This window comes from Acinetobacter sp. RUH 2624, from assembly GCF_000162375.2.
GTDB lineage: Bacteria > Pseudomonadota > Gammaproteobacteria > Pseudomonadales > Moraxellaceae > Acinetobacter > Acinetobacter nosocomialis.
In genome coordinates this window covers 3,066,102-3,118,286 of sequence record NZ_KI391939.1, presented here as the reverse complement: position 1 = coordinate 3,118,286, position 52,185 = coordinate 3,066,102, and the positions used below count along the sequence as shown (strand labels likewise).

The window sequence follows — 52,185 nt, the reverse complement described above, 5'->3', positions numbered from 1 at the left end:
GCGGCATTCTGATCCGCGATTACTAGCGATTCCGACTTCATGGAGTCGAGTTGCAGACTCCAATCCGGACTACGATCGGCTTTTTGAGATTAGCATCACATCGCTGTGTAGCAACCCTTTGTACCGACCATTGTAGCACGTGTGTAGCCCTGGCCGTAAGGGCCATGATGACTTGACGTCGTCCCCGCCTTCCTCCAGTTTGTCACTGGCAGTATCCTTAAAGTTCCCGACATTACTCGCTGGCAAATAAGGAAAAGGGTTGCGCTCGTTGCGGGACTTAACCCAACATCTCACGACACGAGCTGACGACAGCCATGCAGCACCTGTATGTAAGTTCCCGAAGGCACCAATCCATCTCTGGAAAGTTCTTACTATGTCAAGGCCAGGTAAGGTTCTTCGCGTTGCATCGAATTAAACCACATGCTCCACCGCTTGTGCGGGCCCCCGTCAATTCATTTGAGTTTTAGTCTTGCGACCGTACTCCCCAGGCGGTCTACTTATCGCGTTAGCTGCGCCACTAAAGCCTCAAAGGCCCCAACGGCTAGTAGACATCGTTTACGGCATGGACTACCAGGGTATCTAATCCTGTTTGCTCCCCATGCTTTCGCACCTCAGCGTCAGTGTTAGGCCAGATGGCTGCCTTCGCCATCGGTATTCCTCCAGATCTCTACGCATTTCACCGCTACACCTGGAATTCTACCATCCTCTCCCACACTCTAGCTAACCAGTATCGAATGCAATTCCCAAGTTAAGCTCGGGGATTTCACATTTGACTTAATTAGCCGCCTACGCGCGCTTTACGCCCAGTAAATCCGATTAACGCTTGCACCCTCTGTATTACCGCGGCTGCTGGCACAGAGTTAGCCGGTGCTTATTCTGCGAGTAACGTCCACTATCTCTAGGTATTATCTAAAGTAGCCTCCTCCTCGCTTAAAGTGCTTTACAACCATAAGGCCTTCTTCACACACGCGGCATGGCTGGATCAGGCTTGCGCCCATTGTCCAATATTCCCCACTGCTGCCTCCCGTAGGAGTCTGGGCCGTGTCTCAGTCCCAGTGTGGCGGATCATCCTCTCAGACCCGCTACAGATCGTCGCCTTGGTAGGCCTTTACCCCACCAACTAGCTAATCCGACTTAGGCTCATCTATTAGCGCAAGGTCCGAAGATCCCCTGCTTTCTCCCGTAGGACGTATGCGGTATTAGCATCCCTTTCGAGATGTTGTCCCCCACTAATAGGCAGATTCCTAAGCATTACTCACCCGTCCGCCGCTAGGTCCGGTAGCAAGCTACCTTTCCCCGCTCGACTTGCATGTGTTAAGCCTGCCGCCAGCGTTCAATCTGAGCCATGATCAAACTCTTCAGTTAAAATCATTTTGCACCTTATTTATAGACAAGGTGCCAATTCTGGCTCATCAATTACTGACTTAAATTTCGCTCAAATAAACTTCGAGTAATTTAAACCAATCAATCAATGAAAATTATTTCGATTAATCAATCAGTAAAAATCCACACAAGTTGTTCTTCAATTCTCTTAATGATTTTTCTGCTCCTCGTCAGAGACAGATCCAACACAATACTAAGCTCTTATCTTAACCCTGTAAGCTAAGATATTCTCGTGTATCGCGTCGGGATGAGTGCATTATAGGGAAAAAAAACCGGTACGCAAGCACTTTTATAAATATCCATGCTCGACCGGTTCTTTTTCAGTCAAATAAATTTAAAAAATAATTTAAATTATTGATTTATATATTTAATTTATTTTCCCATTGTTTTGATCTTTATATCTACAATCTTTATAGGCTGTTTGGGTACGTTTTGATGCATGCCATAGTTTGATGTAGGAACCTGAACAATACGGTCTACTACATCCATTCCTTTTACAACTTTACCAAAAACGGCATAACCTGGATTTCCCGGTGAACGGTTAAGAAATTTATTATCTGCGACATTTATAAAAAATTGGCTAGTAGCTGAATCTGGATCTGATGTACGAGCCATCGCTAAAGTACCACGTGTATTTGCAATACCATTTCCTGCTTCGTTCTTAATAGGTGCTCGTGTTGTCTTTTCCTGCATATTTGCAGTCATGCCACCCCCTTGTGCCATGAAACCAGGAATCACACGATGAAAAATTGTTTCTTTATAAAAACCAGACTTTATATAGCTTTTAAAGTTATTCACACTAATCGGTGCTTTATCGTCATACAACTCTATTTCGATGTTGCCTAAATTTGTTTGCATCTCAACTAAGCTATTAGCCCATACTGAGTGACTACTTAGACCTAGACAAAACAACATCAATAACTTTTTCATATTTTCCTACAATAAGCTTTATAAAAAGATAATTATTAAATCTAATCGCCTACAGCGAAGAATTCTAGTGACTATTTATTAAGAATTTTTAAGACTATTTGTTTATTCAATCCATGTTCCACGTGAAACATGGATTATTGAATTTACTTAACTATTTTTATCCCAAAATTTTCTGAAGTTTTTACTAATTTCGATAGTATGACGTTTGGCTTTTCTAGAAATTGGAGTCAGGTTAATAAAACCATGAGTCTGTTCCGGAAACTCTTCGTAATACATTTTTACGCCATTTTGTCTTAATTTATGACTATATATTTTCGCTTCATCATGTAGGACATCATGTCCAGCTGTAATCACAAAAGCTGGTGGATTTTTCTTTAGGTTGCCATAGGTGGGTGAAATAATTGGATCATCAAGTTCTACATTATGCTGAGTTGCATAATATTGTGTGACGTAATCAATATCGGTATTTGTTAAAACCAATCCTTCGTTATAGGCATAAAAAGAAGGATGTCTGCTTTTAAAATCTACTGTTGGATAGATAAGTAATTGTGCTTGTGGTGCATAAGCTTTATTTACTGATCTTTGCGCTACAACAGTACTAATATTTCCTCCTGCACTGTCCCCTGCAACCGCAATTCTATTTTTTAATATTTTTAATTGTCTGCGATTTTGATAAACCCATGCTAATGCATCTTCACATGACTGAATTAAATGTTGTGGTGAAACTTCCGGAGCAAGAGGATAGTCGATACTGAGGACCTGTACTTTTGCATATTTTGCTAATAAACGACAAACTTCATCATGAGTATCTAAACCACCTACAACAAACCCCCCCCCGTGATAAAACACGATTAATGGCAGTTTCTTATTAGGAGCCGGATGATAATGTCTGGCAAAGATTGTGCCGCTTTGTAGTGGAAGACGAATATCTTCTACTGATTCAATATAAGTTGGTTTTTGACGTATGGCCTGCATTTGTGCATCAAACATTCTTCTTGATTGAATCGGATCAGAGCCAATAAAACCCACTCTCCCCTGTTTGATTTGCACAGCCATCATGCATTTCGTAAATGAATCGAGATCTGGGTATTGATAAGAATATCCTAAAATTTTAGCGAGAGACTCTTGGGCTAGTCGGGGTAACCTATCAAGTGCTCGAGCAGCAGGGCCTTGTCCCTTATCTAGCAATGTTTGAATTTTTTGATTAAATGCTGTCATGCCTGTCTCCTTGAATCCCTCTTATCCTTCATATTTTCTACAGAATTCTTTGTTGTTTGACTATATTCGCATACAACTCATGCAATCAAGATACAAAGGTAAAAACCAATCTACGCTAATCTGATTTATAGCAAATGTCATTAACAAATCTGTCGATTAAAACAGGACTTTTTTGCCAATTATTGTTAACAGACAAAAAGAGGGACTGCTATGTCAGCAAAACTAGTTGTTACTATGTTAGCAACCAGTCTTTTAACTGTAGGCTGTGTTGCTTATCCAGATGATCCTTATTATCGTGGTGGCGGATATGGTTACCATGATCATGATCGTCGCTATGATCGTGATGATCAACGTCGATATAATGATTGGGAACGAAAACGTTGGGAAGAGCGTCAACGAGTATATGAACAACAACGTAAAGACTTTCGTGAACAAGAAAAAAATCGTCGTGAATGGGAAAAAAGGCACCGTGATTGGGATAAAAAACGGGTAGAAAATCGAGATCATGATCGCCGAGATTATCGTCACGATGATTAAACTCACTAAGATATAAAAAGCCCCAAAGAGATAAGTCTTCTGGGGCTTTTTTGAGGAATATAAATTCTCTCTAATTTATAGAAAAATGAGTAGCAGCTCATTTCATATATGTATCGGCATCATGAACATATATGTTCTATAAACTCATATCTCTTATTTTTAGCAGTGTATTACTGAGCAGTTGCAGAACCTGAAACTGAACCAGAAGCACCAGCGTCTACTTGACCAGGTTGTGCTTGACCAGAAACACCTGCATCGATACCAGCACCAGCATGTACGCCAGATGGGCTAGCACTTGTTTGAGCAGAACCAGAAGCGTTTAAACCAGCTTCTGATGCACAACCAACAGCTGTAAGAGCAACACCAGCAAGTACTACAGAGATAAGACCTAATTTTTTCATGATTGCTTTCCTTTCATTACGACAAACGTTTAAATGCAAAGTTCATCTTCGCGCTGCCTATAATTCACAATTTTTTTTTCTGACGTGCGTATCATTGGTTGTCTTTTGTAGTAATAGAAGTACAAATTCTGCAATTTTTTATTAAATTCATTTTTTTAATATGACCAACCTAATTTATAAATTAAACCATAGATAAACGATTGTTTAATTTTATCAATTTTTTCTTTTCATTCTGCTTGGCCGTTATATTTAAAATTTTTCCATTTATAGAAACGCTATATAAGGTACGTAGACTGTTACAGAGCTTTTTGACCCTTAAAAGTGGTTTTTCATAAAAAAGCCGCGAATGATCACGGCTCTTTTAAAAGTGAATACGGCTTAAATGTTAAATTATGGCCACTGCATTTCACCTTTTACGACCTTAGCCCCTAACTCTAAGCTATCCACGCTTTGAAGTGTTGGATATTGCTTTTGCATGAGTTTGCTCAACTCAGTAGCATTTTTAGTTGCTTTAGCTGCTTTTTCATAGCTATTTAAATAATTAATTGAAAAGTTAACAGCATCTAGGCCTTGTGGTGCGCCTTCTACCATATGAGCAGGTACGACAATTTTAGGTTGAAGGGCTTTAATGCTTTCTAAAGATTGAATGACTTCCACACGATCTTTGGTTTTAGGGGTATCGGCCATCCATAAATGAATGCCTGAAGATACCGGAATACCACCCACAACTGCTTTTGCAGAAGGAACCCATAAATAAGTAAGCTCTTTTTTACCTTTAATCTCGATTGATTCATTCTCAAGTTTTAAAGTTTTAGCAGTGTAAGCTTGAGGCACAATAATTTGGCTAGGTGCATTTGCACCCATTTGTGGCCCCCAATATTTAACTTTAAGCGCTTGAGTATCCTGAATATGCTTTACTGTTTCCGGCGTAGCAATGATCTGTACATTCGGGAAATACTGTTTAAATACGTCTAAGCCGAAATAATAGTCCGGGTCACCATAGCTTACAAAAATAGTTTTTAATGTTTTACCGCTATCAAGAATATTTGCAGCAATACGTAAAGCTTCAGATTTTGAAAATTGTGCATTAACCAATAAAACTTCCTTATCCCCTTCTATTAAGGTTGAAGTCACACCGAAGTGTTCTGGTTTAGCAAGAAAACTCTGAATTTTCAGTTCTTGAGCAAAAGCTGACTGAGCCATGGTTAATGCTGTAGCAGTAGCAAGTGCGGAAGCGGTTAATTTAAATAATTTCATTAGGTATTCTCCTGTTTCATGAAGAACACTTTAAATTGCAATTTATGTAAGATAAACGCACTAATTTAAGATAAACTGTTGCATATATTGTAATAATAGCTAGACATATGGATACTTTAAAAGCGATTCAGGTCTTTGTTTCTATTGCACAACATGGCAATTTGACCAAAGCAGCCGAGCATCTTAATTATTCTCGTGCCATGGTTTCGCGTTATCTTGAACACCTTGAGCATACGTTCTCAACTCGACTTTTCCAAAGAAATACCCGAAAAATATCTCTTACTCCAGCAGGTGAGAAAGCTCTACTCTACTGTGAAAATATTTTACAACAGCAGTTACTCTTACAAGAACTCGCTGCACCTGAGCAGCATAATGGAACAATTCGTTTTACGTGCGGTTTATTTTTGTTTGAACTAGGGGTAGCAGAATGTATTCGACAGTTTAAACGTCAGCATCCACATATTGATTTTGATGTTTACTTAACTGAAAACACCATGGATCTTATCGATGCACAAGTAGACTTGGCGTTACGTATCACTCAAAAGGTGGCCGATGGTTTAATTGCACGACCCGTTTGTCAAATCGAGTCTGTGTTCTGTGCTCATCCTGATTATTTAAAACAGCACAGTCCCCTGCTCCATCCTCGTCAACTTATTCAACATGAATGTATTGCTCATCACAGCCAACATCAATACTGGACACTTTTTGATAATGAACAACAGCCTCAGAACTATCCTTTAAATGTCACTTTTAAAAGTAATGATGTGAATGCGCTTTACGATATGTGCTTACACGCACAGGGAGTCGCAATGTTACCTACTTTATTAGTGGAGAAGGATTTAAAAGAAAAACGTCTAACTCCTTTATTTAAAAACTTTACGGCCCCTGAGTTAAGTTTGTCGGTCGTGTATGCTTCTAGACAGCATTTACCTCGAATTACTCAAGAATTTATAGCTTTTATGATTGAAAAGCTGGATTTTTACTTAAAACCGCAAAATTAAAGCTTTAAATTGCCGTGTACGCTTGAATTTTTAGGCAATGCCCATACTTCATCCCTATTAATGAATTACAGCATATGCATGGCAGTTCAGGTTTTACGCAGTAAATACTGATGCCAAAAAGGACTGTACATGTTTAAAAACCCATTTAAACGGAGATCATCAATGGCTAATGAGCAAAATGAGCAAGCTCAAGACATTCAAAATGAGCAAGCTGAGCAATCTAACGAGCAAACTCAGGCTGAAAGTGTAGAGCAAGCAAACGACGTTACCGTTGAATCTTTACAAGCGCAAATCACCAAACTAGAAGAAAATCTTAAGCTTGAAAAAGCTCGTACTGCTAATGCAGTTTACGAAGCACAAAAAAGCGTAGAGCGTATTCAACGTGAGTCTGAGAAACATAAAGAGACTGTACTTGAAAAATTTGCCAAAGAATTGTTGGACTCTGTCGACAATTTAGAACGTGCAATTCAGGCAGCTGGTGGTGAAGAAACACCTGTACTTGAAGGTGTTAAGTTAACCTTAAAGTCACTGTTAACGACTCTTGAGAAATTTGGTGTTGTAGAAGCTGATACTCAAAATGGTTTCAATGCAGATTTACACCAAGCTGTTGGTATTGATCCAAATGCCAAAGCCAATGAAATCGGCACCGTTTTACAAAAAGGCTATACCTTAAATGGTCGCTTGTTGCGCCCTGCTATGGTTATGGTTGGTCAATAAAATGAGCAAAAGCGAAGCATCGCTTCGCTAAAAGCACAAAATTTGAGAGTTTTTTGATTTTTTTTCATAAAAATGCTTGAAAAAAACCGATTGACTCTCATATCGAATAACAAGCAAAAACATTGCAACAGAATTTTAGAGGAACACACCAAATGGCGAAAATTATTGGTATTGACTTAGGTACTACCAACTCATGTGTTGCTGTACTTGAAGGCGATAAAGTAAAAGTAATCGAAAACGCTGAAGGCGCACGTACAACTCCATCGATCATTGCTTATAAAGATGGCGAGATCTTAGTTGGCCAAAGTGCTAAACGTCAGGCAGTAACAAACCCTAAAAATACATTATTCGCGATCAAGCGTTTAATTGGTCGTCGTTATGAAGATCAAGCAGTACAAAAAGACATCGGTCTTGTACCGTATAAAATCATCAAAGCAGATAATGGTGATGCTTGGGTTGAAGTAAACGATAAAAAATTAGCACCTCAACAAATCTCTGCAGAAATCTTGAAAAAGATGAAGAAAACAGCAGAAGATTACTTAGGTGAAACAGTAACTGAAGCGGTAATTACCGTTCCTGCTTACTTTAACGATGCTCAACGTCAAGCAACTAAAGATGCGGGTAAAATCGCTGGTTTAGATGTTAAACGTATCATTAACGAACCAACTGCTGCTGCACTTGCGTTCGGTATGGATAAAAAAGAAGGCGACCGTAAAGTTGCAGTTTACGACTTAGGTGGTGGTACATTCGACGTATCTATCATTGAAATCGCGGATCTTGATGGCGACCAACAAATTGAAGTGTTATCAACTAATGGTGATACTTTCCTTGGTGGTGAAGACTTTGATAACGCATTAATTGAATACTTGGTTGAAGAATTCAAGAAAGAACAAAGTGTGAACTTGAAAAATGATCCACTTGCGTTACAACGTTTGAAAGAAGCTGCTGAAAAAGCAAAAATCGAGCTTTCTTCATCAAATGCAACTGAAATCAACCTTCCATACATCACTGCTGATGCTTCTGGTCCTAAACACTTAGTGATCAACGTAACACGTGCAAAACTTGAAGGTTTAGTTGCTGATTTAGTTGCTCGTACGATTGAACCTTGTAAGATTGCACTTAAAGATGCTGGTCTTTCGACTTCTGACATCTCTGACGTAATCTTGGTTGGTGGTCAGTCTCGTATGCCGCTTGTACAACAAAAAGTACAAGAATTCTTCGGTAAAGAGCCACGTAAAGACGTGAACCCTGACGAAGCAGTTGCTATCGGTGCTGCAATTCAAGGTGCTGTATTATCTGGTGACAAGAATGACGTATTACTTCTTGACGTAACACCATTAACTTTAGGTATTGAAACAATGGGCGGTGTATTAACACCAATCATTGAGAAAAACACGACGATTCCTGCGAAGAAATCACAAGTGTTCTCTACTGCTGCTGATAACCAACCAGCTGTAGATATTTCAGTTTACCAAGGTGAACGTAAGATGGCTCAACAAAACAAATTGTTGGGTAACTTCCAATTAGGCGATATCCCACCTGCTCCACGTGGTGTGCCGCAAATTGAAGTATCGTTTGACATCAACGCTGACGGTATCTTGAAAGTATCTGCGAAAGATAAGAGCACTGGTAAAGAGCAATCGATTCAGATTAAAGCAAACTCAGGTTTGTCTGATGCTGAAATCGAAGCAATGATTAAAGATGCTGAAGCGAATGCTGAAGAAGACCGTAAGTTTGAAGAACTTGCAAAAGCTCGTAATGAAGCTGATGCATTAATTTCAAGCTCGAACAAAGCTGTTAAAGATCTTGGTGACAAAGTGACTGAAGATGAAAAAACAGCGGTAAGCACAGCAGTTTCTGAACTTGAAGCAGCAACTAAAGAAAATGACGTTGACGCGATTAAAGCGAAAACTGAAGCTTTACAAAACATTTTGATGCCGATCACTCAACGTGCTTATGAACAAGCGCAACAAGCTGGTGGTGCTGAAGGTTTTGATCCTAATGCATTCCAAGGCGGTGATGCTGGTCAACAAAAAGCTGATGATGGCGTTGTAGATGCTGAATTTACAGAAGTAAAAGATGACAAAAAATAATTTGTCTCTTTAAAAAGACCGCGCGAAAGCGCGGTTTTTTATTATTTACAAAAAAATAACAATTATTATTTTTATATTTATTTGCTATTTTTTAGTCAAAAAAGTCAATTATAAAAATTAACTATTTATTATTTATAAAAAATTTAAAGAATTAGAATCACTGTTATTAAATCCATTTATTTTTACATTAATGCCAAATAAATAGATTTATTTATTCCGTTTCTTTAGCAAGATCACAAAATGATCGCCTTCTTTGGTCTTCTTTATCATTTTGACGAATCTAAATTACTTACTAACAATAAGAATTTATTTATATTTTTATTTTTGCCATGAAAAAATTTCTATGGTGGGGAATAAGCTTTTGCTTAAGTATGAGCTTACACACAGTTGCTTTAGCTCAAAGCCATTTATCAACTATTTCTTTTAATCAACCTCTAAAATACAAGATTGATTATATAGATCCACGCTTTCATATTACCAAGGAACAATTTGTTCAAATTGGCAAAGAAGCTGCTGAAATTTGGCAGAAAGAAACTGGAAAAACTTATTTTATTTATGACTCACAAGCAGAGCTTACAATTAATTTAGTATTTGATGATTATCAAACTGCTCAAAATGAAAGAAAAATTAATATAAATAAGTTATTACAGCAGCAGGAAGAATGGCGGGAGAAAAATAAAGCTGTTCTTTTATCTAAACAACAAATAGAGGAGGAAACTACCCTTTTGAATGAAGCCAAAATCCAGCTTAATAATAGATTTGAACAATATCAAAAGGATGTAACTATCTTTAACCAAGGAAATGTTGGGAAATTTAATCAAGCTGATTTGATTAAACGTCAAGCTGAGCTAACTAGATTATCATTAGATTTAAAAACAAAATTTTCTCATCATAGTAATAAAATAGAAACTCTTAATGCGCAAATTAAGCTAATAAATCAACATCAAAACATGCTTAATCAAGCTATCAAGGAATTTAATTTAAGCACAACTGATCGTCCTGAGTCTTTTCATAAAGGCTTATTTAGTCAAAATCAAATTCAAATTTATGGCTTTAATTCATTTGATGATTTGCGTTTAACACTTGCCCATGAATTTGGACATGCATTGGGACTAAAACACACCACTGATCCTAAATCTTTGATGTACCCTCGTTTAAAGGAACAAGATATTCATAACTTCAAATTAACACATTCAGATTTAGATTTACTGAGTTCGACTTATAGTTCAAATGACAAAAATCATTAAAACTAACTGATTAAATAAACTAAATAAAATAAAAACTGTTCAAATTTTACTAACAAATAATTTGGCAAATGGTAAAAAATAATGAGACCAAAGTCTCATTTATTTATCGAAATTGTATATTTTTTGATTGATTTTTCATTTTATCTTCTTATAATACGTTTTTTTTTAAATCTCCCCCCTGACGACTATGCGCTTAACATCTTTGTTATTAGGCTTGGCTTTTGCTTTTTCTAATTTTCAGGCCAATGCTCATCTTGCAACTCCTGTAAACACTCAAGTTCAGCAAAAAAATGCTCAACATTTAACATATAGAATTGCTGAAGTTGATCCTCGTTTTGGTTTAAGTCAAGATCAATTGATTCAGATTACTCAGCAAGCTGCTGATATCTGGAAAGAAGGTACAGGTAAAAATTACTTTACTTATGACCCAAATGCAAAGTTAGAAATTCGTCTTGTATACGATGATAGCCAAAATCGTTCAGCAGAGCGTCAAAAAATTTCTGCTCAGTTTAAGCAAGATCAACAACGTGTAATTGATGAACAGCAGCAAATTAAGCAGTTGAAGCAAAATTTAAGTCAAACTCAATCTGATCTTGAAAACAAAAAACAGATCTTAAATGAGAAGTTGAAAAATTTTGATCAACAAATGATGCAGTTTAACGAAGGTAAATTAGCACCTGAATACACAGCAAAATCTCTTGCGAAGACTCAGAAAGATTTACAGAAGCAAACTGTTTCTTTGAAGAAAGATATTGCCGCTTATAATCAGCAAGCTGCAGATTTAAACAAAAAGGTTAATCACTTTAATCAGATTAACGATCAGTTCAATCAATCTTTAAATCAGTTTAAGCAAAATGCCCAAGCTGATGTATTTAAGAAAGGGATTTATAACGGTAAACAAATCACAATTTATGAGTATAGCTCAATTGATGATTTACGTTTAACGATTGCTCATGAATTAGGCCATGCACTAGGCTTAAAACATAGCGATCAACCGGGTGCCCTAATGTACTCAGTTCGCAAAGACAGCGATAAAAAAAGTAATGTTTTAACTGATGCTGATCGTGATCTATTAAACGCTTTACCTCAATAATTAGATATGAGACATAACGATGTATCTATTTTATAAATAGATACATCGAAATTCATGTCAAAGTCATGTTATTGTGGTTGTAAGAGCCGTCTAAAATAGAATGGAGATCAAGATGAGTTATTATCATATCCTGATTGAAGTAAATGACCACATTAGTACGATTGAACAAACTCGAGATATCGAACTATTTGATATTATTGAACTTAAACCGTACCTTCATTCTATTTTGCTGCCTTACTTTAACGAGCAAGAAATTGAGCTTGAAGATGAAAATATTGAATATAAAGATATTTTACATCTTGAAGTTAAACAGACTTTACTGCCTATCGAACATTTAATTGAAGAAGAACAGAAGCAATTACCAAGTGACACTGATGTCACTATAACTGCTTATGAAATCTTTAATGATCGCGACCTAAGCCAAGATGTCACTTCAGTTATTTTTGATATTTTAGAAGCAGTAAAGCTAGATCAATCCATAATTTAGTTATTCAATAAAAAAGGTCTGCATATGCAGACCTTTTTATTTAATGCCTTATTGCATCATTTTTCGTGCTTGTTCCTGACGGAATGCACGTAAAATTTGTTGCCCTGCCCGTCCTGTTGGATTTAAACCTAAACGGGTTTGCTCCTGACGTATAGCAACACGAGTTTTATCTCCAATCAGTCCATCAACAGCACCAATATCATAACCACGATTAATCAAAAATTGCTGAATCTCTCGACGCTCTGCACGAGAAGTACCTGGATCATCTGTTGGCCAAGAAGCAATGAATGGTTTCCCACCTTTTAAACGATCAGATAAATGTGCAATTGCAAGTCCATAACTTTCGGCTGCGTTATAGCTATAAATAGCATCAAAATTTTTAAATACTAAAAAGATTGGACCACTTGCTCCTGCAGGCGCCATTAACCCAGCTGGTGTGCTACCAGATAATGCACCTTGAATTAAGGGTGTACCATCAATTCGGGTTACTCCACGTGAACTCCAGCTACTCAATGGCTTTTTAGAGCGACGCCCTTCTCCATCAATTGACATACCTGATGGAATTTTGACTTCAAAGCCCCAAGGCATACCAGTTTGCCATCCAGCTTTATTCAAGAAATTAGCCGTAGATGCCAATGCATCTGCTGTGCTAGACACTAAATCACGACGACCATCACCATCAAAATCAACAGCTAAGCGTTCATAAGTTGATGGCATAAACTGTGTATGTCCAAAAGCGCCAGCCCATGAACCTTTAAGTTGATCTTCGGTTAAATCACCGCGTTGCAAAATACGCATAGTGGCAAAAAATTCTGTCCGGAAATAACTTTGCCGGCGCCCTTCACAACTTAATGTTCCAAGTGCCTGCAATAAAGGATATTTTCCAGAAATATCGCCAAAATTACTTTCAACGCCCCACACTGCCACAATTGTTTCAGGCGGTACGCCATAAACTTGAGAGGCACGATTTAAAACATCACGATATTGCGCTAATTTTTGTTTCCCAAGCTCAACGCGTTCTTCATCTACAAGACCAGATAAATAGTCCCAAATTGGTGTCGAAAACTCTGGCTGATAATTTAACTTATCAATCACTGAGTAATCTGGTGTTAAATTTTGTGTATAACGGTCATACGTGCTACCCGAAACACCCGCAGCAATCGCTTGCGAACGTAAATTTGCCAAACAACTCTGAAAATTATTATTAGGCGTGTAAGTATTGCTATTCGTTACAGGAACTGTTGCATTACTAGATATTGTAGAAGAAGAACCATTAATTATCAGCTCTGCTTGAGCCTGAGTCATTGTCAAAAATATAGACCCAACAATACAAGAAAAACGTCGCATATTATCCTAGTTCAATTTTTAAATTTAAATTTGTCTTTACCATACCATTATGGACTCAAAATTTTCAGAGAGAAATCGTAAATTTGAATTCATAATTCCTTCTTTAAATTCATTTCCAGAGTTTTAAATTCAAATTTTGCATCCAGTTTTAAATTTAAAACTTCCAACATCAGATTAATTATTTTTAAATTCAAAAATCGCACCCATACTTTAAATTCAAAACATCAGTTTAAATTTAAATATTCAAATCACAAACCAATTGTGGATAACTTATAAAACCACACACTAAAACTGCCGAAACCCCTATATTCTATATATCTTTCATCATCTTTATACGCTACAAGCCCCTCACCACTCATGGATACATGTTTTAAATTTAAAAGTTAGATATAGTTTTGAATTCAAAATACCACTCAGATAACATGCATCTTTTTAAATTCAAAACGCACATAAGCTAGAGACCCGATTTAAATTCAAACTTTAGGTATTGGGGATAACTTATTTTAAATTCAAAACCACCAAAAACAAGTTATTCTATTTTTAAATTCAAAATTACAACCTTTATTTAAATTCAAAAGCTCAATAGAAGTTATCCACAGCAAGACAATATTAGATTTTTTAATTTTTTTAAATTTAAAAGATAAAAAAAGCGATCCGAAGATCGCTTTTTTGCAAATTTTAACTGAATTAAATGGTCATATCAGCTGTTAATGCGAGTGGTTCTGGCAAAATTTTCGCTAATTGACGGCATAAATTCGTCAATTCATTACTATCCACAGGCATTAAGGTAATGTGGCCTAACTTACGGCCAGCACGTTCTGATTTGTTATAAAGGTGCAGATGAGCGCCATTTAGTGCTAAAACATCTTCAGTTTTAGGATGCTGACCAATAATATTGATCATGACCGTTGGTCGAACAACGTCTGTTGAACCTAATGGTAAGCCTGCAACAGCTCGAATATGGTTTTCAAACTGTGAACATACAGCACCTTCAATTGACCAGTGACCTGAATTATGAACACGTGGTGCCATCTCATTCGCGCATAGGCCTTGTTCTGTCACAAATAGCTCGAGAGTTAGCACACCTACATAGTTGAGATGATTTAACAAACGTGTAATGTAGTCTTGAGCAACAGGTTGTAGAGCTTCACTATTCGGTGCAGGAACGATTGAGTGCGACAAAATACCGTTGTGATGGTGGTTTTCAGCCAATGGCCAAGTCTTCACTTCACCATTTTGACCACGTACTGCAATAATCGAAACTTCGCGAGAAAACTTCACAAAGCTTTCAGCAACTAAGCTTTTTGCAGGACCAAGCTCTGCCCAAGCTGTATCAATTTGGTCTTCTGAACGAAGTACAAACTGACCTTTGCCGTCATATCCACCAGTTGCTGTCTTGAGCACAATTGGTAAACCAAGCTCAGCAACAGCTTTTTTTAAGCTTTCTAGGCTGTCTACAGCACGATACGGCGCAACAGGAATCGCAAGTTCATCAAATAATGCTTTTTCTGACAAACGATTTTGTGCAGTTGCTAAAGCAATACGGGGAGGGTGCAATGTTTTGGTTTGTGTTAAAACATCTACGTCCGCAACCGGCGTATTTTCAAACTCAAGACTGAAAACATCAGCACTTTCAATAAACTGCTTTAAACCTTGTTCATCTTGGCTAGAAAAAACTTGGCCTAAAACACCTGCTGGACAATCTGTATTTGCTTCAAAAAAAGTACATTGAATATTTAATGGTAACGCTGCTTGCGCCATCATACGGCCCAATTGCCCACCACCAAAAATACCGATAGTTTTATCCATTTCAGCCTCTTAAACCTGTCCCGGAATATTGTTGCTTGCAACTTTATCAGTTTGCGCAGCACGGAAATCTGCAACATTTTTTGCGATTTCAGGACGAGTTAAACCTAAGATTTGAGCAGCCATAATCGCAGCATTAGTCGCACCAGCTGGGCCAATTGCCAAAGTACCGACTGCGATACCTGCTGGCATTTGTACGATTGAAAGTAATGAATCTACACCATTTAAAATTGATGATTTAACTGGTACACCCAACACAGGTAAGTCAGTTTTTGCCGCACACATACCCGGTAAATGCGCAGCGCCACCAGCGCCTGCAATAATCACTTGAATACCGCGATCACGCGCAGTTTCTGCGTATTCAAATAAACGGTCTGGCGTACGGTGAGCAGATACCACTTCCGCTTCAAATGGGACACCAAGCTGTTTAAGCATATTGGCAGTATGTTCAAGCGTTGCCCAATCGGACTGGGAACCCATGATAATTCCGACTAAAGGTTGGGTATCTGTTGCGACCGCGTTCATTGGCATTTCCAAAGCGTAAAAATGGTAAAAACTCGACTTGTACCAAGCCAAGCATGAGAGAAAAAGATGAGGCCAATATTATAGCTGTTTTTTCACTCACCCCAAAGCCCAAGTTTATGAGGAAAAAGCGTGAATCCGATGGATTTAACAACGATCTGTCTGAAAACCCAATTTCAAATAATTTTACTGGCTTCTAAATACAAAATAGACACAACCAAACAAGCATAACATGGCCCAAACATAGTCTAATTTAAACGGCTGCTTAAACAGCAACACCATAAATGGTACAAATACAATGAGGGTAACCACTTCTTGGGTAATTTTCATTTCACCCAAAGTCCAGTTTTGATCACTCAAGATTCGAGTTGCTGGAATCATAAAACTATATTCCAGTAGGGCAATAATCCAACCGAATAAAATCGCTTGCCAGAATGGAGCATGGTGCAAAAACTTAAGATGCCCATACCATGCAAGTGTCATAAAACAGTTCGAAATAATTAATAGCACAAAAGCTAAAACCGTTGGGCTCAAAGGCACATCCTTCATCGTCACGATGATTTAAGTATTAATATGGATCAAAAACATTATAAAAGATAAAACTATAATTCAGCTTAAATCTAAAAAATAAAGCTGTACTTTTATGAGTGCCTCAAACACATAGAACAACAACGAATTTTGACTATCTTTTCCAGTTGAGCCTTGCTATCGTTGCTGGCAAATTTATCAATAATGAAAACACAGTAATTCACATTAATACTGTGTACAAAAGCAGTGGAGAAGGCGAGCAATGCATCTGCATATCTTGGGTATTTGTGGCACTTTTATGGGCTCTTTAGCACTTTTAGCTCGTGATTTAGGACATAAGGTAACAGGTTCCGATTCAAACGTTTACCCGCCAATGTCTACCCAGTTAGAAAATGCAGGTATTGAACTCATGCAAGGCTATGACCGTAGTCATTTACAGCCTCATCCAGATTTGGTCATTGTCGGCAACGCTATGAAACGTGGTATTGATGCCGTCGAATACATGCTCAATGAAGGCCTGCCATATATTTCTGGTCCACAGTTCCTTGCTGACCACGTTTTACAAGGCAAACATGTCCTTGGGGTGGCGGGTACTCATGGAAAAACAACCACAACAACCATGTTGGCTTGGGTACTTGATCAGGCTGGTTTAAACCCAGGCTTTTTAATTGGTGGTGTGCCACTTGGTTTTAGTGAAAGTGCTCGTTTAGGCGGTGGCAAATACTTCTGCGTTGAAGCCGACGAATATGACTCAGCTTTCTTCGATAAACGTTCTAAGTTTGTTCATTATCATCCAAAAACGGCGATTTTAAATAACCTTGAATTTGACCATGCCGATATTTTTGATGACCTAGCAGCAATTCAAAAACAGTTCCATCATCTTGTGCGTACCATTCCAAGTGAAGGCCGTATTATTGCGCCAATTACTGAAACTCATATTGATGAAGTACTTGAAATGGGTTGCTGGACGCCAGTGATTCGTACAAGTTTAGAAGCGAATGAAAAAGCTGCTTTGTCTGCCGAATTAATTTCAATTGATGGCAGCCATTTTAAAGTACTCGAAAATGGTCATGCCATTGGCGAAGTGAAATGGAGCATGACAGGGCAACACAGCGTAGCAAATGCTTTGGCAACCATTGCAGCCGCTCAACATGTGGGTGTTTCGCTTGAAAAGGCTTGTGACGCTTTATCTAACTTTGGCGGTGTGAAACGCCGTATGGAGTTACTCGGTACAGTGAATGGTATTGAGGTTTATGATGACTTCGCTCACCATCCAACAGCAATTGATACGACTTTGGATGGCGCACGTAAACGTTTAGGCGAACGTCGTTTATGGGCCATTATTGAACCGCGTTCAAATACCATGCGCATGGGTAGCCATAAAGATGGCTTGGCACATTCAGCACGCTTAGCAGATGACGTTATCTGGTATCAGCCAGAAGGTTTAGACTGGGATTTGCAACCAGTGATTGAAGCTGCTTCAAACCGCGCTCAAGTCAGCCGTTCACTTGATGAAATTATTAACCGTATTGTTAATGAAGCAGGTGAGGGCGATGCTGTTGTGATTATGTCTAATGGCGGCTTTGGTGGCTTACATCAAAAACTTATAAACGCATTAAAAGCAAAAGCTGCTTAACTTTCTCTCTAGATGATTTAATAAAAAAACGGGTTTCAGTTTGAAACCCGTTTTTTTAGTTTAATGGTTTTTAAACCTGCTTTGGCTCTATATCTTCTATAAATTTATTCGAGATGAATAAACGTAACGTATAAACAATACCCATCGCAAACACGCTATACCCCACGTTATTACAAATAAATGGAATACATAAAATAATGAGTGCAGTAATAGGATAAAACCATTTAGAAATTCCAGCTAAACATTCAAACTCGTATAACATCCATATACAAGTGGTATAAAGCACCACACTCACTGCGACAATTACGCCCATATATAAATCAGAGATATGTGCATGATGGGTCGTGACATCCACGGCGGCGGCAAGCGCAGCACCTACGGCAGCAATACTCACAAAGACAAAATAATGGCCATAACCCCATACAAATGGACGCACACCTTTAAAATGATGATGTTGTTCACTACGATCAAAGTAAGCCCACCACATTGCGAACATGAGCATCAATCCACCAATCATTAAGAAAACGGCTGGAATATTGATAGATTGAGCCGCAAGCGCATCACGTATGGCATTAAAACTCCCTACGATTGATTCGCCTAAAACAATAATAGTGAGGAGAGCATAGCGCTCTACAATATGATGAGGATGCCACGGTGTAGGCGAATGTTTTTCCGCATAGATAGGAACAAATAACTCGAACACAACCAGACATAAAAATAGAGGTATAGAAAGGACATGAGCAAAGTTAGCTACAAGCCAACCAATTTGTACTAAGACTATACCGATCGCATAGCGGTAAGCCGTAACTCGCCGTTCAGGATCATGTTTTGCTGCGCGAAGCCACTGGGTGACTAAAGCCAAGCGCATAATCACATAACCTACAATAATGATGTCAAAGTCCTGACTACGAAATACATCAGGAATACCTGCGGCCATGACCAATGAACCCACAATCTGTACAAAGGTAAGGCACCGATACAATGCGTCATCATTATCGTAAGCTGAAGCGAACCATGAAAAATTCATCCACGCCCACCACAGTGCAAAAAATACCATCAGGTAGCTTGGCAGAGCATGCCAGAGATGATTTTCAATAATCGCATGATGTAACTGCTGACCCGCTGTGGCAATCGCAACCACAAAAATTAAATCGAACAATAGTTCAAGGGGAGTCGCTGCTCTATGCGGCTGTTTTGGATCTCTTGGAGATAAAGGCCTCAAACTTAATTTTTTCTGTTTTTCTTGAGTAGTCATAAAATTAACGTTCTCGAATAAAGTGCCAACACGTTAACACTTTAATATTAACGTCCAGATCACGCATTAAAAATTATTCAGGTCTGATGATTAATCTTTACTCATCAATAAACTATATTTCATTTTTGTGACAATTCTTTATCAAGACAATAGCCTTAATTCTTTATCATAGCCCACGTTTTTTGTTCTCGTTTGGAATATGAATGTCTTTAGAAACACTCAACCTTAGCTTATTCCATGTCATCAATGGTGCTCAGGATGCGAGTCAATTTATCATTCGTCTTGCTATCTTTTTTGCTAATGATCTCCTGTATATTCTTTTATTCATACTTACATTTTTATGGTTTTATGGCGATCAAGATTTAAAAAATAGGGTCATTAAATCTGTCTTTTTAACCTGCATATCACTTTTGGTGGGTTATATTATTTCTCTGTTTTATCACCATCCAAGACCGTTTGTGATGGGTGTGGGCACCACGTTTATTGAACATGCGCCAACAGCGTCTTTTCCAAGTAATCATATGCTAATTTTTAGCACCATCTCGCTATCTTATTTGTTTGCTCAGCGCAAAATGATTGGAATGATTCTTTTATTTTTGTCATTTGTGGTGGCATGGTCACGTATTTATTTAGGTGTGCATTTCCCTTTAGATATGTTGGGTGCTTTTATTGTCGCGCTATTGGTCAATACAGCAGGTTATTACTTTTGGAATGCTTACGGTACAAGTTTGACCGCATTCTTTATTCACCTTTACCAGATTATATGTAAACCACTTTTAGATCGTGGTTTGATTAAATAATCCATAGAACTTTTAGTATTCACGCTACGACATTAAGTTCAGTTGCGTAATACAAAAAAATCTGCCATTCTATGTGAAATTGGATAGGTTTTATCCAATACAGAATTTAGTTTGACAAGGGGAGTAGCCTCCTCCAAACATAACAGCAATGTTATGTGTCAGATATCGTCAATACACTTTTATTAAAAAGTCGGTATCTGAGCATCGTGAAATTCATGATGTAGGCAAGACCTTGATCATGTTGGTACAGATGTTTAATTCATCTGGCAACTGGTCGAGGTTTTTTTATGCCCAATTGCCGGATGTAGGGAGGATTTATGGAAACAATCGGCAATTTATGGCTGTACGTAGCATTCTTTGGCATAGTCATTGTCATGCTCCTAATTGATTTCTTGGGCTTTAAACAAAAGCAGGGCCAGGATGTCTCAATTAAGCAAGCTGCCTACTGGAGTGTGGCGTGGGTAAGCGTCGCGGTCTTATTTGGTGGCGGTTTATGGCTTTATCTTCAACAAACGGTTGGGGTGACCTTAGCAAACCAAAAAACCATGGAATACTTTGCAGGTTACTTACTTGAAAAGTCCCTCGCGATTGACAACGTTTTCGTCTGGTTAATGATTTTTGCGGCATTTGCTATTCCAGCGGCACTACAACGTAAAATTTTGCTCTACGGCGTATTAGGCGCAATCGTACTGCGTACTCTCTTTATTTTTATTGGTGCATGGTTCGTTCAAGAGTTCTCTTGGGTGCTTTATATCTTTGGTGCGTTCTTGATATATACAGGTTTCAAATTCTTAAAAGGCCAAGAAGAAGAAACCAATATCGAAGACATCAAAGTTTTAAAGTGGCTACGTAAGCACATGCGTATTACGCCACAGCTTGAAGGTGACAAATTCTTTGTACGTCAAAATGGTTTATTGTGGGCAACGCCGTTATTTCTAGTTTTAATTTTAGTTGAAGCTTCAGACGTAATTTTCGCGGTAGATTCTATTCCTGCTATTTTCGCAGTAACGAGTGATCCATTTATTGTTTTAACGGCGAACTTAATGGCAATTTTAGGTTTACGCGCAATGTTCTTCTTACTTGCTGGCGCTGCTTCTAAACTGCATTACTTACCGTATGGCTTAGGCATTATCTTATTGTTCATTGGTGCAAAAATGTTATTGCTTGATGTATTCCATATGCCAATCTGGATCTCGTTAAGCTTTATTATCATAGTGTTAGCAATCACTGCTTACCTTTCTTTACGACACAACAAAAAACAATTGCAGTCTTAATTCATTACAACAAGGCATCTCAAGTGTAGATGCCTTGTTATCTAAATTTTTAAAAGAGACTGTACTTTAAAAAAACAGATCAATATCATATGCCAACTAAAAATTTATCTTTCCTAATCAGAAACATAATAGATAACAGCGATTCGGTATTTCATGCCGAACATACTTATTAAAATGTGTGGAGTCTCATGCGTTCTAAAAAAATTAATCTTGTCGTGGTCCCTTTATTACTCACGGCATGTAGCCATAAAGATGGTCCATTAGTACAAGACGTATATAACAACCAATATGACTGTGCTCGCGACTGGAATAACGAAACATGTAAACAAGAAAATAGCTCAAGTGGACATGGTTCTAGCTATGTTGGTAGCCGCTATTTAGGTCCCGCGTATTATCGAAACAATCGGGAAGTTTCTTTTCACGGCAATACCTTACATCCTTACAGCAATTTGAGTGTAGGTCACCCCATTATTTCAAGTACGGCGAAAAGCGCATCTTCTTCATCCCCAATTCGTGGGGGATTTGGTCGTAGCGGCTTCTCTTTCGGCGGCTAACTCCTCAGGCATTCACTGAATATGAAAAGAAAAATATTTACTCCACGTCCAGACTGGCAAGTGGAGCATCAAAATATTGGTTTCGATTATTTTAATTTACCTTCTCTCGATGGCTCAATTTACTGGTCTGAAGGGGTTGCTTATGAATTTACGCTTAAGCAGATTGAACAACTTGAAGATGCAGCAAATGAACTGCATCAGATGTGTTTATCGATAGTAGGAGATCTCATTCAACGGGGTGACTATCCTGCTTACTTTCAAATTCCCGAAACCGCTATAAACCATATTGAACGTTCATGGAAACAAAATGCTCCGATGCTGTATGGCCGCTTTGATTTCGCTTACGATGGGCGAAATATCAAAATGCTGGAATATAACGCAGACACACCGACTGGCTTACTCGAAGCTTCTGTCGCACAGTGGCTGTGGATAGAACAAGTTTCGGGCATTGCAAACCGAGACCAGTTCAATAGCATTCACGAAGATCTGATTAAACGCTGGAAGACAATTTTACCGCGGGGTAGCCATGTGCATTTTGCTGCCTGTCAGGAAGCGGGAAGGGAAGACTGGGGCAATTTAGAGTACTTGATGGATACCGCTTACCAAGCTCATCTACAAGTTTCTGAGCTTTCTATGGAGAACATAGGCTGGAACGGGCAAGATTTTGTTGATCTCCATAATCAGCCCATTCAAAACATATTTAAACTCTATCCATGGGAATGGATCTGGGAAGAAGCATTTTCTCAATATATCCACCCACAAACACAATGGATAGAACCTTGCTGGAAAATGCTACTTTCAAATAAGGCGATTCTGGTTGAGCTTTGGAAGCGTTATCCAAACCATCCATTATTAGTCGAATCCCATACCTATAACCCGCAGCAAAGTTTGTCCGGTAAATGGGTGAAAAAGCCAATTTTGGCAAGGGAAGGTGCCAATATTCGAGTTTTACAAGACGGCCATGACCAAGGCACGGCTTCTGGTAGCTTTTATTTTGATGACTATGACAAATATGGTTATGTCGTACAGAAATGGGTAGACACCCCATTATTTTCAGGACAACTACCTACTCTTGGTTTATGGATGGTTGGACATCAATGTGCAGGCATGTCTATTCGTGAAGATTGTTATGACATTATTGGTAATGACGCCCATTTTGCAGCGCATTATTTTGTCGATTAATAAACACCTAGACAGATATAAAAAAGCACTTTTTAGGTGCTTTTTTATTGTGCCCTCAACGCAATCAATCAGTGCATTCTAAGTACATAGCGAATAATAAACTTTAGGTTTTAAAGTTAAATTAGAACAAAAATTCAAAAATAGTATTAATTAACCTCTTGTATTTTAATATTTTTATCTAATTTATTTTCTTAAAAATCAATATTGGCAAGCTCTTTGCATCTCCAAAAAAGAAAAAAGCCTAGATTTTAGGGGCTCGTGAGAGCCCTGATTTTTTTAAGGAGTGATGCCATGAATGCGATTCCAACTTTAACGCCGCTTGCCATGCCGTGTAACAGCAGTTTTGATGCAAAAGATTGGGAAATTTTATCGAGCCATTGGTATCCGGTAGCGCGTATTCAAGATGTCTCTACTGCGCCTCAACGAGTCACACTACTAGACGTCAATATGGCACTCTACCAGACAGAAAGTGGTGAAATTCATCTGGTCCGCGATATTTGTCCCCATCGTGGCGTGCCTTTAACCAAAGGTTGGGTTGATGGTGAGGAGATTGTGTGTCCTTATCACGGTCTACGTTACAACACCGAAGGGAAATGTACCCAAATACCAGCTCAACCTGAGCTAACCAAAATTTCTGATCGTTTTTCTCTAACTAAATTTCCGGTTGTGCAAAGATACGGTCTCATTTGGACCAGTATTCATGGTCGTGATATTACTCAAGCCAATATTCCTGTATTAGATACTTGGGATGATGCAGAGCATCAAGCAATTTTGCCACCTTTTGTGGATATTGGTGGCTCTAGCGGTCGTCAGCTTGAAGGGTTTATCGATGTCGCTCATTTTGCATGGGTGCATCACAACGCCTTTGCGAATCGTGATAATCCCATCGTCCCTAAATATCACACTGAACGTACCAACTACGGCTTAAAAACGGTCTATATCAGCAATGTCAGTAATTATCCGCATGAGCTAAAACATCTCGAACCAGAAGGCTTTTTGTGGAAGCGTACTTTTGAGGTTTATCCGCCATTTTCTGCCGTGCTTACTGTCGATTTCCCAGAAAGTGGGGTCTTAAAAATTTTGAACGCCTGTTGTCCTATCTCAAGTAATAAAACCCGTTTATTTGTTCCACTCACACGTAACTTTGACCAAACAGGTGATTTAGAAAAAGTATATGCATTTAATGCGCAAATTTTTGCCGAAGACCAAGACATGGTCGAATCACAAAAACCAGAAGAACTACCGCTCGATCTAATGATGGAAGCACATTTTGAAGCAGACCGTTCATCAACGACTTATCGACGGATTTTGGCTGAATGGGGACTAAGTAAACGTTATACGGTTTAAATCTTGGCTAACTGGGGTACAATCAATCGAAAAAAGTGAAAATATATAGGCTATCCATGTCATTGATCGCAAATACCACCGTTGTGCGTGGTCGTTTTTTAGATATTCAACAAACTGTCTCTGAGCCAACTGATATTCCAAATCAAGTACGTTATTTGGAAGATGGTGTATTGATTAGTGAACATGGAAAGATCAAATGGTTTGGTGCATGGGAAGATGCAGAGCAGCATCTACCTGCTGGAGTTGAGGTTCAACATTATCCAGAACAATTAATTGTACCTGGCTTTATTGATACCCATATTCACTTCCCGCAAACCGAAATGGTGGGAGCTTACGGCGAGCAACTTTTAAGCTGGCTTAATACTTATACTTTCCCAACCGAAATACAGTTTCAAGACAAAGCATATGCAAGCGAAATTGCCCAGTTCTTTGTTCAGGAACTCTTAAAACACGGCACAACCACAGCGCTGGTGTTCTGCACAGTTCATCCCGAATCTGTGGATGCCTTATTTGAAGCCGCAGAACGCGTTCAGATGCGTTTAATTACCGGTAAGGTACTCATGGACCGTAATGCCCCTGAAGCGCTGTGTGACACACCAGAAACGGCTTACAGCGATACTAAAACACTCATTGAAAAATGGCATGGTAAAGGCCGTGCTCTGTATGCGATTACGCCACGATTTGCACCGACTTCTACACCTGAGCAATTAGAAAGAGCAGGGCAGCTAAAACAAGAATTTCCAGATGTTTATGTCCATACGCATTTAAGTGAAAACAAAGATGAAATCGCTTGGGTGAAATCTTTATTTCCGGAACAAGCTGGCTATTTAGATGTTTATCAACACTATGGCCTAACTGGTAAACGTTCTGTGTTTGCGCATTGTGTTCACTTAGAAGATGAAGAATGGCAATGTATGCATGATACACAATCGGCTATCGCATTTTGCCCAACTTCAAATCTGTTCTTAGGTAGTGGTTTATTCCCATTGAAAAAAACTTGGGAAAAGCAAGTCAAAGTAGGTTTGGGGACAGACATTGGTGCAGGTACTTCGTTTAGCTTACTGCAAACTGTTAACGAGGCTTATAAGGTTCAGCAATTACAAGGTGATAAACTTTCAGCTTATGAAGCGCTTTATCATGCAACCTTAGGCGGAGCAAAAGCGCTTGATTTACAAGATCAGTTAGGCAACTTCAACATCGGTAAAGAAGCAGACTTTGTGGTACTCAACCTAAAGCCAACAGCATTACAGGAGCTTCGCCAGTCTAAATCTAAGTCTGTTGAAGATTCACTGTTTGCATTATTCACTTTAGGTGATGACCGTAATATTGAGGCGACTTATATTTATGGAAACCGTGCTTATCAAAAAGAAACAGCCAAATAAAAAAGGCATTGTTAAGTTTTTGTTATTATTTGGAATATGTGCTCTTGCATTAAAGCATGATCGACATAATCCGCAAAATGATAAAATTTCAGACCCATCAAAGGGTGCATGAAACGTCATTTTGCTTTAAAATTTTACCATTAACTCAGATTTTCGAGGTGTTGCAGGTCAACACCTTTTTTATTTTTTCTTTTATATCTTGTAGGAATCTGCCATGACTGTTGCAATGAGCATCATGATTTCAACCGAAGAAATTCAAGCAAAAGTCAAAGAGCTCGGCGAGCAAATCAATTCTCATTATGCAAATAGTGACAAAGAATTGGTTCTGATTGGTCTACTTCGTGGTTCTGTTATTTTCATGGCAGACTTATGCCGTACCATTACCAAACCGCACGAACTCGATTTCATGACAGTGTCTAGTTACGGCGGCGGTACCACTTCAAGTCGAGACGTTAAAATCTTAAAAGATCTTGACGGTGAAATTCGTGGTAAAGATGTGCTGGTGGTTGAAGATATTATTGACTCTGGCAACACCTTAAGCAAAGTTGTGGAAATGTTGCAAACTCGCGAACCAAATTCGATTCAATTATGCACATTAGTGAGTAAACCATCACGCCGTGAAATTGATCTCGAAGTTAAGTTTTTAGGTTTTGAAGTTGAAGATCGGTTTATTGTAGGCTATGGCTTAGACTACGACCAGAAATATCGTCACTTGCCATTTATTGGTGAGATTGGTTTATAAATTTCATAAAAATGGCACCATAAGGTGCTATTTTTTTATATAACGTTTTAGCTTTGAACAAAAAAGACACAAAAAGTCGCAATCTGCTACAGACAAAACAGTTGGCTCTGTCGCACGATAGAATATGAAGCAAAATCATTAACTTCATCAAAAAAACAACTGGAGAACAAATATGTGGTCACTTATTGTTGCTATTGTGGTTGGTTTCTTCGCAGGCTTAATTGCACGTGCTTTACATCCTGGTGATGATAAAGCAGGTTTTATCGTTACTACTTTAATTGGTATCGCAGGTTCACTTTTAGCCACTTATGGTGGTCGTTTACTTGGTCTTTACGGAGAAAATTCAGCTGCGGGCTTTATCGCTTCCGTAATTGGTGCAGTCATCATTTTGTTTATTTACAACTTGATTGCACGAAAAAGCTAAACTTCAGTTCATTCATAAAAAAAGCACCTAATGGTGCTTTTTTTATTTACAGGCCTAGCTCTTTCCAAACTTCCTGAATTTCTTCAGCAGACCTCGCACCTACTAGTTTAAAACCGTTTGCAAAAATTAGGGTAGGAGTAGCATTAAAACCTAATTTTCTTCCAAGTTCCAAGTTCCGATCAATTGGGTTTGCGCAGCTCGCAACTGTTGGTTTTACACCTTGTTCAATCAGTTTCTTCCAAGAGTATGATTGGCTCGGTGCACACCAAACTTGTCTGGAAACGACAATAGACTGAGGTTTTAAAGGGTAAATAAACGTATAAATTGTTACATCTTTAAGTTTATCGAGTTCAGGTTCAAGTTTTTTACAGTAAGGGCAATTCGGATCGGAAAATACCGCTAAAACATGCTGACCATTACCTTTGACCGTTTTAATGGCATCTTTTAAAGGTAATTGCTTCCAATCAATTGAGTTTTGTCCTAGAACTAAGTCTTTAGTTAAATTCTTCTGGTCCTTTAAGCGGATCATAGAGCCTACCAACATATGCTGACCATCTTCACCAAGATAAATGATTTGTTGATCTAGATTGGCGCTATATAACCCAGGCATTTCGGTTTTCTGAATATTGCTAATTTTTAAATTAGGATATTGTTTTTTAATATTTTCCCGAACTGTATCTACATTAGCGAAACTCAAACTTGTAGTTAAACTAAATAACGCCAATATTCCTAATTTTTTAATCATAAAACCGACTCGGAGGCAGGAGAGGAGAACATTTTAATCAGTTCCGTTAGTGAAAACAGAACTGATTACCGAGTTATAACCAAACTTCTACTCAGTTATGCCAATGTTTCACGTGGAACATAAACAGGTTTTAAGGTATTAATTTCTACTGAAATATGCACAATTTCATCATGAATCGATAAAGCATGACGAATCTGGTCTGCATTTAAAGAGATATCGTCAGTTTCAAGCGCCAAAATACAAGAAAATTTACCTTTTGCGACTTTCCAGACATGAATATCTGTAATTTCAACATGTTTTGGAAATTCAGTTATGACTTCCCGAATTTCTTGAACTACCGGATGATCCATTTCAGCATCTAGAAGGGTTTTTCCTGTCTCTTTCATTAAACCAAAAGACCACTTTGCAACTAAAATAGCACCTAGAATTCCTAAAAGTGCATCTAAAAAATCCCATCCAAAATATTTACCTGCGAAAAGCGCTACAATTGCAAAAACAGAAGTCACTGCATCTGCAACCACATGTAAAAACGCAGCTTTTTGGTTTAAATCATGGTGATGATGCCCATGGCCATGCTCGTGATGGTGATGGTGATGGTGATGGTGATGGTGATGGTGATGGTGATGGTGACCATCATCATGAAGTAACCAGGCACAAATCAAGTTAATAACTAAACCTAAAATTGCAATTGGAATAGCTTCATTATAAAAAATTTCCACCGGGTTAAATAAACGTTGAACTGACTGAAAAGCCATAAAAATAGCCACAACCATCAGCAAAATTGCGCTGCTATAGCCGGCTAAAATCTCAATTTTCCAAGTTCCAAAGCTAAAACGGTGATCACTCGAATAATGACGGGCTGCACGATAGGCAAAGTAAGCTAAACCAAGGGCCAACATATGTGAACTCATATGCCAACCGTCGGCCAATAGTGCCATTGAATTGAAGAACCATCCACCAAATACTTCCAGTACCATCATGGACGCCGTTAAAATGGTTGCAATCAAAATCCGTTTTTGTGCTAAGGGATTTCCTTCATCAAACTGATGTTGATGATGACGTGATACACTATGATCCTGCATAAAATTTAAACCCAATATACTCCCTACCAGTATATTAAATTCTACAAGAGAAAACAGATGAGTCACATTGGTCAGGATAAAAAAATTCTTAATCGTGTAAAACGGTTAAAAGGACAAATCAACAGCATTGAAAATGCGATAGAACAAGCAGAATCTTCATGTATCGATATTTTGCAGCAAGTTGCAGCCATAAAAGGTGCTATAAACGGTTTAATGAGTGAATTAATGGAACAGCACTTACATCATCATGTGCTTAAAGGTGCAGAAATCGATCAAAATGAGCTAGAAGAATTTTTAAAAGTTTTAAAAAGATATGGCTAAAAGAAAGTTCTGGATGACACAACAATACGTATCATCCAGATTATTTAAAATTATTTTCCAATGCAGAACGAACCGAAGATTTTGCCTAATAGATCATCGGCACTAAAGTCTCCAGTAATTTCACCTAAAGCATTTTGAGCAAGACGTAGTGATTCAGCAACGAGTTCACCAGCGTTAAATACAACAAGTTGCTCACGTGCCTCTGCCAAATAGAGCTGAGTGCGCTTCATTGCGTCTAAATGACGAGTTCTCGCAATAAATGTATCTTCCTCAGGGTGAAAGCCTGCATGCGCTGTAATCGCATCTACGAGGCCTTGTACACCCATCTCTTGTTTTGCTGAAACTGTAATATGACGGAATCCTTGATAATCACCTATTTCGGCAGATTGACCAGTTAAATCACATTTATTGCCGATTAACATGAGACGACGCGGTTCAATATGTTCAGCAAAGTATTCTTGAGCGAGTTGCAATGGGTCATCCCCTTGATTTAAATCGTAGACCAATAACAGCAGATCGGCCTGCTCAATTTCTTTGATTGCACGGCGAATACCTTCTTTCTCGACCACATCTCCCGTTTCACGAAGACCTGCTGTATCAGTTAAAGTAATTGGTAAACCATTTAAGCTAATTTTTTCATGCAAAACATCACGAGTCGTACCAGCAATGTCCGTTACAATCGCTCGTTCTACACCAGCAAGCGCATTTAACAAGCTCGATTTACCCGCATTTGGTTTACCCGCAATCACAACCTGTAGACCTTCACGGAGTAATTGCCCTTGTCGTGCAGAAGTTTGAACGGCATGCACCGACTGTTGAACATCTTCCAGTAAAGCTAAAATTTTGCCATCAGCCAAAAAATCAATTTCTTCTTCTGGAAAATCAATCGCAGCTTCTACGTGCAAACGTAAATGAATCAGTTTTTCTAAAACTGTATTAATTTTTGTTGAAAATGCACCTTGCAGAGAACGAACTGCCGAACGAGCCGCAGCTTGAGAGGTGGCATCAATTAAATCGGCAATAGCTTCCGCTTGTACCAAATCCATTTTGCCATTTTCAAAAGCTCGCATGGAGAATTCCCCAGCTTTTGCAGCAATCGCACCCAGCTCGAATAGACGGCCAAGGAGAGCATTTTGAATGACTGGACCGCCGTGCCCTTGTAACTCGACAACATCTTCACCAGTAAACGAATGCGGATTTGGAAAGCATAGGACAATCCCTTCATCCATAATGCTTCCATCAGCATCATAAAACTTACGAAAACCTGCCATACGCGCTTCAGGCAAGTTTTTTTGTGTCAGTTTTTGAGCCATATCATAGGCCTTAGGTCCAGATAAGCGAATCACGCCCACTCCGCCACGCCCTGGTGGCGTTGCAATTGCAGCAATTGTGGTTTGACTTTGCATATTATTCACCTAAAAAACCTAAAATACAGCCAAAGAAAAATCCGCCTAAGATTACCATCTTAAGCGGATTGATTCAGCAAAAGTTCAACGATTAAGATGCTGATTCAGTCTTGTTTAGACGACTTTTCTCAACACTCTTGTTAATAAACCATTGCTGTAAAATGGTAATACTGTTGTTCACAATCCAGTACAACACTAGACCCGCAGGGAAGAACAACATAAATACCGTGAACATAATCGGCATAATGCGGAATACTTTCGCTTGCATTGGATCAGCTGGTTGCGGGTTCAACATTTGCTGAGCAAACATTGTCGCCCCCATAATTAACGGCAAGATGAACCAAGGATCCATTGCAGATAAGTCTTGAATCCAGCCTAACCATGGTGCGTGACGTAATTCCACACTTTCCATGAGTACCCAGTACAACGCAAGGAAAATTGGCATTTGTAGCAATAATGGCAAACAACCAGACAATGGGTTCACTTGTTCACGTTTATAAAGCGCCATCATTTCTTGCGAGAAGCGCATACGGTCTTCACCGAACTCTTCTTTCATGCGTTGCATTTCTGGTGCAATCACACGCATTTTCGCCATAGAACGATAACTTTTTGAAGATAAAGGCCACAAAATCATCTTCACCATAATGGTAAGTAAGATGATTGACCATCCCCAGTTGCCTACAATGCTATGGAAGAATTGAAGACCTAAGAACAATAACTTCGCAATTGGCCATAACCAACCATAGTCCACAGTCTGGTTCAGACCGACAGCTAAATCTTTTAATTCAGATTGTACTTTAGGACCTGAATAAAGCTTTGCATCTACTTCCATTGAAGTGCCAGCTGGAACATTAATTACTGGCGAAGTAAAGCCAATAATATTCATATGATCCGCAGACTGACGTGATTCAAGCTTAGCAACATAAGGCTGACCATTTGCTTGAGTCAGTTTAAGGTTTCCTGGAATCCAAGCACTTACAAAATAGTGCTGAACAATCGCAACCCACCCACCTTTAGCATCAGCATTTAATTTTTCTTCTGAGAAATTAGCAAACTTAAGCTTGTTATAGTGTGAATCAGGCGTACCCCAAGCTCCCCCTAAGAACGTCCCTAGAGTAAAAATACCTTGAGAAGACTTACCAGGATCCTCAGAGTTATCACGCTTTAACTGTCCAAACATCTGACCTTGCCAGTTTTGTTGGCTACGGTTAATCACTTGATGGCTTACAACAATCGGGTATTGACCTTGGGTAAAGGTAAAAGTTTTAATAATTTCAACGCCTTCTGGTGTTTTAAATACCATTGGTACGCTTAAAACTTTTTCAGACTGACCCTTTTGATCCTGCACACCCTTAGCATCAGCCAAAGTATATGATGTTTTTTCAACCGCATATAACGGACGACCACCACGACTACTATCTGGTCCATTCAAACCAATTAAGCCAGACTGAGCAACATATGTACGCTTGGCATCATTTTCAAGCATAACAAAAGGTTGATTACTGTCTTTGCTTTTGTCGTGAGAGAGTAATTCAATACGAACAATATCACCACCTTTTGGATTAATCCAAAGATGATAAAGGTCAGTTTGTACTGAAATAAGCTGTTGATTCACAGGTGCTGTCGCATCTGTGGTTTGTGACTGCGCAATATTTGCTTGTGGCACATCGGAAGCCACTGTTGCAGTTTTAGCATTTGGCAAATCAGCAGATATTTCATGTGAACTTACAGCCGCCGCTTGTTGTTGCGGTGCAGTTGCAGCATTTCCATAATCTTTTTGCCAAGCCAAAATGAGCAAATATGCGGTGACAAACATGGCCCCGAGAATTGCAAACCTGGCCCATTGTTGCATATCTATTACCCCAAATGGTTAGAGAGATTTTGCTTCATTAAACGATCACGAAAGGGTACAGCAACATGATGCGTTTGAGAATCTATTTGATGAAACGAAATAAAACGAATTGCTTTTGGCGGTACCGGATCATATCCGGAGCCTCCCCATGGATGACATCTGCAAATACGTTTAGAAGATAGCCAAACGCCTTTGATTGCACCATGAGTTTGTAATGCTTCTATCGCATATTGGGAACAAGTTGGGATATAACGACAACGGGGTCCAAGAAGCGGACTAATCGCAATTTGATACAGTCGAATGAACCAACGCAAAATACGAACCATTGGTCATCTCTTAATTTTGCGAGGTTGGGACAACTTTAGAATGTTTTTTTGCCAAGCGTTGTAATTTTTGCCAAGCAAAATCTAATTGTTGATATAGCTCAGCGTTCGTAATCGTTTCTATACCAACTTTAGGCATTACAACAACATCTATGTCTAACCCAAATTTCGGCTGATTTAGACGAAAGCTCTCACGAGCAAGACGCTTTATTCGATTTCTTTCATGCGCACGGCGCACTTTTTTCTTAGCAACAACAATACCCAAACGGCTATTAGGCTGTTCGGTGAATTTTGCAAGAAATAAAAAATGGGGTTGATGCACTTTAAAAAGCGCACCATCAAATACACTTTTATAATCTGCAGCACAGCGTACACGACGATCTGTGCTAAAACTGTAAAGTGCCATCACACCCAAGTCTGGTCAGCGTAACAGTAATTAAACAGTTAAGCTATGACGACCTTTTGCACGACGACGAGCTAATACTTGACGACCAGCTTTAGTTGCCATACGAGCACGGAAACCATGAACGCGTTTACGCTTTAATTCAGATGGTTGGAAAGTACGTTTCATATCGAAACTCCCAAAAATGATCTTTCTATAAAGGTCCGCGATTTTATTGTGCAATGTTTACTCTGTCAATGATAAACAGAGAAAGTTTTGTATTTAAGTCAAATTTTTAGTTCTTCATCCTCTCTTTATATTAAGTCAATTTTTACCATTTAAAAGTTATGCACAAAGTAATTGTTTATTTTTATTATGACTTTTAAGATATACACTTCTTATTTACATACTTATCAACAAACATGGATGTGAAATGAGTTTGGATTTGGTATATTTGAATTTAAATTCATATTTCTTAGTTATCCACAATTGGGAGTGGCCCTATTAAATAAATTCAAATTTTAAAATTTAAATTTATTCTTATTAGTGTGGACTTTTTCTGTGGATTTGATGGTTTTAAATTTAAAAAACATATATTTGAACTGTTGATAACTCTGTTTTTATTATCTTTATGGATTGTGGATAAGTTTATGTGATAATTTATCCACAGGATGTGCAAAAAGTTATACACAATTGGTTTTGAATTTAAATTTATTCACAAGAGATTTCTTTTTAGTCAAAATCAACCGAATTCGTCATGACAGATGTGGATAACTTGGGTAGAATGGCGACCCCTTCTCATCAGGAAGGGTTAATCTTTAAATGATTTGAATTTAAAACGCAGACATAGGGGATACACATGCTTTGGACAGACTGCTTAACTCGCTTGCGACAAGAGCTCTCTGATAACGTCTTTGCGATGTGGATTCGCCCTTTAGTAGCTGAAGAAGTAGAGGGTATCCTACGTCTATATGCCCCTAATCCTTATTGGACACGTTATATTCAAGAGAATCATTTAGAGTTAATATCTATATTGGCGGAACAATTGTCTGAGGGACGTGTACGTCAGGTTGAAATCTTGGTCGATTCGCGTCCTGGTAGTATTTTGTCTTCTAATGAACAACCAGCAACAACTACAGCTGCTTTACAAAGTGCACCGGTTTCACAACCTACTAAGGTTAAAAGAGAACCAGAACCTGTTGCTAACCCTGCAGTTAGTTCGAAAACTTCAAAAAAGAAACTATTAAACCCACAATTTACTTTTTCGCTATTTGTTGAAGGCCGTTCTAACCAAATGGCAGCGGAAACTTGTAGAAAAGTATTAACACAATTAGGTGCTTCTCAACATAACCCTTTGTTTTTATATGGTCCAACGGGTCTTGGTAAAACTCACTTAATGCAAGCGGTTGGTAATGCTTTACTGCAAGCTAAGCCGAATGCGAGAGTCATGTATATGACTTCGGAAAGTTTTGTACAAGATTTTGTGAGTTCATTACAAAAAGGAAAGGTTGAAGAGTTTAAGAAAAATTGTCGTTCTTTAGATTTGTTATTAGTGGATGATATTCACCTTTTGGCTGGTAAAGAAGCTAGTCTTGTTGAATTCTTTTATACATTTAACGCCTTACTTGATGAATCTAAACAAATTATTTTAACGTCTGATCGATATCCTAAAGAATTAACAGAACTTGATCCACGATTGGTTTCTCGTTTTTCATGGGGACTATCAGTAGGTGTTGAGCCACCAGATATTGAAACCCGAATCGAAATTCTACTTAAAAAAGCTGAGAATAGTGGCGTTGATTTGCCTAGAAACTGCGCATTATTCATTGCACAACAAGTGGTAGCAAACGTACGTGAACTTGAAGGTGCTCTTAATAAAGTTGTCGCAATTTCACGTTTTAAAGGTGCTCCAATCGACCTTGATGTTGTGCGAGAGTCTTTAAAAGATGTATTGGCAATCCGTGCTCGTACAATCAGTGTGGAAAATATCCAACGTGTAGTGAGTGAATATTTCCGTATTCCTCTAAAAGAACTGGTAGGTCCAAAACGGACACGAATTTATGCTCGACCACGCCAATTGGCAATGGGGCTTGCCCGTGAGTTGACTGGTGATAGTTTTCCGGAAATTGGAATGGCTTTTGGTGGGCGAGACCATAGTACCGTGATGCATGCTTGTGAAAAAGTGGTCAGTTTGCGGGAAGAAGATCCTATCTTTGACGAAGATTATAAGAATTTACTACGTCTTCTTCAGAGTTAATGAAATCATAAGACGTTGTTGCAAAGTCTCCATAAGTGCAGCATAGTACACAGCTAAAAAATGAAATGTTTGCTCCAAGTTGCTAGAGGAATGAATCGTGCGTTTGAAAATCGCTAAAGAAAGTTTACTCAATGTTTTATCGCATGTTGTCGGTGCGGTAGAACGTCGTCATACCTTGAATATTCTTTCAAACGTCAAAATTCAGACTAATGGTCAAGCACTCACCATTACTGGTTCGGATTTAGAAGTTGAACTGGTGGCGAGCACTGCTTTATCAGAAGGGGCGTGTCTTGAAGCAGGTGAAACGACTGTTCCTGCTCGTAAGTTAATGGACATTTGTAAATCTTTGCCTACCGCTGCATTGATTGATTTACAAATTACTGAAGATCAAAGATGTATTTTAAAGTCTGGTAATAGCCGTTTTGTATTAGGTACTTTACCAGCAGAAGATTACCCGTTGTTAAATACTGAGAATAGCCAAGGTACGCAAGTACAGGTGACTCAACGTGAACTAAAGCGTTTATTTGAAAAAACTGCTTTTGCAATGGCTGTACAAGATGTACGTTTTTATTTAACTGGTACTTTGTTAGAAATTGATGAAAATCAATTGCGTGCAGTCACAACTGATGGCCACCGTCTTGCCCTATGTGAAATTTTGGCCTCTTCTAGTTCGTCTCAATTAGTACAAGCAATTGTGCCTCGTAAAGCTGTTGGTGAACTACAACGCTTACTTAGTATTGAAGATGAGCAACTCACTTTGCTTATTGGTCGTGAATTATTAAATGTAACGATTAATACGCCAAGCCGTGATAAAGAACAAGGTGATATTACAGTTCGTTTTACGACAAAATTGATTGATGGGAAATTCCCAGACTACCGCCGTGTGATTCCACGTGGTGGCGATAAACATGTTTTGATTGGTCATGACGTATTTAAACAATCATTACAACGTGTCGCAATTTTAAGTAATGAGAAATTACGTGGTGTGTTCTTAAACTTTAATCAGGATTCTTTACAGCTTCGTGCAAATAACCCTGAACAAGATGAAGCGATTGAGGATTTAGCAATCCAATATCAAAATACGCCATTAGAAATGTCATTTAATGCTCAATATTTACTTGATGTGTTGGGTGTATTAGATGGCGATGATGTAAATATGAGCATGACTGAAGCGAACCAGTCAGTATTAGTACAAGATCCTGCTCATCCTGACCAGACTTATGTTGTTATGCCGATGCGTGTCTAAACTGGTTTAATTCTATGCATCTTACGCGCTTAAACATAGAACGCGTGCGTAATTTAAAAACGGTTGCACTCCATGGTTTGCAACCGTTTAATGTTTTTTATGGCGCTAACGGTTCGGGTAAAACATCAATTTTGGAAGCGATCCATTTACTTGCAACAGGTCGCTCATTCCGCACACATATCCCAAAAAACTATATTCAATATGAGGCTGACGACGCGATTGTGTTTGCTCAGTCAGCAACTGAAAAAATTGGTATGCAGAAACTCGCTTCTGGCGAGCAGTTGATGAAAGTGAATGGAGATACAGTTGCAACCCAAGGTCAACTCGCCAAATTACTCCCTTTACAACATATTGATCCACAAAGTACAGATATTATTGACCATGGTGCTAAGCCAAGACGTCAGCTTTTAGATTGGCTAATGTTCCACGTGGAACCTGAGTTTTATTTTGCTTGGCAGTATTACTCTCGAGCTTTAAAACAGCGAAATACTTTACTCAAAACAAGACGCAATCTTTCTTTGGCTGACTTAGAGCCGTGGAACAAAATGTTGAGTAATTATGGTGAAATTTTACACTCACAGCGTTTAAGTATCGTAGAACAATGGAACGTATATTTCCAAAATGATTTAAGACAGTTACTGCCTGATTTAGAGATTGAGCTGGAATATAGCCCCGGTTTTCATACAGAGCAGGGGCTCATGCAAGACTTGCTGAATCAGCATCAAAAAGACATTGAAAGACGTTATACAGAGTATGGTCCACATCGGGCAGATTTGCGCTTAAAAACACCTTTTGGACACGCCGATGATGTTTTATCAAGAGGTCAGAAAAAACTCCTGATTATTGCCTTAAAACTGTCACAAATTGCAATGTTGCATGCGAGTAATAAGGAAACTGTGGTATTATTAGATGATCTGACAGCAGAATTAGACTTAACCGCACAACAACGTTTAATTGAACGATTAAGCCAACTTGGTAGCCAGGTTTTTATGACAACTTTAGATCATGCATCGGTAAAAAAACATTTACATGATCTGTCTATTTCATATCAATTATTCAGTGTTGAATCCGGTCAAGTTAGTCTTGCTTCACCATAATTTTTTGATGTTAACCATCTTTGAATAAACCTATATTTGCTAGGGAGAAACCATGAGTTCAGAGTCTCAATCAGCCTCTCAAACAGAACAAACCAATGAAAAGGCTTATGATTCCTCTAGTATTAAAGTATTACGTGGATTAGATGCAGTTCGTAAACGTCCGGGCATGTATATTGGGGATACAGACGACGGTACCGGTTTACACCATATGGTATTCGAGGTTGTCGATAACGCAATCGATGAAGCCTTAGCGGGTCACTGTGATGAAATCATTGTCACGATTCACGAAGATGAATCGGTGAGTGTTTCAGATAATGGCCGTGGTATTCCAACTGATATTCACCCTGAAGAAGGTGTATCTGCAGCAGAAGTTATTCTTACCATTCTGCATGCAGGCGGTAAGTTTGATGATAACAGCTATAAAGTTTCAGGTGGTTTGCACGGTGTAGGTGTATCAGTCGTAAACGCACTGTCTAGTAAATTACATTTAATTATTAATCGTGCTGGCCAAATTCATGAACAAGAATACCATCATGGTGATCCGCAATATCCATTGCGTGTGATTGGTGAAACGGATAACACAGGTACGATTGTACGCTTCTGGCCAAGTGCAGAAACTTTTAGTCAAACCATTTTTAACGTTGAAATTTTAGCGCGCCGCTTACGTGAACTTTCTTTCTTAAATGCTGGTGTACGTATCGTTTTACGTGATGAGCGTATTAATCTTGAACATGTTTATGACTATGAAGGTGGTTTATCTGAGTTTGTTAAATACATTAACGAAGGTAAAAATCATCTGAACGAAATTTTCCATTTCACGGCTGATGCAGATAACGGCATTGCTGTAGAAGTTGCATTGCAGTGGAATGATAGTTATCAAGAAAATGTTCGTTGTTTTACAAACAACATCCCACAAAAAGATGGTGGTACACACTTAGCAGGTTTCCGTGCGGCATTAACGCGTGGCTTAAACCAATATCTTGAAAATGAAAACATTCTCAAGAAAGAAAAAGTGAATGTGACTGGTGATGATGCGCGTGAAGGTTTAACTGCTATTATTTCGGTTAAAGTTCCTGATCCAAAATTCTCTTCTCAAACGAAAGAAAAATTGGTATCGAGTGAGGTAAAACCAGCAGTAGAGCAGGCAATGAACAAAGAGTTCTCTGCTTACTTACTAGAAAACCCGCAAGCTGCAAAATCAATTGCTGGTAAGATTATTGACGCTGCTCGTGCACGTGATGCTGCGCGTAAAGCGCGTGAAATGACACGTCGTAAGAGTGCATTAGATATCGCAGGCTTGCCAGGTAAATTGGCTGACTGTCAGGAAAAAGATCCGGCACTTTCTGAATTATATCTTGTCGAGGGTGACTCTGCGGGTGGTAGTGCCAAGCAAGGTCGTAACCGTAAAATGCAAGCTATTTTACCTTTGAAAGGTAAAATCTTGAACGTTGAACGTGCCCGCTTTGACAAAATGATTTCGAGTCAGGAAGTCGGTACATTAATTACAGCACTTGGCTGTGGTATTGGCCGTGAAGAATATAACCCTGACAAGCTTCGTTATCATAAAATTATTATTATGACCGATGCCGACGTCGATGGTTCGCACATCCGTACATTGTTATTAACGTTCTTCTTCCGTCAAATGCCGGAGTTAGTTGAACGTGGTCATATCTATATTGCACAGCCACCTTTGTATAAACTGAAAAAAGGTAAGCAAGAGCAATATATTAAAGATAATGATGCTTTGGAAACTTATTTAATTTCAAATGCAATTGATGAGCTTGCTTTGCATATTAGTGCAGAAGCACCTGCAATTACAGGCGAAGCATTAGCAAAAGTGATCCAAGACTATCAAGTTTCACAAAAGAGCTTACAACGTTTAACGTTGCGTTATCCAGCAAGCTTACTTGATGGATTACTTGAAGTAGATGCCTTTAAAGCTGATCAGAACCATGACCAGGCTTATGTACAGCAATGGGCCGATCAAGTACGCGAAGCTGTACAAAGACTACAGCCAAGTTTGCGTCCTGAAATTACGCTTGAAACCTTTGAACGTGAAAATGCTCAAGGCGAGAAAACAGCGCATTATTGGCCACGTGTGACGGTATATGTCCATAACTTGCCACATGCTTACTTGCTTGATGCTGGTTTATTAAACTCAGCAGAATATGCACGTTTATTGAAGAACTCTAAGAGTTGGTTCAATTTAATTGAAGATGGTGCATATTTACAGAAGGGTGATCGTCGTATTCAAGTGGCTAACTTCCATCAGGTATGGCAGCACATTCTGCAAGATTCGCGTCGCGGTATGATGATCCAGCGCTATAAAGGTCTGGGTGAGATGAATGCTGAACAGCTTTGGGAAACCACAATGGACCCTGAAAACCGTAATATGTTACAGGTGACTATTGATGATGCAATCGAAGCCGATCGTATGTTCTCATGCTTAATGGGTGATGACGTTGAACCACGTCGTGCCTTCATTGAAGAAAATGCATTAAATGCAGATATTGATGCTTAATTGATAGCTAGATTCTAAATCAGTCTAAGGAGAGAAGATGATGAGTCAAAAGTTTATAGCAAGTATGCTGATTTCATGTGCAGCTTTAGTGAGTCATTCTGCATTTGCAGCTGACTTGGAAGCTGACATGAAAACTTTAGCAAAGAGCACAAAAGCCTTTGCTGAAGCGAAAGATCTCAATAACGCAAAACAGCAGCTTGTGATTATGCGTCAGGCTGCATTATCTTCAAAAAAATCTTTACCTCATAAGTTAGAAGGTTTACCGCCGGAAAATGTACAGGTAAAGCAATATCAAGCGGGTTTAGATCAGTTGGTTGCTGAAATTGATCGCGTTACTGTATTGGTTGATAAAGGTCAATTAGACCAAGCCAAAACTGAAGCAATAAATCTGGTTAATATTCGTAATGAAAACCATAAAAAATTTAGATAGATTCATTTTGATCTAAATAAAATAAAGGGAATGATTGATTCATTCCCTTTATTTTTTTGGTTTATTTGAGTGGATTAACTTGAAAAAGATTAATTTTCTACTAAGTCTGTAACTTGAATGAGTGCGTGGCCAAACAAATATCCAGCTGTTAACAAAAGGCAGATCCACAAAATAGCTCCAGCGACATTATAGATTAAAAACTTTCCATAACTCATATTGCTAGAGCCAGCAGCTAATGGTGCAAAAGAGCGTGCAAAAGGAATAAAGCGTGCCAGAAGAATGGTTTTGCCACCGTGTTGTAAGAAATAACGGTTGGTTTTATTTAAATACTCTTTCTTAATCAAACGTGATTTTGCTTCAAAAATACGGTTACCAAAATGACGTCCAATAGAGTAGTTCACAATATAGCCTAGGGTGGCAGCTATGATAAGCAAAGTAATCATATAACCCAGATGCATCATTTCAATTACTGAGCAAAGTGCCCCTACAGTTAGAAGTAAACTATCTCCTGGTAAAAAGAACATAAAAACAAAAGCTGTCTCAGAAAAAATGATCAAAAAGAGTATGGCATAGACCCATGCGCCATACTCCTGAATTAAAATAGGTAAAAAATGTTCAAAATTAGTAATAAAATCAATAAAATTCATTCAGTTTGTCTGATCCCGAATTAAATACCTACTCAAGAAGGGTAAAAACGAAGTTACAGAATTTAGTTAAATTATCTGTATATGGCAACCCTTAAGATGTAGCTTAAGTTTTATATGTTATCAAATTTGAATCTATCTCAAAAATTTAACAGCTGAATGAAATATTATTAGAAGTCATTCAAATTTTTATATAGTAGTGCAAATAAAGCTCTAATTTGAACTAAAAGCCAGTACTGGTACTTAAAAATACCAGTACTGATAAGAACTTAGTTTTCGAAAGAAGCTTCCATTTCCTCAAGTTCCATCATGAGTTCTAAAAGTTGCTCTTCATGTTGTTCGAGCTTCGCCTTCAACTCAGTCTGTTCATTCATTAGCTTAAGCAAATCATCTTTACGATTCGCTTCATATAATGAGCTATCTGCTAAAGCTTCTTCAATTTCAGCAAGTCTCGGTTGAAGCTTTTCAATTTGTGACTCAACTTTTTCAATATTTTTACGAATAGGTCGAGTCTGTTCGCGACGGCGTGCGGCTTCCTTACGCTGTGCTTCTTTATCAACTTTAGTAGGAGCAGGGGCAGCAGATGAGGAGTTATTTGCTGCTACAGCAGTCTGAGCATTAATCTGCTGCTGACGCGCTTCACGTAGCCATTTAGCATAATCCTGCAAATCACCTTCAAATTCGGTACATTTGCCGCCGTGTACTAAAAGAAGCTCATCACACACACTGGCAATAAGTTGACGTTCGTGGGAAACCAGAACAACAGCACCTTCAAAATCCTGTAAAGCCATGCTCAGTGCATGACGCATATCAAGATCTAAATGGTTGGTTGGCTCATCGAGAATTAAAACATTTGGACGCTGCCATACAATCAGTGCTAGGGCCAAACGAGCGCGCTCACCGCCAGAAAAGCTTTCACATGGTGTATCCATGCGTTCACCACTAAACCCGAAACTCCCCAGAAATGAACGTAAAGTAGCTTCACTAATTTGTTTATCTGCCAAACGGGCAAGTTGAAGCATCGGGCTGGCATGGCCGTCTAAAGCATCCATTTGGTGCTGTGCAAAGTAACCAATATTAAGTAACTCTGAAGCTTTACGTTCACCTGCTAGAAGTGGTAAATCACCGACCAAGCTCTTAATCAAAGTTGATTTACCTGCGCCGTTCATACCAAGTAAACCAATACGCGAATTTGGTGTAATTTGTAATCTGATTTTTTCAGCAATTAGCTTTTCGCCATAACCTATGTTGGCATTGTCTAAGGTCAGCAAAGGTGAACTCATTTTGGTCGGTTCACGGAAACTAAAAGTAAACGGCGTATCGACATGAGCTGGAGCGAGTTGTTGCATACGCTCAAGTTGTTTAATACGACTTTGTGCCTGACGAGCTTTAGTGGCTTTTGCTTTGAAACGGTCAATAAATTTTTGTAGGTGAGCACGTGTTTCTTGCTGCTTCTCAAAAGCTTGTTGTTGTTGTGCTAAACGTTCACTTCGAGTTGTTTCAAATGTTGAATAGTTACCGGTGTAAAGCGTGAGTTCCTGATTCTCAATATGGAGAATATGGTCTGTAATTGCATCTAAAAAGTCGCGGTCATGCGAAATGAGGATGAGGGTACCTTCATAGGCTTTAAGCCAGTCTTCTAACCACAAAATTGCGTCTAAATCTAAGTGGTTTGTTGGTTCATCTAGTAAAAGTAGATCAGAACGACTCATTAATGTACGCGCTAAGTTTAAGCGCATACGCCATCCACCAGAAAAGCTAGCAACATTTAAACGTAATTGATGCTCTAAAAAACCTAAGCCAGCCATAAGCTGGGCAGCTTTAGATGGTGCTGAATAACCGTGAATTTCATCAAAACGGCCATGTAGTTTAGCCAAGTCTGAATCTGTGAGTTGATCTGGATGAGCAAGCTTATTTTGAATATCCCAATATTCTTCATCACCAGAAAGAACAAAATCGATGGCAGGCATGTCTAGAGCTTTAACTTCTTGTGCCATATGTGCCACTGTCCAGACCGAAGGGCGAGTAAGAGTACCTTCATCTGCGCCTAAACTGCCTAGTAATGCTGCAAATAATGTTGATTTACCTGCACCATTGACCCCAGTCAGACCAATTTTCCAACCTGGGTGTAATTGCATAGACGCTTTTTGAAAGAGAACACGTCCACCGCGGCGTAAAGAAACTTGGTCAAATTGAATCATCTTGTCTTATCGAGGTGAGTTAGGGATGCTGTATTTTAAAGAGAACTGAACCTGAAAACAAAACTTTCAGAGTTTTAGTTTCTAAATGTTGAGATTGCATGGCTTAACCTATCTTTATTAAAGCTATTCGTCTGAAAATATCTAAATTTTTAACGAGATAGACCACATTCTAAAAAATATGGCTAAAATAAAAACAATTTAAAACTTGGTTGATAAATGAACTCCTAATAAAACTAGACTAAGGAAAGTCAAATGAAAAAAGGATTGGGGATAATTGGTGCAGTATTTTGCTGTGCTATGGGAACAGCACATGCTGGGCAAAATGTATGTGTATTCGATTTATTGGGAAAATCAGGTGAATCCTACAAAATGATGGAAGAGTGGGCACTGGCAGCGAAAAGTTGGCAGGCCGACATTATTTTAATTCCATTTCAAGACGAAGCTTTGGTAGATCGTAGACTGCGTGAGGGCAAATGTGACGCAGCTTATATGACCTCAATGCGAGCGCGAAATTACAATAAATTTGCAGGTTCGATTGATGCTATTGGTGGGGTGACAAGTAATGCAATTGCTCAAAAGGCAATTAGTTACGTTTTAGACCAACGTAATAAACATCGTATGGTAACTGCACAAAATGGAACAAACTACGAGGTGGTGGGGATTGTCCAGATTGGTTTGGCTTACTTGTTTGTAAGAGATAAAAGCCTCAACTCAATTGAAAAAGTACGCGGTACTAAATTTGCTATTTTACAATATGACGCAGCCCAAAAAATTATGGTGGAAAGTGTAGGTGCCCATCCTATTCCATCAGAAATTACAGATTTTGTGAAAAAATTTAATAATGGCCAAGTTGACGCCATTGCTGCCCCTGCTTATGCGTATAAACCATTAGAAATAGGCAAAGGTATTGGAACAAATGGGGCAATGTTTACTTTTCCCGTAGTCAACGTTACAGGGGACTTAATTGCAAGAAGTGATAGGTTTCCAGCCAATTTTGGAATGAAGTCTCGTGACTGGTTCATTAAGCAATTACCGCAAAATTTTGCGATGGTGAAACGGTTAGAAGCTGGAGTACCCTCTAAAATTAAAATCAATTTTTCAGTTGAAGATAAACTGAAATATCAAAAAATATTACGAGAAGGTCGCCTTGGCCTTACAAAGCAAGGAGTATATGACGCAACCATGATGAGTGTACTAAAACGTGCACGATGTACCATTGAACGAACAAATTTTGAATGTACGCTCAATGGTGAGTAGTTTGTTTTTTAATCACAAAATCGCTACACATATTTCAAAGCTGAATATGGGTATGAAAATTGTGAATATAAAAAGTAACTTACGGAAAATTAGTAGTTTTTAATTTTGATAAATAATTTAAATAGCACAAACAATGATCCAATGAGATAAAAATATTTGAGTAAAAGCTCTATTTTTTTCTAAAAAACATGATTAATATCTGTGTTTGAAAGGAAACTTCAAACAAAAAATCTGTTCCGTGGAAGGATGAAGAAAATGAAAAAAATCGTACTTGCTATGGCTGCCGCTTCTGTTGTTGGTTTTTCTGCTTCAGCGCAAGCAGCGAGTACCGTGTGTGTATTCGACCTCTTAGGAAAAGCAGGCGACTCATATAAAATGATGGAAGAATGGGCTCTAGCTGCAAAAGGCTGGGGTACTGAAATTAACTTGGTTCCTCGTCAGGACGAGGCTGTTGCAGATAATGATTTCAAAGCTGGTAAATGTGATGCGGTAGCAATGACTGCTATGCGCGCACGCCAATATAACAAATTCGCAGGATCAATCGACTCGCTTGGTGGTGTTCCTAATAACCAAATCGCACAGCGTGCTATTACTTATGTATTAGATGCACGTAATGCTGCCAAAATGACAACTAACCTTGGTGGTAAAAAATACGAAGTTGCTGGTATCTCTCCGCTAGGTTCAGCATTCATTTTCGTACGTGACAAAAACATCAACTCTGTTGAAAAAGCTGCGGGTAAAAAATTCGCCGTGTTAGGCTATGACGATGCACAAAAAATTATGGTGCAGCGTGTAGGTGCTCAGGCGGTTCTTTCTGATATTTCAAACTTTGCTGCTAAATTTAACAATGGTCAGGTAGATATGGTAGGTGCGCCTGCTTATGCATACAAACCATTAGAATTAAACAAAGGTTTGGGTGCAAATGGTGTAATGTGGAATTTCCCAGTATTACATGTAACTGCTGACCTAGTATTACGTGCTGATAAATTCCCTGCTGGCTTTGGCCAAAAGTCTCGTGACTGGTTCGTGAAACAATTACCTAAAAACTTTGCGATGATTAATCGTTTAGAAGCGCAAATTCCAGGTAAATATAAAATGAATCTAAGTGCTGAAGACAAACTTAAGTATCAAAAAATGTTACGTGATGGCCGTATGGACTTAACTAAACGTGGTATTTACGATGCTGGTATGATGTCTGTATTGAAAAAAGCACGTTGTTCTGTAGACAAAGCTAACTTTGAATGTTCAATGCCTGGTGAATAATTCATATTGATCTTAAAAGCCTAGACTTAGTTCTAGGCTTTTTTGCTTTATATAGGCTGTCAATTCAGCCATTGTGGTGAATTGAAAAGCCGCTAATCTAATTTGAAGATAAAACTTCATCTGGATATATGAAGGTATAAAAACGGAACAAGGATGTGAGTGATCAAAGAAGTACTATCGATATTTAAATATCTATTTTTCTTTAATTGAGCTCATATAAACAGAATTGCTCGTAAAAATATCTTAATCGCAAATTTTAGATGAAGCATATCTCATGAGAATCATGCCGACCAGCGTGAAATTTCTTGATGCTAAAAACAAAAAATCTACAAGGAAAGGAAAAGAATATGCGATTTTCCAAAACGCTTTTACTTGCGATGGGACTCACAACAATTTCATTTGCAGCCGAAGCCAAACAAACTATTTGTGTTTTTGACTTCGTTGGTAAAAATGGTGACGTCTATGCACTCATGAAAGATTATCAGCTTGCAGCGAAAAACTGGGGAGCTGATATCGAACTCAAAGTAAATCAAAACGAAGCAGTGATTGCTGAAGATTTTAAAGCTGGTAAATGTGATGGCATTAGCGTATCGGGTATGCGTGGGCGTCAATTCAACTCATTTACAGGTTCATTAGATGCTATTGGTGCGATTCCCGATCTCAAACTTGCTGTTAAAGTCATGCAAGGTTTAGCGAGTCCAACCTTTAGTAAATATATGGTGAATGGGCGCTATGAAGTCGTCGGTGTTATTCCGGTAGGGGACGCTTACCTTTTAGTAAACGACCGTAGTATTAATACAGTGGCGAAAGCTGCGGGTAAAAAAATTGCTGTACTAGATTACGATGAAGCGCAAAAAATTATGGTTCAGCAGGTAGGGGCACAGGCTGTGAGTGCTGATGTGACTAACTTTGGAGCTAAATTTAATAATCATCAGGTTGATATTATTGGTGCGCCAGCAGCGGCGTTTAAACCTTTAGAACTACAAAAAGGCTTAGGCACGAAAGGAGCAATCGTTAACTATCCAATCTTACAGGTGACTGGAAATATTATTATTCGTCCAGATAAATTCCCAGCTGGATTTGGTCAGAAATCTAGAGAATGGGTGGCAGGCCAGTTACCACGTGCCTTTACTATCTTAGGAAAAATGAAAGCTGATATTCCGCAAAAATACTGGATGGATGTACCTGCTGCCGATAAACCGGGCTATCAAAAGCTTATGCGTGAATCACGAATTAATCTTACAAAACGCGGTGTTTATGATAAACGGATGATGAAATTATTATGGCAATTCCGTTGTAAGCAAGATGCGAAAAACTTCGAATGTGGCTTACAAGATGAGAATTACAAATAATCTTGATAAAAATACTCAAGATTCGCTTTAAACTTCGAAGACAGACCCTATATTGATTATGCTATACTCAATATAGGGTCTTTTTTATTTTGAAAGGCACAGCAAAATCCGAGGAACAATCATCATGAATGCCCAAGCTCTAGTTTTGACAGATAATGCTGCCAATAAGGTACGCCAACTCCGTGATAGTGAAGGGAATGACGATCTCATGTTACGTGTATATGTAACTGGAGGCGGGTGTTCAGGGTTTTCATACGGCTTCAATTTCGCTGAAAGCGTAAATGAAGATGATGCTGAATTTGTAAATGGCGATGTAAAGATGCTGGTTGACTCACTCAGCTATCAATATTTAGTTGGCTCAGTGGTTGATTACGTTGAAGGCCTTGAAGGTTCACGCTTTATTGTGCAGAACCCAAATGCGACAACAACTTGTGGTTGTGGTTCTTCGTTCTCGATTTAAAAAGAATTTTAAATAAAAAAGCCTCTCTATTTTGAGAGGTTTTTTTATTAGTCAAATCATTATTTTTCACTAATAGATTCTAAAAAGTATTGAACCAGTTCAGGTGCATTCTGATAAGGAATCCAATGAGAAGCGTTCATGAAAATGGCTTTATAACTATTTTTAAAATAACCTGAATTTAACTTGGCACTTTTTTCTGTTACGGCAATATCATCTCTACCCCAAATAAATAGAGTCGGCACATCTATTAATTTAAAAGGATTCTGAGGTTTATCCCAGAAAAATCCACGGTACCAATTTAACGCCGTAGTTAGCCTATTTTCTTTTATAAACTCAGTCTCGAATATTTCAATTTGCTGTTCGGCCATGCCTGATGACTTTAGAAACTTACGGCCTAATTTCGGTATCTTTTTAAATAAAAGTTCGGGCACAATCGGTAGCTGAAAAATTGCAAAATAATAAGATTTAAAAAGTTGTCTACTGCTTAAACAAGCTTTTAAAAATGCGGCTTGATGCGGCACAGAAACTAAAGTGAGATGTTGAATATACTGCGAGTACTTCATAGCTACACTAGACGCAATTACAGAACCCCAATCGTGCCCAATTAAATAAACTGGTTGACCAAGCCCCTTAATAAAAACTGCGACATCTTCAGTTAGTTCACTTAAAGCGTAATGAAAGCGGCTTTGTGGTCTAGCATTTAGACTATAACCACGTTGATGAATCGCAAGTGTTCTAAATCCATGCTGATGCAATAGTTCAGAAGTTTGCACCCAACTATGTGCAGTTTCTGGAAAGCCATGCAATAAAACCACGAGAGGGCCATCTATAGGGCCTGAATCAATCACATCGAATGTCCAAGCCCCACGAGTATATTGATGAATACGGTTGGTCAAATCCATAACAACATGCCTTACTTATTTTTGTTGGCGTTTATCATGAGTTTTTATGCACATTTAAATAACAGCATTTCGGGTCAGTAAATGTGCTATAAGGTCGAATCTAGGTAAAAGAACTTATAAAAAATCTTATACCGCCGTGATTGTTCCTAAAATTCTAAAATCAGACGCACCAGTTACTGCTGGTAAATTACCACTTAAACTATTCACAAAACGCATTGCTAACCATGCAAATGCTGTAGCCTCGACCCAGGTAGGGGAGAGTCCTAAAACATCTGTGGTTTGAACTGACCAATTGTGCTTACGTAAACGCCAGCGTAATTGTTCTAACAAATAAGAGTTATAAGCCCCACCACCACATACATATACTTCGCCTGTTTCCATATCAGAACGATAAATCGCTTTTTGAATAGCACGCACAGTAAGTTTTAATAAGGTTGCTTGAATATTTTCTGGTGTATCTTCTAACTCATCGTAAGTTAAATCATTACGCCAATCGATTAACTGATCATCTAGCCAGTCAATATTGAAATCTTCACGTCCCGTACTTTTAGGTGGCTCTTTAGAAAAATATTCATGCGCATGAAGACGGTCGAGTAAAGAGCGAATAGGATGCCCATAAGCAGCCCAATCACCATTTTCATCATATGGATGACCCGTATGGCGATGACACCATGCATCCATCAAAATATTCGCAGGCCCCGTATCAAAACCAAATACGCCGTCAGGATTGTTGGCAGGCAACATACTTACATTGGCAATGCCGCCTAAATTCAAAATCACACGATGAATGCTTGGATGTTGAAATAATGCTTGATGAAAAGCTGGAACTAATGGAGCACCTTGTCCGCCTGCAGCCATATCTCTACGACGGAAATCTGAAACAACCGGAATCTGAGTAATTTCAGTAATAATGTTTGGGTCGCCAATTTGTAACGTAAAGCCATGCTCTGGACGATGACGAATAGTTTGCCCATGCGAACCGATCGCTTTAATTTGGCTACGGTCTAATTGATGCTTTTCAATTAAGCTATTAATCCCATGACCAATCATTTTGGCTAGAGCAACATCAGCTTTACCCATACGGTCAATTTCATTGTCATCGGGTAAAGTTAATGCCATAAGCTCATCACGTAACTCGGGTTCGAAAGGAACTGTAAGAGTGGCATGAAGCTGTAGTGGCTCAAATGAAGCCGCAACAATATCTACACCATCCATACTAGTGCCAGTCATTACGCCGATATAGATTGCGCTCATATGCAACTTCCCCTGCAAGACGCTGAAAAAATGTTAGTATATCGCACAAATTGAATAACTGATGTGTTTAGGTTTTGTGATGTCAAATTTCTTGCCCGCCGAAGAACAGCTTGCCCTCATCCAACGAGGCACGCACGAAATTATTTCAGAAGAAGATTTACTGAAAAAGCTTAAAGAGAATCGTCCTCTTAAAATTAAAGCTGGTTTTGACCCTACAGCACCAGATTTACATTTAGGACATACGGTTCTTATTAACAAACTAAAAACGTTCCAAGACTTGGGCCATGAAGTTACCTTCTTGATTGGTGACTATACAGCGATGATTGGTGACCCAACTGGTAAAAGTGCAACTCGTCCGCCGTTGTCACGTGAACAAGTTGAAGCCAATGCTAAAACTTATCAAGAACAAGTTTTTAAAATCTTAGACCCGAATAAAACAAAAGTACGTTTTAACTCAGAATGGTTTAACCAAAAGTCTGCTGCTGACCTTATCCAGTTAGCGAGTCAACAAACCGTATCGCGCATGTTAGAGCGTGATGACTTTACTAAGCGTTATAGCAACCATCAGCCAATTGCGATTCATGAGTTCTTATATCCTTTAGTTCAAGGCTATGACTCAATTGCGCTTGAAGCTGACGTTGAGTTAGGTGGTACAGACCAAACCTTTAACTTACTTATGGGTCGTACTTTACAAAGCCGTTATGGCCAAGAATCACAAGTGTGTATCACTGTGCCGATTCTAGAAGGTTTAGATGGCGTAAATAAAATGTCTAAATCTTTAGGTAACTATATTGGTGTTTTTGATGCGCCAGGTGCTATGTACCAAAAAGTATTATCAATGCCTGACTCTTTAATCGAACGTTATTTCGATTTATTAAGTTTTAAATCTCTTGATGAGATCAAAGCTTTATTAGATGAAATCGCGGCTGGTCGTAATCCACAAGAAGTAAAACGTATTCTTGCACTCGAGTTGGTTGAACGCTTCCATGATGCTGAAGCAGCTGCCAATGCTCATAAGAGTGCAGGTAACCGTATTACAGAAGGTGAGGTGCCAGAAGATACACCTGAAGTGACTATTTCACGTGGTGAGTTTGGAGGCGAAATCTTTATTGCTACGATTTTACGTGTAGCAGGCCTAAACCCGAATGCAGCAGCTGCAAAAGATGCTGTAGCACGTGGTGCAGTAAAAGTTGACTGGAATGTAGTAGATGCAGGTTTCTCTGTAAAAGAAAATGGCACTTTCATTATTCAGTCAGGTAAAAAGGCAATTGCACGTGTAACTTTCACTGATTAAGAAAGTTATATAGTGAAAAGCAGGAATAATCCTGCTTTTTTTATTTCTGGAACTCAAAATTAATTAAGGGTTCCACGTGGAACAATTTGTAATTAACTTAATAAGTAGAAAAATAGAATAAGAAAAAAATAGAAAGTATGAATCAATAAATAGAGTATTTACTCTAGTTTATCTTTGGAATCTTTGGAATCTTTGGAATCTTTGGAATCTTTGGAATCTTTGGAATAGAAAATGCTATATATGCCTATAACCTCTATAAGAAGAAATCAAAAATCTAAGGTGAACTGAATTTTCCTAAAATAAAAATGAATAAAAGTAGTGAAAATGCCTAAAAAAAAGCCATATATATCACTTTTTTCGCAAAATAGTAGAAAAAAACGGCACTCAAGAGAAAAAGGCTGAAATACCCCTTGCAAAGGGATTTGGATGGTCTATAATGCACATCCATCGGCGGTGATGCAGATAGAAACTTGTTGAAAAACAGTTGCTTGAGATTAAGTTGGTTGCTTTAAGTGATGAATTTGATGTTAAGTTGGTTTGAAAGATGAGTTTTAAAAATATCGAAATTACCTGTTGACTTTTAAGAGATTAAGAGTAATATAGCCGACCTAGCTTGCTGGTGACGAACCAGGAAGAAGATCATTAAGAGAATTGAAGAACAACTTGTGTGGATTTTTACTGATTGATTAATCGAAATAATTTTCATTGATTGATTGGTTTAAATTACTCGAAG

At 38.6% G+C, this 52,185-nt stretch carries 45 protein-coding genes, 1 rRNA gene and 2 pseudogenes; 27 read left to right on the top strand and 21 right to left on the bottom strand.

Annotation, left to right across the window (positions count from 1 at the left end; all coding sequences use genetic code 11):
- From HMPREF0014_RS21265 to HMPREF0014_RS21255, 3 genes are all read right to left on the bottom strand, one after another.
- Nucleotides 1–1,365, bottom strand: a 16S ribosomal RNA gene (locus HMPREF0014_RS21265).
- Nucleotides 1,366–1,755: 390 nt separating this feature from the next.
- Nucleotides 1,756–2,313 (bottom strand): peptidylprolyl isomerase, encoded by a 558-nt coding sequence (locus HMPREF0014_RS21260; protein ID WP_004711225.1) that lies wholly within the window; start codon nt 2,311–2,313, stop codon nt 1,756–1,758.
- A gap of 147 nt (nt 2,314–2,460) precedes the next feature.
- Complete coding sequence (locus HMPREF0014_RS21255; RefSeq protein WP_004711227.1) at nt 2,461–3,531, bottom strand: alpha/beta hydrolase; 1,071 nt, start codon at nt 3,529–3,531, stop codon at nt 2,461–2,463.
- A gap of 210 nt (nt 3,532–3,741) precedes the next feature.
- Between HMPREF0014_RS21255 and HMPREF0014_RS21250 the strand changes: the two genes are divergently transcribed.
- Entirely contained in the window at nt 3,742–4,068 is a 327-nt protein-coding gene (locus tag HMPREF0014_RS21250) for a hypothetical protein (protein ID WP_004711230.1), read from the top strand.
- A 170-nt stretch (nt 4,069–4,238) separates the two neighbouring features.
- Here the strand turns inward: HMPREF0014_RS21250 and HMPREF0014_RS21245 are convergent, their stop codons facing one another.
- Together HMPREF0014_RS21245 and HMPREF0014_RS21240 are read right to left on the bottom strand one after the other, a co-directional pair.
- Nucleotides 4,239–4,469 (bottom strand): hypothetical protein, encoded by a 231-nt coding sequence (locus HMPREF0014_RS21245; RefSeq protein WP_002051903.1) that lies wholly within the window; start codon nt 4,467–4,469, stop codon nt 4,239–4,241.
- A 390-nt stretch (nt 4,470–4,859) separates the two neighbouring features.
- A complete protein-coding gene (locus HMPREF0014_RS21240) occupies nt 4,860–5,726 on the bottom strand; it encodes an MBL fold metallo-hydrolase (protein ID WP_004711232.1) in 867 nt (288 codons plus the stop codon).
- A gap of 107 nt (nt 5,727–5,833) precedes the next feature.
- Between HMPREF0014_RS21240 and HMPREF0014_RS21235 the strand changes: the two genes are divergently transcribed.
- The 6 genes and pseudogenes from HMPREF0014_RS21235 (at nt 5,834) to HMPREF0014_RS21210 (ending at nt 12,364) form a co-directional block, all read left to right on the top strand.
- Nucleotides 5,834–6,727, top strand: a complete 894-nt coding sequence (locus HMPREF0014_RS21235; RefSeq protein ID WP_002051949.1) for a LysR family transcriptional regulator — start codon at nt 5,834–5,836, stop codon at nt 6,725–6,727.
- Between the two features lie 162 nt (nt 6,728–6,889).
- Nucleotides 6,890–7,444 (top strand): nucleotide exchange factor GrpE, encoded by a 555-nt coding sequence (grpE, locus tag HMPREF0014_RS21230; RefSeq protein WP_002051954.1) that lies wholly within the window; start codon nt 6,890–6,892, stop codon nt 7,442–7,444.
- A 152-nt stretch (nt 7,445–7,596) separates the two neighbouring features.
- Complete coding sequence (gene dnaK / locus HMPREF0014_RS21225) at nt 7,597–9,537, top strand: molecular chaperone DnaK (protein ID WP_004884231.1); 1,941 nt, start codon at nt 7,597–7,599, stop codon at nt 9,535–9,537.
- 329 nt (nt 9,538–9,866) lie between these two features.
- Nucleotides 9,867–10,784, top strand: coding sequence for a matrixin family metalloprotease (locus tag HMPREF0014_RS21220; protein WP_006581486.1), 918 nt, complete (start codon nt 9,867–9,869; stop codon nt 10,782–10,784).
- Between the two features lie 81 nt (nt 10,785–10,865).
- Nucleotides 10,866–11,877: pseudogene (locus HMPREF0014_RS21215) on the top strand (M57 family metalloprotease).
- Nucleotides 11,878–11,977: 100 nt separating this feature from the next.
- Nucleotides 11,978–12,364 carry a hypothetical protein gene (locus tag HMPREF0014_RS21210; RefSeq protein WP_006581484.1) on the top strand — a complete coding sequence of 129 codons (387 nt, stop codon included), beginning with the start codon at nt 11,978–11,980 and terminating at the stop codon, nt 12,362–12,364.
- 48 nt (nt 12,365–12,412) lie between these two features.
- Here HMPREF0014_RS21210 and HMPREF0014_RS21205 read toward each other — a convergent pair whose 3' ends face one another.
- From HMPREF0014_RS21205 to HMPREF0014_RS21190, 4 genes are all read right to left on the bottom strand, one after another.
- The gene (locus HMPREF0014_RS21205; protein ID WP_006581483.1) at nt 12,413–13,711 is read right to left on the bottom strand and encodes a lytic murein transglycosylase; all 1,299 of its coding nucleotides are present in this window, start codon (nt 13,709–13,711) and stop codon (nt 12,413–12,415) included.
- Between the two features lie 687 nt (nt 13,712–14,398).
- Nucleotides 14,399–15,520 carry a 5-(carboxyamino)imidazole ribonucleotide synthase gene (locus HMPREF0014_RS21200; protein ID WP_002051942.1) on the bottom strand — a complete coding sequence of 374 codons (1,122 nt, stop codon included), beginning with the start codon at nt 15,518–15,520 and terminating at the stop codon, nt 14,399–14,401.
- 9 nt (nt 15,521–15,529) lie between these two features.
- Nucleotides 15,530–16,042 (bottom strand): 5-(carboxyamino)imidazole ribonucleotide mutase, encoded by a 513-nt coding sequence (gene purE, locus HMPREF0014_RS21195; RefSeq protein WP_000994663.1) that lies wholly within the window; start codon nt 16,040–16,042, stop codon nt 15,530–15,532.
- A gap of 183 nt (nt 16,043–16,225) precedes the next feature.
- A complete protein-coding gene (locus HMPREF0014_RS21190; protein ID WP_004711246.1) occupies nt 16,226–16,588 on the bottom strand; it encodes a DMT family protein in 363 nt (120 codons plus the stop codon).
- A 241-nt stretch (nt 16,589–16,829) separates the two neighbouring features.
- Here HMPREF0014_RS21190 and mpl point away from each other — a divergent pair, with 241 nt between their 5' ends.
- Nucleotides 16,830–18,203, top strand: a complete 1,374-nt coding sequence (mpl, locus tag HMPREF0014_RS21185; protein WP_006581480.1) for a UDP-N-acetylmuramate:L-alanyl-gamma-D-glutamyl-meso-diaminopimelate ligase — start codon at nt 16,830–16,832, stop codon at nt 18,201–18,203.
- A gap of 70 nt (nt 18,204–18,273) precedes the next feature.
- Here mpl and HMPREF0014_RS21180 read toward each other — a convergent pair.
- A pseudogene (locus tag HMPREF0014_RS21180) lies at nt 18,274–19,525 on the bottom strand (low temperature requirement protein A).
- 136 nt (nt 19,526–19,661) lie between these two features.
- Here HMPREF0014_RS21180 and HMPREF0014_RS21175 point away from each other — a divergent pair.
- The 8 genes from HMPREF0014_RS21175 to HMPREF0014_RS21135 all read left to right on the top strand — a co-directional run bounded on the left by HMPREF0014_RS21175 (nt 19,662) and on the right by HMPREF0014_RS21135 (nt 27,163).
- Nucleotides 19,662–20,258, top strand: coding sequence for an undecaprenyl-diphosphatase (locus HMPREF0014_RS21175; protein ID WP_006581479.1), 597 nt, complete (start codon nt 19,662–19,664; stop codon nt 20,256–20,258).
- A gap of 317 nt (nt 20,259–20,575) precedes the next feature.
- The gene (locus HMPREF0014_RS21170) at nt 20,576–21,532 is read left to right on the top strand and encodes a TerC family protein (protein ID WP_006581478.1); all 957 of its coding nucleotides are present in this window, start codon (nt 20,576–20,578) and stop codon (nt 21,530–21,532) included.
- Nucleotides 21,533–21,720: 188 nt separating this feature from the next.
- Nucleotides 21,721–22,086: a hypothetical protein gene (locus HMPREF0014_RS21165; protein WP_016804248.1), complete on the top strand. Its 366-nt coding sequence runs from the start codon at nt 21,721–21,723 to the stop codon at nt 22,084–22,086.
- A 21-nt stretch (nt 22,087–22,107) separates the two neighbouring features.
- Nucleotides 22,108–23,268, top strand: coding sequence for a glutathionylspermidine synthase family protein (locus HMPREF0014_RS21160; protein ID WP_006581476.1), 1,161 nt, complete (start codon nt 22,108–22,110; stop codon nt 23,266–23,268).
- A gap of 291 nt (nt 23,269–23,559) precedes the next feature.
- Complete coding sequence (locus HMPREF0014_RS21155; protein WP_006581475.1) at nt 23,560–24,615, top strand: aromatic ring-hydroxylating dioxygenase subunit alpha; 1,056 nt, start codon at nt 23,560–23,562, stop codon at nt 24,613–24,615.
- A gap of 56 nt (nt 24,616–24,671) precedes the next feature.
- The gene (gene guaD, locus HMPREF0014_RS21150; protein ID WP_020992343.1) at nt 24,672–25,997 is read left to right on the top strand and encodes a guanine deaminase; all 1,326 of its coding nucleotides are present in this window, start codon (nt 24,672–24,674) and stop codon (nt 25,995–25,997) included.
- Nucleotides 25,998–26,211: 214 nt separating this feature from the next.
- The gene (hpt, locus tag HMPREF0014_RS21140; RefSeq protein WP_002051884.1) at nt 26,212–26,739 is read left to right on the top strand and encodes a hypoxanthine phosphoribosyltransferase; all 528 of its coding nucleotides are present in this window, start codon (nt 26,212–26,214) and stop codon (nt 26,737–26,739) included.
- 172 nt (nt 26,740–26,911) lie between these two features.
- Complete coding sequence (locus HMPREF0014_RS21135; RefSeq protein ID WP_000269732.1) at nt 26,912–27,163, top strand: GlsB/YeaQ/YmgE family stress response membrane protein; 252 nt, start codon at nt 26,912–26,914, stop codon at nt 27,161–27,163.
- A gap of 46 nt (nt 27,164–27,209) precedes the next feature.
- Here HMPREF0014_RS21135 and HMPREF0014_RS21130 read toward each other — a convergent pair whose 3' ends face one another.
- Both HMPREF0014_RS21130 and dmeF read right to left on the bottom strand, forming a co-directional pair.
- On the bottom strand, nt 27,210–27,908 hold the full coding sequence (locus HMPREF0014_RS21130; protein WP_006581472.1) for a DsbC family protein: 699 nt from the start codon (nt 27,906–27,908) through the stop codon (nt 27,210–27,212).
- 95 nt (nt 27,909–28,003) lie between these two features.
- Nucleotides 28,004–28,990, bottom strand: coding sequence for a CDF family Co(II)/Ni(II) efflux transporter DmeF (gene dmeF, locus HMPREF0014_RS21125; protein WP_020992342.1), 987 nt, complete (start codon nt 28,988–28,990; stop codon nt 28,004–28,006).
- Between the two features lie 57 nt (nt 28,991–29,047).
- Between dmeF and HMPREF0014_RS21120 the strand changes: the two genes are divergently transcribed.
- A complete protein-coding gene (locus tag HMPREF0014_RS21120) occupies nt 29,048–29,311 on the top strand; it encodes a metal/formaldehyde-sensitive transcriptional repressor (protein ID WP_002051959.1) in 264 nt (87 codons plus the stop codon).
- A 50-nt stretch (nt 29,312–29,361) separates the two neighbouring features.
- On the opposite strand, the gene mnmE is transcribed toward HMPREF0014_RS21120, so the two are convergent.
- The 5 genes from mnmE to rpmH form a co-directional block, all read right to left on the bottom strand.
- Nucleotides 29,362–30,717 (bottom strand): tRNA uridine-5-carboxymethylaminomethyl(34) synthesis GTPase MnmE, encoded by a 1,356-nt coding sequence (mnmE, locus tag HMPREF0014_RS21115; protein ID WP_002051891.1) that lies wholly within the window; start codon nt 30,715–30,717, stop codon nt 29,362–29,364.
- A gap of 91 nt (nt 30,718–30,808) precedes the next feature.
- Nucleotides 30,809–32,569 carry a membrane protein insertase YidC gene (yidC, locus tag HMPREF0014_RS21110; RefSeq protein WP_004711270.1) on the bottom strand — a complete coding sequence of 587 codons (1,761 nt, stop codon included), beginning with the start codon at nt 32,567–32,569 and terminating at the stop codon, nt 30,809–30,811.
- Nucleotides 32,570–32,574: 5 nt separating this feature from the next.
- A complete protein-coding gene (gene yidD, locus HMPREF0014_RS21105) occupies nt 32,575–32,895 on the bottom strand; it encodes a membrane protein insertion efficiency factor YidD (protein WP_002051924.1) in 321 nt (106 codons plus the stop codon).
- 10 nt (nt 32,896–32,905) lie between these two features.
- Entirely contained in the window at nt 32,906–33,298 is a 393-nt protein-coding gene (gene rnpA, locus HMPREF0014_RS21100) for a ribonuclease P protein component (RefSeq protein WP_004706196.1), read from the bottom strand.
- A gap of 30 nt (nt 33,299–33,328) precedes the next feature.
- The gene (rpmH, locus tag HMPREF0014_RS21095) at nt 33,329–33,463 is read right to left on the bottom strand and encodes a 50S ribosomal protein L34 (RefSeq protein ID WP_000831329.1); all 135 of its coding nucleotides are present in this window, start codon (nt 33,461–33,463) and stop codon (nt 33,329–33,331) included.
- Nucleotides 33,464–34,133: 670 nt separating this feature from the next.
- Between rpmH and dnaA the strand changes: the two genes are divergently transcribed.
- The 5 genes from dnaA (at nt 34,134) to cybC (ending at nt 40,825) form a co-directional block, all read left to right on the top strand.
- Nucleotides 34,134–35,531, top strand: coding sequence for a chromosomal replication initiator protein DnaA (dnaA, locus tag HMPREF0014_RS21090; protein WP_002051932.1), 1,398 nt, complete (start codon nt 34,134–34,136; stop codon nt 35,529–35,531).
- A 97-nt stretch (nt 35,532–35,628) separates the two neighbouring features.
- On the top strand, nt 35,629–36,777 hold the full coding sequence (gene dnaN / locus HMPREF0014_RS21085) for a DNA polymerase III subunit beta (RefSeq protein WP_002051938.1): 1,149 nt from the start codon (nt 35,629–35,631) through the stop codon (nt 36,775–36,777).
- A gap of 14 nt (nt 36,778–36,791) precedes the next feature.
- A complete protein-coding gene (gene recF / locus HMPREF0014_RS21080; RefSeq protein ID WP_006581468.1) occupies nt 36,792–37,874 on the top strand; it encodes a DNA replication/repair protein RecF in 1,083 nt (360 codons plus the stop codon).
- Nucleotides 37,875–37,926: 52 nt separating this feature from the next.
- Nucleotides 37,927–40,395: a DNA topoisomerase (ATP-hydrolyzing) subunit B gene (gene gyrB, locus HMPREF0014_RS21075; protein ID WP_006581467.1), complete on the top strand. Its 2,469-nt coding sequence runs from the start codon at nt 37,927–37,929 to the stop codon at nt 40,393–40,395.
- Nucleotides 40,396–40,432: 37 nt separating this feature from the next.
- Nucleotides 40,433–40,825, top strand: coding sequence for a cytochrome b562 (cybC, locus tag HMPREF0014_RS21070; protein WP_004711273.1), 393 nt, complete (start codon nt 40,433–40,435; stop codon nt 40,823–40,825).
- 89 nt (nt 40,826–40,914) lie between these two features.
- On the opposite strand, the gene HMPREF0014_RS21065 is transcribed toward cybC, so the two are convergent.
- A complete protein-coding gene (locus HMPREF0014_RS21065) occupies nt 40,915–41,472 on the bottom strand; it encodes a VTT domain-containing protein (RefSeq protein ID WP_006581466.1) in 558 nt (185 codons plus the stop codon).
- 266 nt (nt 41,473–41,738) lie between these two features.
- On the bottom strand, nt 41,739–43,670 hold the full coding sequence (locus tag HMPREF0014_RS21060) for an ATP-binding cassette domain-containing protein (protein ID WP_006581465.1): 1,932 nt from the start codon (nt 43,668–43,670) through the stop codon (nt 41,739–41,741).
- Nucleotides 43,671–43,922: 252 nt separating this feature from the next.
- On the opposite strand from HMPREF0014_RS21060, the gene HMPREF0014_RS21055 reads away from it, so the two are divergent.
- The 4 genes from HMPREF0014_RS21055 to erpA all read left to right on the top strand — a co-directional run bounded on the left by HMPREF0014_RS21055 (nt 43,923) and on the right by erpA (nt 48,002).
- Nucleotides 43,923–44,927, top strand: a complete 1,005-nt coding sequence (locus HMPREF0014_RS21055; protein ID WP_006581464.1) for a putative solute-binding protein — start codon at nt 43,923–43,925, stop codon at nt 44,925–44,927.
- A 255-nt stretch (nt 44,928–45,182) separates the two neighbouring features.
- Nucleotides 45,183–46,190 carry a putative solute-binding protein gene (locus tag HMPREF0014_RS21050; RefSeq protein WP_002051905.1) on the top strand — a complete coding sequence of 336 codons (1,008 nt, stop codon included), beginning with the start codon at nt 45,183–45,185 and terminating at the stop codon, nt 46,188–46,190.
- 347 nt (nt 46,191–46,537) lie between these two features.
- The gene (locus tag HMPREF0014_RS21045; RefSeq protein ID WP_002051879.1) at nt 46,538–47,542 is read left to right on the top strand and encodes a putative solute-binding protein; all 1,005 of its coding nucleotides are present in this window, start codon (nt 46,538–46,540) and stop codon (nt 47,540–47,542) included.
- 124 nt (nt 47,543–47,666) lie between these two features.
- Nucleotides 47,667–48,002 carry an iron-sulfur cluster insertion protein ErpA gene (gene erpA, locus HMPREF0014_RS21040; protein ID WP_000993572.1) on the top strand — a complete coding sequence of 112 codons (336 nt, stop codon included), beginning with the start codon at nt 47,667–47,669 and terminating at the stop codon, nt 48,000–48,002.
- Nucleotides 48,003–48,061: 59 nt separating this feature from the next.
- On the opposite strand, the gene HMPREF0014_RS21035 is transcribed toward erpA, so the two are convergent.
- On the bottom strand, nt 48,062–48,904 hold the full coding sequence (locus HMPREF0014_RS21035; RefSeq protein WP_006581461.1) for an alpha/beta hydrolase: 843 nt from the start codon (nt 48,902–48,904) through the stop codon (nt 48,062–48,064).
- A gap of 126 nt (nt 48,905–49,030) precedes the next feature.
- The gene (locus HMPREF0014_RS21030) at nt 49,031–50,158 is read right to left on the bottom strand and encodes an anhydro-N-acetylmuramic acid kinase (protein WP_004711281.1); all 1,128 of its coding nucleotides are present in this window, start codon (nt 50,156–50,158) and stop codon (nt 49,031–49,033) included.
- A gap of 61 nt (nt 50,159–50,219) precedes the next feature.
- On the opposite strand from HMPREF0014_RS21030, the gene tyrS reads away from it, so the two are divergent.
- On the top strand, nt 50,220–51,452 hold the full coding sequence (tyrS, locus tag HMPREF0014_RS21025) for a tyrosine--tRNA ligase (RefSeq protein ID WP_006581460.1): 1,233 nt from the start codon (nt 50,220–50,222) through the stop codon (nt 51,450–51,452).
- Nucleotides 51,453–52,185: the final 733 nt, after the last annotated feature.

Bases quoted from the DNA above. Each gene is read 5' to 3' on its own strand.
- HMPREF0014_RS21260 (WP_004711225.1), bottom strand. From the start codon at position 2,313: ATGAAAAAGTTATTGATGTTGTTTTGTCTAGGTCTAAGTAGTCACTCA.
- HMPREF0014_RS21255 (WP_004711227.1), bottom strand. From the start codon at position 3,531: ATGACAGCATTTAATCAAAAAATTCAAACATTGCTAGATAAGGGACAA.
- HMPREF0014_RS21250 (WP_004711230.1), top strand. From the start codon at position 3,742: ATGTCAGCAAAACTAGTTGTTACTATGTTAGCAACCAGTCTTTTAACT.
- HMPREF0014_RS21245 (WP_002051903.1), bottom strand. From the start codon at position 4,469: ATGAAAAAATTAGGTCTTATCTCTGTAGTACTTGCTGGTGTTGCTCTT.
- HMPREF0014_RS21240 (WP_004711232.1), bottom strand. From the start codon at position 5,726: ATGAAATTATTTAAATTAACCGCTTCCGCACTTGCTACTGCTACAGCA.
- HMPREF0014_RS21235 (WP_002051949.1), top strand. From the start codon at position 5,834: ATGGATACTTTAAAAGCGATTCAGGTCTTTGTTTCTATTGCACAACAT.
- grpE (WP_002051954.1), top strand. From the start codon at position 6,890: ATGGCTAATGAGCAAAATGAGCAAGCTCAAGACATTCAAAATGAGCAA.
- dnaK (WP_004884231.1), top strand. From the start codon at position 7,597: ATGGCGAAAATTATTGGTATTGACTTAGGTACTACCAACTCATGTGTT.
- HMPREF0014_RS21220 (WP_006581486.1), top strand. From the start codon at position 9,867: ATGAAAAAATTTCTATGGTGGGGAATAAGCTTTTGCTTAAGTATGAGC.
- HMPREF0014_RS21210 (WP_006581484.1), top strand. From the start codon at position 11,978: ATGGAGATCAAGATGAGTTATTATCATATCCTGATTGAAGTAAATGAC.
- HMPREF0014_RS21205 (WP_006581483.1), bottom strand. From the start codon at position 13,711: ATGCGACGTTTTTCTTGTATTGTTGGGTCTATATTTTTGACAATGACT.
- HMPREF0014_RS21200 (WP_002051942.1), bottom strand. From the start codon at position 15,520: ATGGATAAAACTATCGGTATTTTTGGTGGTGGGCAATTGGGCCGTATG.
- purE (WP_000994663.1), bottom strand. From the start codon at position 16,042: ATGAACGCGGTCGCAACAGATACCCAACCTTTAGTCGGAATTATCATG.
- HMPREF0014_RS21190 (WP_004711246.1), bottom strand. From the start codon at position 16,588: ATGAAGGATGTGCCTTTGAGCCCAACGGTTTTAGCTTTTGTGCTATTA.
- mpl (WP_006581480.1), top strand. From the start codon at position 16,830: ATGCATCTGCATATCTTGGGTATTTGTGGCACTTTTATGGGCTCTTTA.
- HMPREF0014_RS21175 (WP_006581479.1), top strand. From the start codon at position 19,662: ATGTCTTTAGAAACACTCAACCTTAGCTTATTCCATGTCATCAATGGT.
- HMPREF0014_RS21170 (WP_006581478.1), top strand. From the start codon at position 20,576: ATGGAAACAATCGGCAATTTATGGCTGTACGTAGCATTCTTTGGCATA.
- HMPREF0014_RS21165 (WP_016804248.1), top strand. From the start codon at position 21,721: ATGCGTTCTAAAAAAATTAATCTTGTCGTGGTCCCTTTATTACTCACG.
- HMPREF0014_RS21160 (WP_006581476.1), top strand. From the start codon at position 22,108: ATGAAAAGAAAAATATTTACTCCACGTCCAGACTGGCAAGTGGAGCAT.
- HMPREF0014_RS21155 (WP_006581475.1), top strand. From the start codon at position 23,560: ATGAATGCGATTCCAACTTTAACGCCGCTTGCCATGCCGTGTAACAGC.
- guaD (WP_020992343.1), top strand. From the start codon at position 24,672: ATGTCATTGATCGCAAATACCACCGTTGTGCGTGGTCGTTTTTTAGAT.
- hpt (WP_002051884.1), top strand. From the start codon at position 26,212: ATGACTGTTGCAATGAGCATCATGATTTCAACCGAAGAAATTCAAGCA.
- HMPREF0014_RS21135 (WP_000269732.1), top strand. From the start codon at position 26,912: ATGTGGTCACTTATTGTTGCTATTGTGGTTGGTTTCTTCGCAGGCTTA.
- HMPREF0014_RS21130 (WP_006581472.1), bottom strand. From the start codon at position 27,908: ATGATTAAAAAATTAGGAATATTGGCGTTATTTAGTTTAACTACAAGT.
- dmeF (WP_020992342.1), bottom strand. From the start codon at position 28,990: ATGCAGGATCATAGTGTATCACGTCATCATCAACATCAGTTTGATGAA.
- HMPREF0014_RS21120 (WP_002051959.1), top strand. From the start codon at position 29,048: ATGAGTCACATTGGTCAGGATAAAAAAATTCTTAATCGTGTAAAACGG.
- mnmE (WP_002051891.1), bottom strand. From the start codon at position 30,717: ATGCAAAGTCAAACCACAATTGCTGCAATTGCAACGCCACCAGGGCGT.
- yidC (WP_004711270.1), bottom strand. From the start codon at position 32,569: ATGCAACAATGGGCCAGGTTTGCAATTCTCGGGGCCATGTTTGTCACC.
- yidD (WP_002051924.1), bottom strand. From the start codon at position 32,895: ATGGTTCGTATTTTGCGTTGGTTCATTCGACTGTATCAAATTGCGATT.
- rnpA (WP_004706196.1), bottom strand. From the start codon at position 33,298: ATGGCACTTTACAGTTTTAGCACAGATCGTCGTGTACGCTGTGCTGCA.
- rpmH (WP_000831329.1), bottom strand. From the start codon at position 33,463: ATGAAACGTACTTTCCAACCATCTGAATTAAAGCGTAAACGCGTTCAT.
- dnaA (WP_002051932.1), top strand. From the start codon at position 34,134: ATGCTTTGGACAGACTGCTTAACTCGCTTGCGACAAGAGCTCTCTGAT.
- recF (WP_006581468.1), top strand. From the start codon at position 36,792: ATGCATCTTACGCGCTTAAACATAGAACGCGTGCGTAATTTAAAAACG.
- gyrB (WP_006581467.1), top strand. From the start codon at position 37,927: ATGAGTTCAGAGTCTCAATCAGCCTCTCAAACAGAACAAACCAATGAA.
- cybC (WP_004711273.1), top strand. From the start codon at position 40,433: ATGATGAGTCAAAAGTTTATAGCAAGTATGCTGATTTCATGTGCAGCT.
- HMPREF0014_RS21065 (WP_006581466.1), bottom strand. From the start codon at position 41,472: ATGAATTTTATTGATTTTATTACTAATTTTGAACATTTTTTACCTATT.
- HMPREF0014_RS21060 (WP_006581465.1), bottom strand. From the start codon at position 43,670: ATGATTCAATTTGACCAAGTTTCTTTACGCCGCGGTGGACGTGTTCTC.
- HMPREF0014_RS21055 (WP_006581464.1), top strand. From the start codon at position 43,923: ATGAAAAAAGGATTGGGGATAATTGGTGCAGTATTTTGCTGTGCTATG.
- HMPREF0014_RS21050 (WP_002051905.1), top strand. From the start codon at position 45,183: ATGAAAAAAATCGTACTTGCTATGGCTGCCGCTTCTGTTGTTGGTTTT.
- HMPREF0014_RS21045 (WP_002051879.1), top strand. From the start codon at position 46,538: ATGCGATTTTCCAAAACGCTTTTACTTGCGATGGGACTCACAACAATT.
- erpA (WP_000993572.1), top strand. From the start codon at position 47,667: ATGAATGCCCAAGCTCTAGTTTTGACAGATAATGCTGCCAATAAGGTA.
- HMPREF0014_RS21035 (WP_006581461.1), bottom strand. From the start codon at position 48,904: ATGGATTTGACCAACCGTATTCATCAATATACTCGTGGGGCTTGGACA.
- HMPREF0014_RS21030 (WP_004711281.1), bottom strand. From the start codon at position 50,158: ATGAGCGCAATCTATATCGGCGTAATGACTGGCACTAGTATGGATGGT.
- tyrS (WP_006581460.1), top strand. From the start codon at position 50,220: ATGTGTTTAGGTTTTGTGATGTCAAATTTCTTGCCCGCCGAAGAACAG.